42 protein-coding genes are annotated in these 47,520 nt (G+C 38.6%); 10 read left to right on the forward strand and 32 right to left on the reverse strand.

All coding sequences use genetic code 11. The features are described 5' to 3' along the window. Positions 1-266: 266 nt before the first annotated feature. Entirely contained in the window at positions 267-821 is a 555-nt protein-coding gene (locus ACEVFT_RS10315; RefSeq protein WP_393949584.1) for a helix-turn-helix domain-containing protein, read from the reverse strand. 113 nt (positions 822-934) lie between these two features. On the opposite strand from ACEVFT_RS10315, the gene ACEVFT_RS10320 reads away from it, so the two are divergent. Beyond that, the gene (locus ACEVFT_RS10320) at positions 935-1,522 is read left to right on the forward strand and encodes a LysE family transporter (protein WP_342440884.1); all 588 of its coding nucleotides are present in this window, start codon (positions 935-937) and stop codon (positions 1,520-1,522) included. 42 nt (positions 1,523-1,564) lie between these two features. Here the strand turns inward: ACEVFT_RS10320 and ACEVFT_RS10325 are convergent, their stop codons facing one another. From ACEVFT_RS10325 to ACEVFT_RS10350, 6 genes are all read right to left on the reverse strand, one after another. Next, positions 1,565-1,687, reverse strand: coding sequence for a hypothetical protein (locus tag ACEVFT_RS10325; protein WP_255358819.1), 123 nt, complete (start codon positions 1,685-1,687; stop codon positions 1,565-1,567). A gap of 370 nt (positions 1,688-2,057) precedes the next feature. Beyond that, a complete protein-coding gene (gene bioB, locus ACEVFT_RS10330; RefSeq protein WP_393949587.1) occupies positions 2,058-3,053 on the reverse strand; it encodes a biotin synthase BioB in 996 nt (331 codons plus the stop codon). Then, positions 3,050-3,643, reverse strand: coding sequence for a biotin transporter BioY (locus ACEVFT_RS10335; protein WP_393949589.1), 594 nt, complete (start codon positions 3,641-3,643; stop codon positions 3,050-3,052). The genes bioB and ACEVFT_RS10335 overlap by 4 nt, the downstream gene beginning before the upstream one ends. Continuing rightward, entirely contained in the window at positions 3,636-5,012 is a 1,377-nt protein-coding gene (gene bioA, locus ACEVFT_RS10340) for an adenosylmethionine--8-amino-7-oxononanoate transaminase (protein ID WP_393949590.1), read from the reverse strand. The genes ACEVFT_RS10335 and bioA overlap by 8 nt, the downstream gene beginning before the upstream one ends. Beyond that, on the reverse strand, positions 4,993-5,697 hold the full coding sequence (gene bioD, locus ACEVFT_RS10345) for a dethiobiotin synthase (RefSeq protein WP_393949592.1): 705 nt from the start codon (positions 5,695-5,697) through the stop codon (positions 4,993-4,995). The genes bioA and bioD overlap by 20 nt, the downstream gene beginning before the upstream one ends. A 192-nt stretch (positions 5,698-5,889) precedes the next feature. Then, positions 5,890-6,072, reverse strand: coding sequence for a DUF4177 domain-containing protein (locus tag ACEVFT_RS10350; RefSeq protein ID WP_205444204.1), 183 nt, complete (start codon positions 6,070-6,072; stop codon positions 5,890-5,892). A gap of 140 nt (positions 6,073-6,212) precedes the next feature. Between ACEVFT_RS10350 and ACEVFT_RS10355 the strand changes: the two genes are divergently transcribed. Beyond that, positions 6,213-6,677, forward strand: a complete 465-nt coding sequence (locus tag ACEVFT_RS10355; protein ID WP_393949594.1) for a hypothetical protein — start codon at positions 6,213-6,215, stop codon at positions 6,675-6,677. 180 nt (positions 6,678-6,857) lie between these two features. Continuing rightward, positions 6,858-7,556, forward strand: coding sequence for a response regulator transcription factor (locus tag ACEVFT_RS10360; protein WP_205444207.1), 699 nt, complete (start codon positions 6,858-6,860; stop codon positions 7,554-7,556). A 24-nt stretch (positions 7,557-7,580) separates the two neighbouring features. On the opposite strand, the gene ACEVFT_RS10365 is transcribed toward ACEVFT_RS10360, so the two are convergent. The 4 genes from ACEVFT_RS10365 to ACEVFT_RS10380 all read right to left on the reverse strand — a co-directional run bounded on the left by ACEVFT_RS10365 (position 7,581) and on the right by ACEVFT_RS10380 (position 16,838). Next, positions 7,581-12,716: an ATP-binding protein gene (locus ACEVFT_RS10365; RefSeq protein ID WP_393949596.1), complete on the reverse strand. Its 5,136-nt coding sequence runs from the start codon at positions 12,714-12,716 to the stop codon at positions 7,581-7,583. A 22-nt stretch (positions 12,717-12,738) separates the two neighbouring features. Next, positions 12,739-14,406 carry an HD-GYP domain-containing protein gene (locus tag ACEVFT_RS10370; RefSeq protein WP_393949598.1) on the reverse strand — a complete coding sequence of 556 codons (1,668 nt, stop codon included), beginning with the start codon at positions 14,404-14,406 and terminating at the stop codon, positions 12,739-12,741. Positions 14,407-14,802: 396 nt separating this feature from the next. Then, positions 14,803-15,846 carry a beta-carotene 15,15'-monooxygenase gene (locus tag ACEVFT_RS10375; protein WP_393949600.1) on the reverse strand — a complete coding sequence of 348 codons (1,044 nt, stop codon included), beginning with the start codon at positions 15,844-15,846 and terminating at the stop codon, positions 14,803-14,805. A 98-nt stretch (positions 15,847-15,944) separates the two neighbouring features. After that, entirely contained in the window at positions 15,945-16,838 is an 894-nt protein-coding gene (locus ACEVFT_RS10380) for an AraC family transcriptional regulator (protein ID WP_205444211.1), read from the reverse strand. A gap of 106 nt (positions 16,839-16,944) precedes the next feature. Here ACEVFT_RS10380 and ACEVFT_RS10385 point away from each other — a divergent pair, with 106 nt between their 5' ends. Continuing rightward, positions 16,945-17,862: a DMT family transporter gene (locus tag ACEVFT_RS10385; RefSeq protein WP_393949603.1), complete on the forward strand. Its 918-nt coding sequence runs from the start codon at positions 16,945-16,947 to the stop codon at positions 17,860-17,862. Between the two features lie 160 nt (positions 17,863-18,022). Then, on the forward strand, positions 18,023-19,072 hold the full coding sequence (locus tag ACEVFT_RS10390) for a Cj0069 family protein (protein WP_205444213.1): 1,050 nt from the start codon (positions 18,023-18,025) through the stop codon (positions 19,070-19,072). A 31-nt stretch (positions 19,073-19,103) separates the two neighbouring features. On the opposite strand, the gene ACEVFT_RS10395 is transcribed toward ACEVFT_RS10390, so the two are convergent. The 3 genes from ACEVFT_RS10395 to ACEVFT_RS10405 form a co-directional block, all read right to left on the reverse strand. After that, the gene (locus tag ACEVFT_RS10395) at positions 19,104-19,736 is read right to left on the reverse strand and encodes a LysE family translocator (protein ID WP_205444214.1); all 633 of its coding nucleotides are present in this window, start codon (positions 19,734-19,736) and stop codon (positions 19,104-19,106) included. A gap of 115 nt (positions 19,737-19,851) precedes the next feature. Beyond that, a complete protein-coding gene (locus tag ACEVFT_RS10400; protein ID WP_243456245.1) occupies positions 19,852-20,580 on the reverse strand; it encodes a tetratricopeptide repeat protein in 729 nt (242 codons plus the stop codon). A 105-nt stretch (positions 20,581-20,685) separates the two neighbouring features. Continuing rightward, positions 20,686-22,398 carry a methyl-accepting chemotaxis protein gene (locus ACEVFT_RS10405; protein ID WP_342440896.1) on the reverse strand — a complete coding sequence of 571 codons (1,713 nt, stop codon included), beginning with the start codon at positions 22,396-22,398 and terminating at the stop codon, positions 20,686-20,688. Positions 22,399-22,595: 197 nt separating this feature from the next. Here ACEVFT_RS10405 and ACEVFT_RS10410 point away from each other — a divergent pair, with 197 nt between their 5' ends. From ACEVFT_RS10410 to nspC, 3 genes are all read left to right on the forward strand, one after another. Further along, positions 22,596-22,802: a hypothetical protein gene (locus tag ACEVFT_RS10410; RefSeq protein ID WP_205444218.1), complete on the forward strand. Its 207-nt coding sequence runs from the start codon at positions 22,596-22,598 to the stop codon at positions 22,800-22,802. Between the two features lie 412 nt (positions 22,803-23,214). Then, on the forward strand, positions 23,215-24,444 hold the full coding sequence (locus tag ACEVFT_RS10415; RefSeq protein ID WP_155591447.1) for a saccharopine dehydrogenase family protein: 1,230 nt from the start codon (positions 23,215-23,217) through the stop codon (positions 24,442-24,444). Further along, positions 24,441-25,580, forward strand: a complete 1,140-nt coding sequence (gene nspC / locus ACEVFT_RS10420; RefSeq protein ID WP_205444220.1) for a carboxynorspermidine decarboxylase — start codon at positions 24,441-24,443, stop codon at positions 25,578-25,580. Before ACEVFT_RS10415 ends, nspC begins: the two co-directional genes overlap by 4 nt. A gap of 104 nt (positions 25,581-25,684) precedes the next feature. Here the strand turns inward: nspC and ACEVFT_RS10425 are convergent, their stop codons facing one another. From ACEVFT_RS10425 to mce, 5 genes are all read right to left on the reverse strand, one after another. Beyond that, a complete protein-coding gene (locus tag ACEVFT_RS10425) occupies positions 25,685-26,173 on the reverse strand; it encodes a chemotaxis protein CheW (RefSeq protein WP_393949608.1) in 489 nt (162 codons plus the stop codon). 23 nt (positions 26,174-26,196) lie between these two features. After that, positions 26,197-27,312 carry a M20/M25/M40 family metallo-hydrolase gene (locus ACEVFT_RS10430; RefSeq protein ID WP_393949609.1) on the reverse strand — a complete coding sequence of 372 codons (1,116 nt, stop codon included), beginning with the start codon at positions 27,310-27,312 and terminating at the stop codon, positions 26,197-26,199. Between the two features lie 135 nt (positions 27,313-27,447). Then, positions 27,448-28,401, reverse strand: a complete 954-nt coding sequence (locus tag ACEVFT_RS10435; RefSeq protein ID WP_205444225.1) for a hypothetical protein — start codon at positions 28,399-28,401, stop codon at positions 27,448-27,450. Positions 28,402-28,507: 106 nt separating this feature from the next. Then, positions 28,508-30,055, reverse strand: a complete 1,548-nt coding sequence (locus ACEVFT_RS10440) for an acyl-CoA carboxylase subunit beta (RefSeq protein WP_393949613.1) — start codon at positions 30,053-30,055, stop codon at positions 28,508-28,510. A 5-nt stretch (positions 30,056-30,060) separates the two neighbouring features. Further along, entirely contained in the window at positions 30,061-30,474 is a 414-nt protein-coding gene (gene mce / locus ACEVFT_RS10445) for a methylmalonyl-CoA epimerase (protein WP_393949615.1), read from the reverse strand. A gap of 125 nt (positions 30,475-30,599) precedes the next feature. Between mce and prli42 the strand changes: the two genes are divergently transcribed. Then, positions 30,600-30,695, forward strand: coding sequence for a stressosome-associated protein Prli42 (gene prli42, locus ACEVFT_RS10450; RefSeq protein ID WP_205444229.1), 96 nt, complete (start codon positions 30,600-30,602; stop codon positions 30,693-30,695). A 21-nt stretch (positions 30,696-30,716) separates the two neighbouring features. On the opposite strand, the gene ACEVFT_RS10455 is transcribed toward prli42, so the two are convergent. The 10 genes from ACEVFT_RS10455 to ACEVFT_RS10500 all read right to left on the reverse strand — a co-directional run bounded on the left by ACEVFT_RS10455 (position 30,717) and on the right by ACEVFT_RS10500 (position 43,848). After that, complete coding sequence (locus ACEVFT_RS10455) at positions 30,717-31,727, reverse strand: aromatic acid exporter family protein (protein ID WP_393949617.1); 1,011 nt, start codon at positions 31,725-31,727, stop codon at positions 30,717-30,719. 151 nt (positions 31,728-31,878) lie between these two features. After that, positions 31,879-32,319, reverse strand: a complete 441-nt coding sequence (locus ACEVFT_RS10460; RefSeq protein WP_205444231.1) for a BrxA/BrxB family bacilliredoxin — start codon at positions 32,317-32,319, stop codon at positions 31,879-31,881. A gap of 161 nt (positions 32,320-32,480) precedes the next feature. Continuing rightward, positions 32,481-33,578: a methylmalonyl Co-A mutase-associated GTPase MeaB gene (gene meaB / locus ACEVFT_RS10465; protein ID WP_205444232.1), complete on the reverse strand. Its 1,098-nt coding sequence runs from the start codon at positions 33,576-33,578 to the stop codon at positions 32,481-32,483. After that, positions 33,578-35,731: a methylmalonyl-CoA mutase gene (gene scpA, locus ACEVFT_RS10470; RefSeq protein WP_342440903.1), complete on the reverse strand. Its 2,154-nt coding sequence runs from the start codon at positions 35,729-35,731 to the stop codon at positions 33,578-33,580. Before scpA ends, meaB begins: the two co-directional genes overlap by 1 nt. Beyond that, complete coding sequence (locus ACEVFT_RS10475) at positions 35,728-37,431, reverse strand: methylmalonyl-CoA mutase family protein (protein WP_393949619.1); 1,704 nt, start codon at positions 37,429-37,431, stop codon at positions 35,728-35,730. The genes scpA and ACEVFT_RS10475 overlap by 4 nt, the downstream gene beginning before the upstream one ends. Positions 37,432-37,552: 121 nt before the next feature. Next, positions 37,553-38,890, reverse strand: coding sequence for a dihydrolipoamide acetyltransferase family protein (locus ACEVFT_RS10480; RefSeq protein ID WP_205444235.1), 1,338 nt, complete (start codon positions 38,888-38,890; stop codon positions 37,553-37,555). 171 nt (positions 38,891-39,061) lie between these two features. Further along, complete coding sequence (locus ACEVFT_RS10485) at positions 39,062-40,045, reverse strand: alpha-ketoacid dehydrogenase subunit beta (protein ID WP_016993882.1); 984 nt, start codon at positions 40,043-40,045, stop codon at positions 39,062-39,064. Beyond that, entirely contained in the window at positions 40,045-41,061 is a 1,017-nt protein-coding gene (locus ACEVFT_RS10490) for a thiamine pyrophosphate-dependent dehydrogenase E1 component subunit alpha (protein WP_205444237.1), read from the reverse strand. Before ACEVFT_RS10490 ends, ACEVFT_RS10485 begins: the two co-directional genes overlap by 1 nt. 86 nt (positions 41,062-41,147) lie before the next feature. Beyond that, complete coding sequence (lpdA, locus tag ACEVFT_RS10495) at positions 41,148-42,575, reverse strand: dihydrolipoyl dehydrogenase (protein WP_393949621.1); 1,428 nt, start codon at positions 42,573-42,575, stop codon at positions 41,148-41,150. Positions 42,576-42,753: 178 nt separating this feature from the next. Further along, positions 42,754-43,848: a Leu/Phe/Val dehydrogenase gene (locus tag ACEVFT_RS10500; protein WP_205444240.1), complete on the reverse strand. Its 1,095-nt coding sequence runs from the start codon at positions 43,846-43,848 to the stop codon at positions 42,754-42,756. 387 nt (positions 43,849-44,235) lie between these two features. Here ACEVFT_RS10500 and ACEVFT_RS10505 point away from each other — a divergent pair, with 387 nt between their 5' ends. Further along, positions 44,236-44,472: a DUF2627 domain-containing protein gene (locus ACEVFT_RS10505; protein ID WP_004231186.1), complete on the forward strand. Its 237-nt coding sequence runs from the start codon at positions 44,236-44,238 to the stop codon at positions 44,470-44,472. 47 nt (positions 44,473-44,519) lie between these two features. On the opposite strand, the gene ACEVFT_RS10510 is transcribed toward ACEVFT_RS10505, so the two are convergent. The 3 genes from ACEVFT_RS10510 to ACEVFT_RS10520 all read right to left on the reverse strand — a co-directional run bounded on the left by ACEVFT_RS10510 (position 44,520) and on the right by ACEVFT_RS10520 (position 47,269). Continuing rightward, positions 44,520-45,248 (reverse strand): glycerophosphodiester phosphodiesterase, encoded by a 729-nt coding sequence (locus ACEVFT_RS10510; protein WP_205444242.1) that lies wholly within the window; start codon positions 45,246-45,248, stop codon positions 44,520-44,522. Next, positions 45,241-46,812: a flagellar assembly protein A gene (locus tag ACEVFT_RS10515; RefSeq protein ID WP_205444243.1), complete on the reverse strand. Its 1,572-nt coding sequence runs from the start codon at positions 46,810-46,812 to the stop codon at positions 45,241-45,243. The genes ACEVFT_RS10510 and ACEVFT_RS10515 overlap by 8 nt, the downstream gene beginning before the upstream one ends. Before the next feature lie 289 nt (positions 46,813-47,101). Next, on the reverse strand, positions 47,102-47,269 hold the full coding sequence (locus ACEVFT_RS10520) for a hypothetical protein (protein WP_205444244.1): 168 nt from the start codon (positions 47,267-47,269) through the stop codon (positions 47,102-47,104). Positions 47,270-47,520 lie beyond the last annotated feature (251 nt).

Consider the following 47,520-nt stretch of genomic DNA (forward strand, 5'->3'; position numbering starts at 1 on the left):
CTTCATAAAGAGTAGTGAACACCTTCCCTTTATTTGAAAACCTTTGCTAAAAAGTTAGTGGGTTGAAGTGGAAGGCTACTTGACTCCCGTAGGATAGCGAGACAGGCGAAGCCCTGCACGGAGCGGTAGCGGAGGAAGCGATTCGGCGCTCGCCAACAGGAAAGCAAGTAGCCTGCAACGGAAATCCATTTCTATCTTTCAATTGACTGTTTTGTTTTTCAACACTAAGCCGTATAAACGCTTTATAAAAGCGCTTATACGGTTTTTTAACGTGGGTAGTAAATAGACATACTAAGCCGTGTTACTGTAGTTCCTGGATTGCTATATGTGTGTGGACGGTCTGCCTTAAATCGGATGGCATCCCCACTTGTCAATCGATAATCCTGATCCTGTATACGAATGAGTAATTCACCCTCGAAAACGGTTAGATATTCCTCCGTTCCTTCTCGATGTGCCTCAGCATCTAACGTCCCATTTTGTTTGATTTCGATTGTATAAATTTCAAAGCGACTATCCTTTTGGAATGGAAAATGAGGGTAAACAATATATCGGCCATGATCCTCCTTCAATACTTGAATATCTTTACCGCGAATAACCTCCGTCTCAGGTTGAGGATGATGAATAAGCTCTGTAAAGGAAACCTTTAATCCATTTGCAATTTTCCAAATCGTTGTCAAAGTTGGACTGGATTCTCCCCTTTCAATTTGACCAATCATCGTTTTACTCACGCCACTAAGCTGCGAAACCTTCTCTAAGCTTAACTTTTCCCTTTCTCGAATTGCCTTTAAATTTCTTGCAAAGACTAGATGAATTTCTTCCATCCAAAAGCCCTCCTTATATGTACAATATAGCGTACATTTCGTATAATAAAATGACCGACGTTATACTGTCTATTTCGGACATTATATCATACAACTTGAAAGAGGTGATTAATTTGCCTGTATTTTCCTTTTTACTATTTATCATCATTACAAGTTTTACACCTGGCCCTAATAATTTTATGGCGATGGTTTTTGCTAAACAATATGGCTTATCGAAAACGATTCCATTCTGTTTAGGCGTAGGGATTGGTTTTTTCATCATTATTGGTCTAAGTAGCTTTTTTAACACGGTCATGTTAAACATCTTGCCTGCCATTAAATTACCCTTAACCATATTTGGTGTAGGCTATATGCTGTACCTGGCTTATAAAATTTTAACAAGCAAAGAATTAGAGGATCACGACAACGAAGAAGAAAAACGAAACCTATTTTTTGTAGGCGCGTTCGTTCAATTTATTAACCCAAAAGGTATTTTATTTGGTCTTACTGTTGTCGCAACTTACATCCTACCCTACTACTCATCCTACATAAGCTATCTCCTTTTCTCTTTATTTTTAGCTCTAGTAGGTGTAATCAGTACATTTAGTTGGGCGTTATGTGGCTCCGTTTTTCAAAAGGTTCTACAGCAATATCGACAACCGTTTAACATCATCATGGCACTTTTATTACTGTACAGTGCTGTTTCGATTGTTGTGCATTAAAAAAACAGCCCTCTGTCGATAGAGGGCTGTTTCTTCAGCAACTTATTTTGTATACGTTAAAACGGCATTTTTCTTGAATTTTGCTAAAGCTTCTGTTGCCTCATTTTTGTTCGTATACTCAAAAATTCGAACATCCTTCTTATCAAAAACTGTAATAACCCACATATGAAAAGCTCCCTTCATTCATTATTTTTGTAATATAACAACCACCAAAATTTATGCTACGTCTCGTCAACTGTTTTATAACAATTCCTTACTTGATACTTATTTTACGCTGATTTTTTCAAAAAGAAAGCTTTATGTGAAGGTCTTCACAAACTGTTCAATTTCAAAACGCTTTCATTGAACAATTTGTGAAAACCTTGATTTTATAGGTATATAAACAGCCAGTGATGTCAGGTCTATCCGTTACTTTTTAATTTTTATCCACTATTTTTCACTGCCTAACCACCACTTTTTGATTTCTATCCGCCTAAAGCAAAAAACCGTACAAAAGTACGGTTTTGCTGTAGTAGTAGATTTTTATTTCATAAGCTTAACATAATACTTCTTCTTGCTTTTGCGTTAATTCAATCTCGAAACCTAAATCCTCCAACATGCGATAGTCACTATTCGCTTCTTGTCCTGCTGTTGTTAAATAATCGCCTACAAAAATACTATTAGCAGCATAGAGACCAAGTGGCTGAAGCGAGCCTAAATTGATTTCACGACCACCCGAAATACGGATTTCCTTTGTAGGATTGAGGTAGCGGAATAACGCTAAAACCTTTAAACAATAGCGTGGGTTTAAGTCCTTTGTTCCTTCTAGCTTTGTCCCATCAATTGCATTTAAAAAGTTTACAGGAATAGAATCCGCGTCTAATTGATGGAGGGCGCGCGCTATATTGACCACATCCTCCTTCGTTTCTTTCATCCCAATAATGGCACCAGAGCAAGGTGAAATTCCATGCTTTTTCACGATCTCCACCGTATTGACACGATCCTCATATGTATGTGAGGTCGTGATGAAGGAATGATGACGTTCAGATGTATTTAAATTATGATTGTAGCGATCCACCCCCGCTTCCTTTAATTGCTGTGCCTGTTCTTCTTTTAATAAGCCAAGACAGGCACAAACCTTCAAGCCATATTTTTCTTTAATTTCAGTAACTGCCTCACTCACGACATTGACATCCTTACGTGTTGGACCACGACCACTGGCTACAATACAATACGTCCCAATCTTATTGTCAAACGCTCGTTTGGCACCTGCTAAAATTTCCTCTTTTGTAATAAAGGGATATTTTTCAATAGGAGCCGTTGATTTAGAGGATTGGGAGCAATAGCCACAATCCTCCGGGCAATAACCGCTTTTGGCGTTCATAATCATATTCAATTTTACTTTTTTCCCATAATAATGCCGACGAATCGTAAAAGCACCATCCATAAGCTGTAATAGCTCATCATCCTCGCTATTTAATATGGAAAGTGCCTCTTCATTGCTAATGATTTTGCCAGCAATTACTTCTTGAGCTAGTTGGTAATAATTCATATTACATTCTCCCCCTCTACGCGTGAAAATTTCACATTTCTTGCCGACTGAAATACTTTATACAATCGCTCAGCTAATAATGCTGATGTGATAGCTAAGCAAAAATCAGCGACAATACTACTTAAAAAGCCGACAACCAAAACATGTGACCAGCTTGACTTCATATCTAACCAGAAATTCAATGCTACATATAAATAAGGAACGGCCACAGCATAAATAATGACCAGCCCTATAATCGTTACCGCAATAAAATGCTTTTTCGTTGGTGTCTCTATCCTTTCAATGATGAATCCAATTACATAGGCTGCTATGGCAAAGCCAATCAGATAACCAAATGTTGGCTGTAAGACATACGTGATACCACCACCCTGTGTAAAAACGGGCAACCCTATTAAGCCCACACCGATATAGACAAGTTGACTATAAAAACCATTCCGACTACCCAACAAACATCCTGCTAAAAATACAAAAACAATTTGTAATGTAAAAGGTACGACAGGCAATGGGATTTTAATAAACGCTCCGATCGCTGTTAGAGCAGCAAACATGGCGATCATGACAAGTGCTAATGTCTGATGACGCTTAACCAACCTGAGCCCCCCTGTCCTGGAAAAATTGTTCGATTGTCTCTTTCGTTGTATGAATCATAAATGACATTTCCTCTTCAGAAATAATATAAGGTGGCATAAAATACAAAACATTGCCGAGCGGTCTGATTAGTAAGCCTTTTGTTAAAGCCCGTTGATAAATTTGATAACCGATACGTTCCTCACTAGCGAACGCTTCCTTTGTCCATTGATTCGCTACAAGTTCAATCGCTCCCACTAAACCAACTTGCCGGTATTCACCCACATAAGGCATATTACGAAAAGCTTCCATGGCTAACGCTCGCATGCGTTGTCCCTTGTGCTGAATCATCTCCATCACTTGTTCCTCTTCAAACATCGTTAACACTTCAAGTGCCACACGACAGGCTAATGTATTGCCTGAATAGCTATGCGAATGTAAAAAAGCCTTCATTGTTCCGTAATCATCATAAAAAGCTTGATAGATTTGCTCTGTTGTTAAGACAACAGATAATGGTAAATAACCGCCTGTTAGCCCCTTGGATAAGCACATAAAATCTGGTGTGATGTCCGCTTGTTCACAGGCAAACAATGTACCGGTCCGACCAAAACCTACAGCAATTTCATCTGCAATGAAGTGCACATCATAGTGTGAGCACAATGCTCGTAAGCGCTGTAAATAGACAGGTGGATACATTTTCATACCTGCAGCAGCCTGAATTAATGGTTCGATAATACCTGCTGTAATTTCCTCATGATGAGCTTGCAGCTGTTCCTCGATAAATTGACTACATGGCGCATTACAGCTTGCTGGGTCTTCCTGAAATGGGCAGCGGAAGCAATCTGGCCCTTTGGCACGAACCGTATCTAATAACAGAGGCTGGTATACTTCATTGTAAAGGTCTACCCCTCCTACCGATAAAGCACCAATGGTTTCTCCATGATAGGCATCTGTCAGAGCGAGGAAGCGCTTTTTCGCTGGTTTCCCTGTCTGCATATGGTATTGAAAGCTCATTTTCAACGCGACTTCAATGGCAGATGAGCCATTATCGGCAAAAAAGACTTTATGTAATCCCTTGGGTGCTAGCGCTGTTAATTTTTCAGCTAACTGTATGGCTGGTTCATGTGTAAAATTAGCAAAGATCGTATGCTCTAATGTAAATGCTTGCTCACTTAAAGCTTGGCTAATGCGCGGATTGGCATGGCCAAATAAATTAACCCACCAAGATGATACAGCATCCAAATAACGCTGATTATGCTCATCATAAAGCCATACGCCCTGCCCCTTTTTTATGACGATTGGTGGAAATGCTTCATAATCCTTCATTTGCGAGCATGGATGCCAAACATGACGTAAATCTCTTACCTGTAAATCAGTTAATGCTTGTTTCATAGTTAAAAAGCCTTTCAAACAGTGTGGTATGTGTCATGGCATAATCCATTAGCTGTGACAGATCCTGTAGCTGTGGAATAATCGCATAGGGCACAGGATGGTACTGTAAAATTGTTTTTATATTGTCTTGTTCCATGCTGCTGCCCGTGTCTCCATTAAACACTATGCCAAGAATGTCGATTTGACGAGAGCGCAAAGCCTCCATTGTTAACAATGTGTGATTGATCGTCCCAAGGGAAGTCCTTGTGACAAGCACTACTGGCAGCTTGCTACTGATGATGACATCAAGCAATGTCATACCATTTGGAGCAGTAAATGGAACAAAGAGTCCACCCGCTCCCTCACATATCACGACATCATAGGATGCTTGTAATAATTGAATACGCAATAATAGCTCTTTGACATCAATTTGCTGCCCCTCCAGTTGCGCAGCAAAATGTGGTGATGCAGCTTCTCTAAATGAATAGCTATTGAGGTGCTCTTGTTGAAGCTTTTGTAAGGAATACTTTTCATACATGGCTGTATCGTGATAATAGCCACAACCATTTTCGTATAGCTCTCCTGTTTGCACAGGCTTGTATGGTGAAACTTTCAAACCTTGTTTTTGTAAATGACACATCAACATTGTGGTGACAATTGTTTTCCCAACATCCGTATCTGTACCGACAACCCAAAAATGTTGCATTGTTAACCTCCCCCTTTTTAAGTTAACCATTAACACTATTTAAGTTAACACATATATTTTTGTTTTGTAAATGCTATTTCTATATTTTTCTGAATACACTATTTTTCTTAATAAAAACAGCAAATTATGTATTAAAATAAGAAAACACTAAACTCCCACCATTTATGGCAAGAATCTAGCGTTACTTAATAGTCATTCTATTAATCTTTCAAAAATGATTTCATAGTCTGTTGGTTTTCCATGTCCATTATAGGCAATCGGCAATACTTGCACTAAACGCCAACCTTGCTTAGCGTATTCTTCGATTGTTTGCTGATGTGTAGCTTCCTGAAAAAAGCTACCTAAATGTGTTTGTACAAATTTATATTCATACATTGACTCACCCCCTTGTAAATCTTTACGTAACTACTTAGGCAAGGTTTCAATAATTAGTCAGTTCTCCCTATCGATTATTATGAAGATTTTAAAGGATTTTAATCTTCACTCGTAGTATTAAACTACATGGGGGTGGTAGTATGTTTGGCATTTTTAAAGAACCAGAAAAGATCATCGATACATATGAACAAGTACATTCAATTTTAAAAGCATTACTTACCTATGAACTAAGAGAATTACCGCATCGTTATGAATTTTGGTATCGTGTGGCCATTCTTCAGGAGGAGTTTCGCACATTACAAGCAGAGCATCGAGCAAAAATTTCCATGACTTCTGCGGTGGGACGTTTTCATCAAATACAATATGAAACGATGACACAAAAATTAGCAAAGTTTGAGCGCCTCTCCGATATTTATAAACTGTTTTGTATTGAAGGAGAACGAGAGGTATTAAACCATCGGCTCTCTTTTCATCAAGAAGATATTGCTGCTATCTATGATCATATTCAGCATAAAGAGCTTTATACTTACAGTGATACTGTTCAACAGCAATTTTGGGCGGCCATACGTGATGATCTACTCAATGCTATCGCACACCTCGATTAATTTCTTGGAGACTTCATTTTCTAGTGGGAAATTGAAGTCTTTGTTCATTTATAGCAAACCCACATGATTACTTTGACCTACGGATGATTGCAGATTTTAAAATCGCGCAAGTCCTAAGCCTTCTCTTTCCCATCCTAGACAAAAGTTGGTATATTTAAAAGAGGAAGGTGATTGATAGATATGTCGAACGAGAAAATTTTAATAGTGGAAGATGATATAGATATTATGGAGGTTTTATCGCTTACGCTAGCTAATGCTAACTATAGCGTAGTAAAGGCATCCACTTTATCCAGTGGCTGGCATCTCGCTGTCACGCAACAACCTGATTTAATCTTGTTAGATGTTAATTTACCAGATGGTACAGGCTTCGAGTTAGCCAAAAAAATCCGTGATGTGTCGGATGCCATTATCATTTTTGTGACCGTCAATCATCTAATCGAACAGAAGCTTGAGGGCTTTGAGGTTGGTGCAGATGATTATATGACAAAGCCATTTATTCCAAAAGAATTATTGGCCCGTATCCAAGCAAATTTAAAAAGAAGAAACCCATCAAAGAAAAGTAATATTGTACATATTGATAATTTGTCCATCCATTTAGATGAGAAAAATGTTTATAAGGATGGTCAGCTTGTAAATTTATTTACGAAGGAGAAGCTGCTCCTCTTTTTTCTAATTGAGCATGCAAATCAAGTGATTAGTGTCGATCAACTCATTGATCATGTTTGGGGCTATGATGGTGTCACTGATTTGAAAACCGTATCTGTCCATATAAGTACTCTTCGTCGTAAAATTGAAGATATCCCCTCAAAACCGAAATGGATTCAAACAGTGAGAGGTTTTGGCTACCAATTCGTCTATAAAAAAGAGAGTGGTGAGTAGGAAGAAAACGCTCACCACCCCTTGTTAATTTTTCACCAATACCTTAACTAGTGGTAATGTAAAGCTAAATATGCTTCCTTCATTTTCAAGACTTTCAACAAAAATCTCGCCATTATGCTGGTGAACAATTTGTTTACAGATAGCTAAGCCAATGCCGTGTGAATGTGCTTCATGGATGTTAGTTGCTCGATAATAGCTATCAAAAATAAAGGGAAGATCACTCTCAGCAATACCAATGCCACTATCTGCTATCGAACAAATCAAATGCTTGTCCTCTACATGTATGGACAATTGAATACCACCACATGATGTATATTTCATTGCATTGGTCATGATATTTTCAATCACTTGATTGATTCGCGTTTTATCAATCAGTAGCTGAGCTTCTTCCTGACCATAAAAGTGCGCACTGTAGGTTAATCCTGATTGTTTCACTTCATCCTCATAACGGGATGCCATTTGCAGAAATAATTCCTTCGCCTGTACCTCTGTAAAAGAAAATTCTGCCCTACCAGCTTCTAGATTCGCTAAATCAAACAAATCTTGTATTAAGCTATTTAATGCTAGTAGCCGTTCTTTACTTCTTATTAAATATTTCTCTCTGGCCACTGCATCTACGATCACACCCTCTAGCATTAATTCTATATACCCTAATGTCGAGGTTAACGGGGAGCGTAGTTCATGGGAAATACTATGCAAGAGTTTTTTACGTTCCAGTTCATTTTTTTCTAAACGTTCATTCATTTTTGTCAAATGCCGATTCGTCTCATCTAACTCCTTAGTACGCAACTGAACACGTTTTTCTAAATCTCCATATATTTGCGCATTTTCAAAGGAAACGGCAATTTGAGCAGCGATCACTTTCAATAACTGAACATGAGATGGATGGAAGGCATTCGTCATTAGTGTATGTTCAAAATACAATATCGAAATAATTTCATTTTGATGGATAATCGGTAGACAAAGAATAGACTTAGCCGTTGAATAGGAAAAATGAGGATGCTGCGTTTTTTGTGCATTGTCGATAATCACATGCTCTTTACTATTAAGAACATAGCGTATAATCGATTGCATATTAGCATTAAAATTCTCCATTCTTTGTTGATCATACATAGTAAATGTTTTTTCCGCAGCTTCCGCCTTTGCTAACACCAATAATTGCTGCTGCTGTTTATGAATAAAATAGCCACTATCTGCTCCTACATGCTTTAACAGAGAAAACAATATTTTATGCAGTAAATCTTCCATACGAATGGCTGTTGCAAAAGATTGCGTCGTCTCAAAAACCGTCATCATATCAAACGTGAGTGATTCTCTACTCTGACTTTCCAGTTGACGATGCACTTGATAATCTCTTGCCCATCTTCTAGCAACTGTTTCGGCTCCCCATGTTTCAATATTTTGAATACCACTTAGTATATAATGTCTTGCCGTTTTCTCTTGCTGTTTTCTGAGATAATAATTTGCCGCTCGCTCATATGCTAGTGCTGTATCCTGGACAAAACCGTTCATTCTTGCTAATTGTATTGCTCGGTCATAATAGAGCTCAGCGTCTTTGTCGTTGTTGTTGAAACGGCAATTCTCCGCCATTAATAAAGCATGGAGGTGCTCATAATTCTCTGAAGAATACATCGCCCATTTCTTAAATTTCTTTAGGCTTTGACGTATGTCAGCTAAAAACAACCTCTGCTCTTGTACCTGACAATTTTGGCGATGCAGAAAATGAAATTGCCACATGGCACGATAAAAATAATAAACTGTGGTGATTGGTAATGTATAGGTTTCCTTACTTAGCTCCTTTAATTCTGTCAGAATCGCTTTCCCTTGCTCTTCATCCCCTAATAAAAATGACATTTGTAAACGTACTGAATAATGCATCATTTTAATAGCAGGCTGATTCTGTATTGTGATGGGATAAGCCCATTGTACAGGATGGTGTGGCGAGCGGAGGATATTCACCCATCTCCCCATTTCGGCTAAAAAGTCAATCGATAAGGTACTTGCATGAACTGAAAATTCCTCTTGTTGTCGTCTAATTTCCTGCTGTAAATCCTCTAGGGAAACACCTTGAATAAGTCGTATCGCGACTATAAAGCAGGATGCTGAGGATACTAAATGATATAAGCCGAGCTCTTGGCTTTTTGCTTGAGCTTCGTTGATGTATTGAATACTGGCTTCATAGGGCTCTGTCCAATGACTGATAAACACACCATACACATAATAGGTATGTCCCTTGATATACATACTTTCTTGCGTATCTGCAACAATGATGGCAAGTTTTCCAAAGCGAGTGGCTTCTTTTATATTGGCAAAACCCGCATTTAAAAGCAGCGCATAGTTAATCAATACCATACCGCTTTTCGATGTAGCACCATACTTCAACTGTAGACGCAGCCCTTTCATCAAAAGAATGCCTGTCAAGTTAGGATTTAATAGGAAAGCACTTGCCGTCATATTAACAATTAAATGAATCAGAATATCAATTTCTTTACTATTCGTTGGGGGATGTTGCAATAAATCTTGGTCAGACATATGTCGCAATGCAAATTTCAACAATAGATACTCTTTTAGAAGCTGTGACTTTTTCGGATATGCGGAAATTTTCACATTTGCAACTTGTAAACCTACCAAGCCTGCTTCTAGGCCGATAGTTGGATTATCAGACTCGATGTATAATACCGTTTTTAAATTGTTAATCATTAGCTTTTCTAACACAGTCTCCGAATGCTGCAAAGCTTCTGTTAAATGCGTTTCCGATTGTTCATAGTGGCCAGTTATATATTCACATTCACCTAAATTAGCATATAATTTAACGGACTGTTCTCTCCTAGTCCCCCAATGATCAGGCGTCAATAGTTCTTTACTGGTTGTAAAAAATTTTAGCGCATTATCAAATAGCCCTATTCTTTTAGCCTCAATACCAAGTTGATAATTCCATATAGCCAACTTTTGCTTTTCTTCCCCAGTCAATAAGTGTCGACTGTAATTGAAATGCATGACGATTTCGCTTAAGCGATCATGATCTGCAACCATTTGAGAGCCCTCTGTTAAAAGCTGGCCAATTTGATAATGGAATTTTGCACGCAATTGACCTGGTAAATCGTGGTAAGCTACTTGTTGAATACGATCGTGGACAAATTGGAATTTCGTCGAAAATGTATGTAAAATCCCTTCATGCTCTAACGTACTCGCCCATTTATAATGGGCATCTAACGGAATAATAAAGCCATTTTCGACAAGTGTTTCCAGGTGTTTTAATAATGCTTGGGCTGATAAGGACACAAGCTTTAAGACATCTGTAAATTCAAAGCGCTGACCGAAACATGCTACAATTCGTAAAATCTCATGGGCTTCTGTTGTTAAATTAGCCATTCTTGTTTCAATAAAGGCAAGTAGCTCGTTATTTAAGCGGGATAAATTAAATTTCTTACGATTAAACTCCCATTCTTTTGTTGTTGCACTAAAATAAATCGTGTTATCTTGCTGGAGTGAACGAAACGCTTCTTTCACAAATAGCGGATTCCCTTTGGTCAAATTAAATAATTGCTTGGCAATGACCTGTATGGTATGAGGCTTTGCATTGAAAGACGCCTCCAACCATTGTTGAACATATTGTTCCTGAAGCAAGGATAAATGGATTTGATGACCGTTAAAAAAATTAGTGGTTCTTTGCTGATTTTCCTCGTCTGTACTGTCCTCATTCACTCGAAATGTACCAATCATCATAAAGTATCCTGCTCGGTGTTGCTCAAAAATTTGAGTCATAATGTCAATCGTACTTTGATTGGCCCAATGCAAATCATCTACAAACCATATAACAGGTTTCTTTTGCATAGCAAATGTTAATAAAATTTTTTGAATCGATATAAACGTATAGGAATGGAGCTGTTTTGTATTTTGGCGAACTTCTTTTTGGAAGCGTACTTCCTCCCTCACAAACCATTTGAGTTCAGGTAATAGATGGATAAGTTCATCTGTCACAACTAATTTAACCTCTTGAAATAATTTTTTCCATAAATGGACAGACTTTTCACCTTCCATATAAATATATTTCAATAAACTCCTTAAAGGATGGATTACAATGGTATAGTCATTTTCTAATTGCAACTGCTCATACTTAGTTGTAATAAAATAGCCCTTTGCAGCCGCAATTTCACCCTTTAGTTCTTGAACTAACTTAGATTTTCCATATCCTGCTTGTCCTGAAATAGTAACCATCTTTTTGTCACCTTTTGCAACCTGACGAAAAATAGAAGAAAGTTCTGCGAATTGCGATTCTCTCCCATAAAGCTTTGTAGACAGTCCCATATTCAGATGCAAATCCTGTTCACCAAGCAGGAAATCTTCAAGTGGTTCGTTTACTAAAAGTTTCTGTTGGATATATAGCAAATCCTCTCTCAAACCAATGGCACTTTGATAACGGTCGGCTGGATTTTTAGCCAATAACTTTTCAATAATTTCCCAAATCAAAGTATGATAACGACTGTCTCTACTCACCAATGCTTCTGGTTTTTTGGTGATGATTTCATAAATCAAATCCACAGCATCCTTTGCTTGAAAAGGTAATTGACCACCCAATAGTTCGTAAAATATGATCCCCAGTGCATATAAATCAGTCCGATAGTCCACCTCTAAATGAAGTCTGCCCGTTTGCTCTGGTGCATAATAGGGAAGCTGCTCTAGTCGTTCATAGGGATTTTCAATCACAACTGGAGATTCTACATCATATTTTGTACTAAATTCAGAGCTTAGTAGCTTTATTTTTAAAGAATTAGGATTGATTAAGATTTGATTAGGATGTAGGTTTAGGTAGAGTAAATCACTTTGTTGCATTTTCATACAAATATTGACAAGGTCAATGGCAATCTGTAGAAATTGATGCAAAGAAATCAAGTTGTTACTGAATTGCTTTAAGGGGACTCCATTAAAGTTTTCATAGATGATCGCATATTGATCATCTATATAATCAATGGCAATCGGCTTTAATAGCCAAGGATTTTGCTCATTCGAAAACAAGGAAAACTCATATTGCAGTTTGGCTCTTGTCTCTGCTGAATTAGGATGAACACTTTTTACCAGTACCAGATTGTTAAATTTCTTCATATACATTCTCTGTAGATGCCAATCTTGACTAGACAGTAAAAGAATACAATCATTCACACACAATCTCTCCTCTTCTTTGCTAGTTGTTTATCATCTTTGTAACCGCTTTATATTTTTGCAATGTTTTCTTTAGATTCATTTGTTTAACTGATAATCCAGCGAAGCTAAAAACCAGGCTATCTAACTTCTTTGTTGTAATATGATAGAGTTCCAATTTTCGGTTTGTACCAATCAGTGGGTTATATTCCTCTTCAAATGAACAGATAGCAGACGCTTTACAATAGTCTGCAATTCTCAATAATTCCTCTTTACTTGTTGTAGTGTCTATTATAATAGGACAGATTTCCTTTACATAGAAAACACCTTCTAGTAACAGGAAAGGAATACTTGCTCGCAGATTTTGATCAACTAAAAAGATGGCAGAGGTCTTTGTTTTCGAACCTTTACGTAATTGAAGGATAGTCTTGTTTAATAATCCTCTTAACTTTACTCGTACATTTTCTAACATTACTTGTTCTTTAAGTACATCAAAAATTTGGTATACGGGAATATAAATTTTGGTGATGCATTCGGAAGTTGTATGGAGTTCAATTAGCTTATGATAATATTTCTCCATTAAATGTGCTTCGCCTTTTATTAAATACTCAGAAAATTTTCGGAACAATTGATCTGGTGTTTCCACATAATATGTAATAAGCTTCTCAATCTTAAGTTGAAAATTTACCGGCAAATCAAAAATCGTATTCGTATCTAATCTCCTAACCGTAGGAAGAAGTGGGAACATATTATTAACATGCTCTACTAAAGCATGCGTTCCATCTGACAAAAGGACAATGGACCTTTCTGGATAAATACCAATAAAATCAACAAATTTAGCCAAAAGCTTTTCGTCTAATAAATGCTTTTCTTTATAGATTGTCGCCATTGCTTCGGCAGCACCTATTTCCTGTTTATAGGGACGATTCATCGTGACGGCCGAGTAGATATCAATCAGCTGTAATAGTAACACTTCCTTTGGAATCTCATTTTCTGCTAATCCTTCTGGATATCCCGAGCCATCGATTCGTTCATGATGTAACTTTGCCAAAAAGGCAATGGATTCAAGTCCAATTTCCTTTAATATATCATAGCCAAACTGTGTATGCTTCTGCATCGTAGCAAATTCTTCTACAGTTAGCTTCTCCTCTTTCGATAAAATTTCATAGGGAATATTTAATTTACCAATATCATGAAATAAAAAGCCTAATGCATAATGCTTTAAATGGGAAATACCTTCTTTTTTCGCAAATAAGGTAGCGAGTGTAAATACATCAATCGCATGCATAAAGGTATATTCATCATATTTTTTAAGTGTCAGTAGTAGCCTTCGATAGTTTAGATTCTGCATATACGTTTCAAATAAGTCACGCACAAATACGATATCATCCATATTTTTTAAAGCATGGCCATATCGTCTTTCTGTGCTCAACTCTGCGAGTGCTTGCAGGAATTTAGGCATTTCAATCCATTCACTACATACTAAAGGATTTTGTTGCTGTTGCTCTGTAATAGACTGTATTTGATTGATCCCTTCGTCTGTTGGCACTTCAATATATACATGTTGAACATTGCGGTTTTTTAATAATGTAAGAATACGTGCTGTTAATACACTTCCCTTTTTCATGAGCATACGATTTTCAACATATAAATCTTTCCCTAAAACAAAACCCTCCTGTAAATCATCAATTTTTGTTGGAACTACCTTCAAAATTAACACTCCTCCTATTTTAGTACAATAAAACTATAAAATTCGAAGGTTAAAATTAGGTTAAATAGTATTCATTACTTTTATAAATACGTGAGAAAATATTCATTTTCATATGAAGAACTATGACCTTTGTTAACTAATAAAAGTTGCACGTTATCTGAATTGGCTATTTATATTAAAATCTAATAAAAGAACTAAAAGTCCAACTATTTTCACCATGATAATGGTTATATATTTATGGAGAAAGGCTAGATACGGCAGTCCTAACGATCATCAAACAAAATTAATGTCTCTTTATGTAAATTCTTCTAGCCAATCAATAAAAAATAGCCAACGTTTTGATCATACTTTTTACAAAACATTGGCTATTTATATAGAGGACAATCATAAATGCTTTCAATGATGTTGGCTCATTGCCATTCCTTGTGCAAGCATTTGTCTAAATTCTTGGGCCTGATCTGCTTTAATGGCTATTTGACTATAGCGTTTCTTTATTCCTAACATAAACGTTACTTCCACAGGCTCTTTCATTTTCAAAATGAAATGTGGATAGGCCTCGCCAAAATCACGTGCTATAAAGTCTATCGTATCTTTTGATAACTTCCCCTCTAATTGCTCCCTGTCTTCAATGATTGCGGCAATATGATCAAAACGGATTTCAGTGCGTTTCATTAATCCAAGCGATAAGTACAATGTATCATTTGTTACGTAAACAGGATTTAGACGAATAGCCTGCATATCCGCAAGCAAGAAGATTACTGAATAAATATTAATAATAAGCAACACAATGGAAAGTACCATTGACTTTTCATGTAGCCACCAGTGAATACCAATCGTTTCAATAGCAATCCCATGAATAATCATAAGCTGAAAAGCGATATAGCTCGAATTTTTATGCAATGTTAAACCTTGACGTTCTTGTCTTCTCCAGCTCGCGAAACCATAATAAAGCACTAATAAATCCGCACAAATCATCTGAATAACAGGGTGCTTGGGTACATGTTTTTCTACAGCCTTTGAAAATGAAAAGAGATCTGGCAAAGAGCTTCCACGCACTTCCCCTAGGATTTTTGGCAGGTATCGTACAAGCGTTGCCACTAGAACAATTTCTAATAGAATAATAGACCCTTCAATCGCAAATCCAGCCCATGTTACTGCCACATAAGGCTGAAGATGTTCCATTGGGATGATAAAACGTGCAGCAATACAGCCAGCTGCAGCTAATAGAATGGCCTGCTTTAACGAAAATTTACCTTTATAAAGCATATATAACACGGGTATTACCAAAATAAAGTCAATCAATGACCCCATGACAACACCATTTGTTTCGATGGGTAAAATAGATGTGCCAAACCCAGTGTTATAGAGTGTATAATTACTCGCTAATACCACTAATAATAAGGCCAGCCATATATTTTGCTTACTTTTTAAGACCATCATTCTCTACGCCCCCTCTCAACTATTAATTTTACTTTATGCCAAATGGTTTATCTTGTATATCATTTGAGTATAAAAGATTATCCTTTTTCTATTCACGTTCAATTATTTTTCACACTTAAAAACTTCTTACGATAAACATGTGGTGGGTAGCCAGTGTATTCTTTAAACTTTTCAATATAATAACTGACCGTACTAAAGCCTGTATCCACCGCTATTTCTGTTATAGATAGCTCATCGCCTCTCAATAATTCTATACTTTTACGTAGCCGATATTGGCGTAAATAGGTAAACGGTGTCATGCCCACTATTTTCTTAAAAAAACGACTGCATTCAGCGCGACTTATATACACATGGCTAGCTAAATCTTCTAATGCTATTTTTTGCTGATAATGTGCATGTAAAAAATCTAGCATAGCTTTTGCTCGTTCATGCTGCACAATAGTGAAAGAGTCCATCATTTGTTCTGTCAACAAGGATTGGGTCAGCATGGATTCCCAAATGAATAGAAGCTCTCTCCGTACCTTTAGCTCGAAAAATGCGGCTTGCTCTCGCATTAATTCCGCAATCGTCGCTACTTTCTGTGCTAACTCTCCTGTTAGTTTGACATAAGGTAATCGATTTTTTGTGATATACGGTTGTACATATTTCGTAAAAAAGATACTGCCATCATGTCCCCCCATTACTATTGGGTCCACATTTACACAATAAACCACAGCTTGTTCCATTTGATAAGGTTTTGCTTCATGTAATCCTGAAGCATTGATAAAGAGCCCCTCGCCTTGCTTCAATACAAAAACGTCCGTCCCTACTCGATACTGTGCACATCCATTTTTTATAAAAACAAATTGTATTTCTTTATGCCAATGGAGAGGTAGAAAATCCATACTTTCTAATCGCATAACCGTTTCATACAAGGCAACTGGAAATTCCTTTGTTCCATGCAAGGTTAATTCCTGTAAATCCTTTGCTACTTTGATATGTGTTAACGGCATCTACATCACCTCAATATATTGATATTTTTTTGGATTAAATCGATATTTATTTGCATTTAATCACTTTATACTCATCTTATATTGATAGTTTGGGAGGTGTAAACAGATGAATCAACTAATCCAAAATAAACGTACTCTTGGCTTGCTATTAGTTATTCTCGGAGCAAGCTTCTGGGGAATTGGAGGGACTGTTGCCCAAAGGCTGTTTCAGCAGGACCATATAGAAGTCGGCTGGCTTGTATCTAGTCGTTTACTTTTAGCCGGTCTATTACTGATAGCTATTTATAGAATGACCCATCGTCATGAATCCATTTTCGTCATGTGGCGCACGAAGCAACATGCATTTAGACAAATTCTATTTAGCTTACTCGGCATGCTTGCTGTCCAATATACATATATGATGTCAATCGCCATTGGTAATTCAGCTGTAGCCACATTATTGCAATATTTAGCACCGCTGTTTATCATGGCTTATTACTTTGTAACGAAGCAAAGTCCATTGACAAAACAGGATGCTCTTGCTGTGTCACTGACACTTGTGGGGACCTTTTTATTATTAACAAACGGCTCCTTTTCGACATTGTCCGTTCCTTTTATGGCTGTGTTGTGGGGTATCTTATCTGGTCTTTCTGTTGCATTTTACACCATTTATGCCGTTCCACTTTTACAGCAATTCCATTCATTACTAGTTGTCGGCTGGTCGATGATTATCGGTGGTTTGGTGATGAGTATTTTCCACCCACCCTGGGCTATTGATCTATCAGGTTGGACATTTTCTACCGTTGCTTATTTTCTCTTTATCATTATTTTTGGTACAATGCTCGCTTTTTGGTTTTATATTGCGAGTTTGCACTATCTTTCACCAAAGGAGTCAAGCTTATTAGGTAGTCTTGAGCCATTAATGGCTGTCATCACAAGTGTATGGTGGTTAAAAATTGCCTTTGGCGGTTATCAGTTTATAGGGACTTTACTAATTCTTCTCATGATTTTATATCTCACAGTATTTCAGAAGAAACAGTCTTGAATATTGAAAATTTAGATTATTATAAATATTAATAGTTAATACCTCCTAGAGTCGATATAGTAATATATGAATTTATACATAAAATTTACATATTTCATATATCTTTTCTCCTTATTTATCTACTATACTGAACCTAACAACAGATAAAAGGAGGTATTTTATGGATAAAAAAGTTATTTTTTTCGAGGTTGAAGGTGGCACAGATAAAGGGCCAAATGGCTATCGTCCAGATACCATGCCAATGGTGGAAGCGCTAAAACAACGTGGGCAAGATGCTGAGGTACTATTCTTTGATATCACAAAAAAGCAACAAATCTTTAACTATGTGAAGGAACATGGTGTTGCCTATGTATCTCGTATAAACCCAGGGAACTTACAGCATGAGGAAGAGTATTTTGCCATGCTACGTGAGCTATGCCAAGCTGGCGTTATAGGGATGCCACATCCAGATGCAATGATTAGCTACGGCTCTAAAGATGTGTTATCAAAGCTTACGACAACAAATTTAGTACCTGATGATACATTTGCCTACTACACAATCGAAGCATTCAAAACACAATTCCCTACTTCCTTAGCACTGACAGAGCGCGTTTTGAAGCAAAATCGTGGTTCAACTGGTGAAGGCATTTGGCGTGTAAAATTGGTAGAACCACTAGCTGAGGGTATCACAGAAGTGCCACTTGATGCACAAATTAAATGTACAGAAGCAAAAGATAATCATGTAGAATTTTGGCAGCTTGGCGACTTTATGACATATTGTGAGCAGTATATTACGGGGACGAATGGTATGTTAATCGATATGCGCTTTCTTCCAAGGATTACAGAAGGCGAAATCCGCTTATTCATGTTGCGCGATCATCCCGTACACGTCGTACATAAAAAACCAGCCGCTACCGAGGATGCCTTTAGCGCAACGCTATTCTCTGGCGCTCAATACCGCTATGACAAGCCTGAAGACTGGCAAGAGCTGGTGCAAAACTTTTTAACGCAGCTCCCTCAAGTAACAAACTTACTAGGCAATTATGATTTACCGTTAATCTGGACGGCTGATTTTATGCTAGATACCAATGAAGCTGGAGAAGATTGCTATATTTTAGGTGAAATGAATTGTTCTTGTGTGGGCTTTACTTCAGAACTGTCGTTAGCCCATGAAGTAGCAGAAGAAATTTTAGCTTGTATCAAGGAGCAAACAGAGGCCATTGCGCCATAAAAAAAGTGCGATCTTTAGGGATCGCACTTTTTCATATATAAATCTTAATTCCTTGTATAAATTCATATATAAAATAACAAGCAAAACCAATCAATAAGAATCCTGCGACAATTGTAAATGTCCTAATCATCTTACGATTCATAGCTTTACGGGTAACCGAAACAATGGTCAGCAAACCGATATCGTGGAGTAAGATTCCACTTAAAACACCAGCTGCAATAATTAAAAAGTTCGTTGGCTGCCCTTGTCCATAAGATTTTGCTAGCACTACACCAAATACATTGACCCAAAAAACGAGATTCCCAGGCGAAATAGCCACCAGTAAGCCGTTAAAATAAGAGGCAAAAAACGATTTGGTTACTTTTTCTCCTGCCAATGTAATATCATGGTCAGCGTTCTTGATAGAATCATAGCCTAACAAGAATAAAAAGCCCGCTCCAATAATCCACATAGGTAGTTGAATCAAAGGCATAGCCAAGATAGAGGCTAGTCCCATATACAAAGCAAAAACCAATACAATATCAATGGTCATGCCACCAAGCCCTACAGCCCAGCCGTGCATAAAACCATTTTTGAGTCCTTGCTTTGTCATTTCTACTGTAATAGCTCCTACAGGCATGGCAATGGCAAGTCCTACCAATACATACGCTACATATAAACTCAAAAAAACACTTCTTTCATGTCATCGATAAGCTTCATACGTCCGTTTATGGTTTCACTATAGCATAATTATACTCAAAAGGAAATAATTATTAATATTTCATACGACTTTTTAACTGTTATAGCATTTGCTTTTTCCATTGCGCTAACACATCGTTCGACTTTGCCAAATCCATTTTCAGTGTAACTTGCTTGGCTGTACAACGTTTTTCAGCTTTTTCCCATGCTTCTTCCAAGGCAGGTAAATAGCTTAAATTTTTTGTCGCTGCTACGAGCTGGAAAAAAATATTCCCTTGTATATAGTGCCAACGAGGATTCATCCCATCCAATAGTATAGCGTCTTCAATCAGTCGTAAAGCCAAATAAGGGCTACCTTCGTGACGATTCAAAAACTGTGCAAAAGCTCCCCAATACAATGCCTTATTGGGCTGTAATTTGATTGCCTCCGCATATTGCACAGATGCCTTGTCCTGTTCTTTAGCGAGGACATAGTATTCCGCCATTGTATAAAAGGCGTTAGCTTGCGCTTCTATAGACCCTGCTAATAATTCATCGATCACTTTGCCAAATTGCTCATCATCCTGACTACCTATATAGGCTGCGAGAACATCTCGTTCTGGATACGAGCCATCTGTACGTTCCACACTTTGCTTCACCTTATCATCAGTAGGCTGAGGCATGTTTGCATACCCATTTGCCTCTAGCATTGCCACATGCTGCTGGATGATTTGATTGGCCTCTTCTTCGACAGCTGCATGATTGCCCAATATTTCTTTAGCTAGTTGATAACTTTCCTTTACTTGACCACTCAAAAACAAGTCATTGATTTGTTGAACTTGTTCGTTCATTTGTTTTACCACTATTAAAATCCTCACCTTCGCAAAAGAAAAATCTTAATGCTAGTTTACCATCTAAGCAGTAGAAGCAAAAGACAGCATGTCCTAATCTTTCTATTATTCTTTTAATTTAAACGCTTTTACATGCTGTTCAAGTGTGTGTGCCATATGATTTGTTTCATTAGAACCTTGTGCTACCTCATCAATGCTTGCAGTTGTTTGCTGTGCCGCAATAGTAATCATATTCATTGTTTCTTCTATATCTCGAATGGATTCCGTTAATTGTTGAATCATTTGCACAATGCGTGCTGATTTTTCATTTTCAGCGGTCATGGCAGTAGAAATAGTAATCATTTCTTCTACTGTTGTGGCCACTGCTGTCGAAATATTCCCTAAAGATTGTGCTGTTAGACGCACCGTCTCCGTCCCTTTTTCAATATATTGCGTATTATCATTCGTAGATGACATAACCTGCTGAACATGCTTCATTATATCCTGAATAAGCTGTTCAACTTGTAATACCTCTTGATTAGATTGCTCAGCAAGCTTGCGTACTTCCTCAGCAACAATCGCAAAGCCTTTACCATGCTCCCCTGCTCTAGCCGCCTCAATGGAAGCATTCAGAGCTAGCAAATTTGTTTGTGATGCGATGTTCGCAATAGACGTTGTAATCGTTTGAATTTTCGTTGCAGACGTGACTAAGTTTTCTACTGTTTGTCGCACCTCACCTGATCCGCTATGAATCAATGCCATATCATTGCTTATATCTTTCGCTAGTCGCTCACCCTCTGTTGCTAATTCCATCGTTTGTCGGGCATTATCAGCACTGTTATTGGCATTGCTTTGAATCATTTGAAGGTCCCCTGCTAAGGAAGTAAGAACATCTGTCGCATTTTCAGCATGGTGCATCCCTGCGGTCACAGCACTTGTCACTTCTTCGATATTATTGGCAACACCTTGAATAGTATTGCTCATATCGTTCAAGGTGGAAGCGGTTTCATCAGCGTTGTTCGTCAACGTATTGGAAGTGGAACGCATCGTCATAATCATATTTTGTAAATTAGCCGTCATTCGATTTAATGTATTCGCTAAATCCGCTACTTCATCTTTACTGTTAATTTTTGTTTCAGGTACAGCTAAATTCCCATTCGCAATTTCTTTCGCCTGCTGAATGAGCACACTAATCGGTCTTACTTTACGACGGATTAAAAAGCCTGTAATGATGGAAGCGATTAGCATAGGGAAAATACTAATTAATATTCCATTACGTACAACATCCCACGTTCGCTCCTTTACGATATTGGCATCAAAGTCGATGACACTAATGGCAATAATCTCTTTACTAGAATCATGGTCTTTAAAAATAGGGGCATAGCCAGATAAACGGTCCATCCCTGCAAAGGTATAAGGCTGTGAGTATGTCGGATGCTTATGTGTAAGCAACATATCAATCGCTTCTTTGTCTAAATGAAATTGATCACCAGGAGCAAAGCCTTTTTCAGCCAAATGATCATCAAGCGCTAATAATGTACCATCCAATGCTAGAATATATTGTGTTTGGAAAATATCTTTATGACCTGTTGTCCAGTTTAAATCATTCCCGATGCGTTCCTGTACAGCTCGATCGCCTTGAATGGCCTTGTCCAATTGTTCTGGATTGATCAAACCTGTCGTAATATTGGCACAGCCATAGGCCTCTACACCAGCAGCATCATATAATTTATTGTAAGCAGTTATGTATGTAGCGAACGAAGTAATCCCTAGCATCACCACTAAAATACCAGCGATAATCGTTCCAAGTTGAAAAGTTAATGAATTACGTAATTTCACGATTCATCCTCTCCCCTTTCTTGTAATAATCTATGAATATTCCCTTTTGTTTTTCATCATACTACAAAAAGATGTATTAAAAAAGCATCTTTAATTATTCTAGTAAGATAAAAACATTGGATAAAAGTTCTGAATTGTGCGATAATTGAAGTAAATCATCATGAGCATTACCAATTCATCTAATAGGAGGGCTTGCTATGAATAAACGCTTTCATTTTATATCGATTGTTACAGGAAACTTGTTAACAATCGGAGCTATTTTTATTTATGCCTTGCAAAGTCAAGTGGATGTAGCCCTCAGCACATATGCTCTTGTGATGGGTTTTTTAAGTACATTACTGGTGGTTTTCTTCTATATATGGGGAGAAGAAAAGCAACAAGTATCCAATCGTTTTTTGAAATAATATGTATCATTTGTCAGTAGCACGTTTAATGTGGTTCCTTCCCTTTCTATATGCAAAGGGATTTTTTTATGTAAAGATTTAGTCGCGTGAATCAAAAAGTAAGTCAGAAGAGATACTATGTCATACCATTCATTTAGAAAATTAATTATTTGATGTCGTGGAATTGAGATTAAACCTCACCAATTATTCGGGTCTATAAAACAGCTATTTCCATCTATTTTTACTAAAATGGCTTCTTAGATTTATTCACAATTCCCTCCTTTTCCGAGGTATTCCCCTCCGTATACGTCTAATTGTTGTAGAAAAATAAAATTTTTTGTAGAAAATTTTAAAACAATGATTGAGTAGTATATCAATTTTCTGTATAATCAGCTTGTTTGACAATACTTTATATGAACTTGGGGGTAGACAATTGGGTAAAGCATTGATTATCGGAGCTGGCGGAGTTGCCAGTGTTGTGGTACACAAGTGTGTTCAAAATTCGGACGTATTTGAGGAAATTTGTATCGCAAGTAGAACTGTTTCAAAATGTGACGCTCTAAAAGAAAAACTTGACGGCGGAAAAACAAAAATTCATACTGCACAGGTAGACGCAGACAATACAGAAGAGGTTATTGAGCTTATTAAAGCTTTCGGACCAGATGTTGTGATTAACGTGGCCTTACCTTATCAGGACTTAACGATTATGGATGCTTGCTTAGCGACAGGTGTGCACTATGTGGATACTGCAAACTACGAGCCACCTGAAACGGCAAAATTTGAATATAAATGGCAATGGGCTTATAAAGAGAAGTTTGAAAAAGCTGGCTTAACTGCACTACTTGGTAGCGGTTTTGACCCAGGTGTAACAGGCGTTTTCACAGCTCATGCACAAAAACATGAATTTGATGAAATCCACTATATCGATATCGTGGATGCCAATGCGGGAGATCATGGTTATCATTTCGCAACAAACTTCAACCCAGAAATTAACATTCGCGAAATTACAGCGAATGGTCGTTACTGGAAAGAAGGCGAGTGGGTTGAAACAGCACCACTTGAGAAAAAAGAAGTGTATAACCTACCGGAAATCGGACCAAAAGATATTTACCTTCTATACCATGAAGAACTGGAATCACTTGCAAAAAATATCAAAGGTTTAAAACAAATCCGCTTCTGGATGACGTTCTCTGAAAAATACTTAACACACTTAAAAGTATTAGAAAACGTAGGTATGACATCAATTGAGCCAATCGAATTCGAAGGACAAATGATTCAACCAATCCACTTCCTTAAAGCGGTATTACCTGATCCAGCTTCACTTGGACCACGTACAAAAGGTAAAACAAACATCGGTTGTATCATTCGCGGTCTAAAAGATGGCAAAGAAAAAACGTATTATGTGTACAACGTATGTGACCACGAAGAGTGCTACAACGAGGTTGGTTCACAAGCGATTTCTTACACAACTGGCGTACCAGCTATGATCGGTGCAATGCTTGTGATGAACGGTGAATGGCGTAAACCAGGTGTTTGGAATGTGGAAGATTTCAATCCAGATCCATTCATGGATGCATTAAATAAATGGGGTCTACCATGGCAAGAAAGCCATAACCCAGAGTTACTAGACCTTGATTTAGATGCAAAGGAATTAAGCCGATGAAACCAATTGATTTTTCAAAAGTTCCATCCCCTTCTTATGTAGTGGATGAGCGATTATTAACAAAAAATCTTGAGCTTTTAAAATCAATTCAAGATCGTACAGGCTGCCGCATTTTACTAGCCCTTAAAGGGTTCTCTATGCATTCAACTTTCCCGCTAGTAGGGGAATATTTAGCAGGCATTACAGCCAGCTCCCTGCATGAGGCGCGTCTTGGCTATGAAAAAATGGGCAAAGAAGTACACGTTTATGCTCCTGCTTATATTGAGCATGAAATGGACGAGCTTCTAGGCTATGTGGATCACGTCGTATTTAACTCATTTAACCAATGGGCTCAGTTCAAGGATAAAGTAAAATCTACTGGTAAAACAATTGAATGTGGTATTCGTGTGAATCCTGAGTACTCTGAAATTGAAACAGCTCTTTACGATCCTTGTTATACGAATTCCCGTCTTGGAACGACTTTGGCTAACTTCGATAAATCACAGCTTGACGGTATCGATGGCTTACACTTCCATGCGATGTGTGAACAAAATTCAGATACATTAGAGCGTATTATTGAAGTGGTTGAAGAAAAGTTTGGTGATGTTTTACATCAAATGAAATGGTTGAATTTCGGTGGTGGTCACCATATTACACGTGAAGATTATGATGTAGAGAAACTTGTAAACATCATTAATTATATTCAAGATAAATACAACCTGCTTGTTTATCTAGAGCCAGGTGAAGCAGTAGCCCTTAATACAGGTTATTTAGTAGCTACTGTGCTTGATATTCAAGAAAATGGGATGGATCTTGCTATTTTAGATACGTCAGCAACATGTCACATGCCTGATGTACTTGAAATGCCTTACCGTCCAATGATTATTGGTTCTGGCCAAGCAAATGAATTAGCACACACATATCGCTTAGGTGGACTAACATGTCTAGCTGGTGATGTGATTGGCGATTATTCGTTTGAACAGCCATTAAAACCAGGTGATCGTCTTGTATTCACAGATATGGCTCATTATTCAATGGTGAAAAACCATATGTTTAACGGTGTCAACCTCCCTTCTATCGTTTCTTATAACGATGAAGAAGGCATTAAGGTTATCCGTGAATTTAAATTTGAAGACTACAGTGGTCGTTTGTCTTAATGACATGCGAAAAGCCCTTCCAGTTACGCTGGAAGGGCTTTTTATTTCATAATTTTTAGAAAAAATGAAAGAGTTTTTCACAAATATGAAAAAACGTAGAGTGCCTAAGACTCTACGTTTTCTTTTTCATTTTCAAGCATTTTGTGTAAATAATTAATGATCTCACGAATGCCGTCTAATGAATTAACTAGTATTTTTGGATCAACATAAGTAATCATTCGATTTTCGAGATTAGCTACCGCAGTAAAATAGCGTGTTTTACTATAATTGACTAGACCCAATTGCTGAAGTATTGATTCATCGAAATCAAGAATTTCACGTGCTTCTGTGACAAGTAATCCATAATTGACCACATCTGTATTCAACACAATGATACGAGCAGTTGCTGGATTCGATGAGCGGTTGTACAGTATACGTTCAAAATCAAGAACAGGTACAAGCTCACCACGAATTCTTGTAAAGCCTAGAAGATAATTAGGTAAATGAGGAATAGGTGTTACATGCTCTAATTTTTCAATTGAAATCGCTTGCTCCACCGGCACAGCATACTCCTCTGTCCCACAAGCAAAAACGACTGCTTTGACACTTTCCATAGGGTCACATCCTTATTCGACTGTTAGTTTTTCGCGGATTCTTTGACGATTTCTACTAGTAAATCTGCTAATTTTTCTAGTTCTTCTACTGGTATTTTTTCATTCGTTGTATGGATATCCTCGTATCCAACAGATAGATTAACTGTCGGAATGCCAAAACCTGCAATCACGTTTGCGTCTGATCCACCACCTGAAATGCCTAGTGTCGGTGTACGGTCAATATTGCGTGCAGCAGTCATGGCTACTTGAACTACTTTATCCGTTTCTGTTACACGGAATCCTGGGTACATCAGCTTCACTTCTACTTCAGCACGTGCACCTAATGACGCTGATACTTGTTCAAATGTTTCCTGCATATGCTTTGTTTGCGCATCCAATTTAGCTTTGTCTATTGAGCGTGCTTCTGCAAGGATTGTCACTTCGTCACAAACAATATTTGTCGCTTGTCCACCTTCAAAACGTCCAATATTCGCTGTCGTTTCTTCATCTAAGCGGCCTAGTTTCATTTGAGCAATGCATTTTGATGCGACTGTAATAGCAGAAATTCCTTTTTCTGGAGCTACTCCCGCATGTGCCGTTTTACCGATAATTTTCGTGAAAATTTTCGCTTGGAATGGCGCCGCTGTCACGATGCCGCCAACTTTGCCATCACTATCCACTGCATAGCCATATTTTGCTTTAATGTTAGCTGGATCTAACTCTTTAGCGCCAACAAGGCCGCTTTCTTCACCAGCTGTAATGATAAATTCAATATCTCCGTGTGCAATATTTTGCTCTTTTAAACGTTTAACCATCTCAAATAATGCTGCTAGTCCTGCCTTATCATCAGCACCTAAAATCGTTGTACCGTCGGATACGATATAGCCATCTTCACGTAGAGAAGGTTTGATACCTTTTCCTGGAACAACGGTATCCATATGAGAAGTGAAGTAGATTGGCTCCACATCCAATGTGCCTTTTAATGTAGCAATAATATTACCTGCCCCATGTCCATTACGTGTATGTGCATCGTCTTGGATAACTGAAAATCCGAGTGCAGTTAACTTATCTACAAGAATGGGTGCAATTAGCTGTTCATGTTTTGTTTCTGAATCAATTTGTACGAGCTCAAAAAACTCTTCTACTAAACGACTTGTCATGTTGTAAAACTCCCTTAGTTTACGTGTTTTTCCACGTTATAGTATACATATTATTTTAGCACAACGTCAGAAGAGTTGAAATCATTGAACAATCCTACCAAAATAAAAAGTCTGAGAAAAATTCTCAGACTTTCCTTAGTGATTGAAAATACGCTCTTTTTCTTTTTCTAATGATTGTAGGTAGTCTACTGCTTTATGATGCTTATCTTGTAAGCGCCAAATCGTATTATGTACATCATCCTGAACACGTGATACCTGTTCTCTTGCTGTTGAGATTTTAGAATGAACAGACCATGCTGAAAAAATATCATCAAAAAAGTAGTCAGCAAACTTAACAAAGCCATCTGTTTCAACATGTAGCGATTTCGTAGACATTTCTTGAACATCCAATAACTCATTATGAAAACGTTGTAACGCAATTTGTGCACTGTGTAAATAGTTTTCTGACTGATCCAGTGCATCATGCTTTAAGTGAGTGGCGATGAGCCCTCCACCAAAAAATGTATCCCATGTAGAATATCCACTGGCTGAATGGAGTGAAGCTGCTGCTTGCCCTAGTCTCGTTAGGGCTACTTCTCCCGCTTCCTCTGCCTCTTGAATTTCAGTGATGAGTTGTTTTGTCAGCATTTCCTCATGTGCTAACTGCTCTAGTCTCTCAGCTTGGGCAGCGTCATGAATTTGTAAATACGCCTTCTTTTGAAGATAAATCTGTTGCAGTGATTGCTGTAACGCTCTTTCATCAATTTGGGCTAACTGATTCATCACTTGTACGCTGTCTTCTGTTAAATCTGTTTGCATTTTCATTGCTTCATTGAGCTTTAATTCAAGTACTGCCGCCTTATCAATTTTTTCTGCCCTCAGTTCATCCTGTTGCCCTGTCCACGTACGAATCATATTCATAAATGAAAAACCATCTAATTTGTCAAGCTTGGATCGAATTTGATGGAGTGCTGCCGTATGGTTGTCTATTTCCTGTTGTGTATGTTTAATCTGTCCATCAATTAACTGATTTTGTTCGTTTAATCTAGATGCTTTTCTAAGTTGTGCATGAATCTTTTCTTGCGCTGTTTGTAATTGCTGCCATTCCATTCATCTCAACTCCTCTTATCTATCAGTACGGATGACAAACAAAAATGTTTCACTTTTTGGCAATGAAAAACCTAGCAACTTATGAGCTGCTAGGCTTGTACTACTATTATAGAGGAATATTACCGTGTTTTTTCTCTGGACGTGTTTCATGTTTGTTTGACAGCATATCAAGTCCTTGAATCAGCTTGATACGTGTATCTCGTGGATCGATGACGTCATCTACCATACCGCGAGATGCCGCAACATATGGGTTCGCAAATTTTTCTTTATATTCTTCAATTTTTGCTGCACGAGTTGCTTCTGGATCATCTGATTTCGCAATTTCACGGGCAAAGATGATGTTCGCTGCTCCAGCAGCACCCATAACAGCAATCTCAGCATTTGGCCATGCAAATACTAGGTCAGCACCAATTGATTTAGAGTTTAAGGCAACGTAAGCGCCTCCATAAGCTTTGCGTAAAATCACTGTAATTTTTGGTACAGTTGCTTCTGAATACGCATAAAGAATTTTCGCACCATGACGAATAATGCCACCATGTTCTTGTTTAACGCCTGGGAAGAAGCCAGAAACGTCTTCAAATGTGATGATTGGGATATTGTATGCATCACAAGTACGGATGAAACGAGCTGCTTTATCAGAAGAATCAATATCTAAACCACCAGCAAGTACTTTTGGTTGGTTACAAACAAGTCCAACTGATTCACCAGCAATACGTGCAAAACCAACTACTACGTTTTTCGCAAACTCTGCGTGAACTTCCATAAATGAACCTTCATCTACTACTTGCTCTACAACTTTACGTACATCATATGGACGTGTTGTTTCGATTGGCACTGTATCTACGATTTCTGGGCGGTAGTCATCCCCTTCAGGTCGTGCTTGGCGAGGTGCCTTTTCTTTATTATTTTGTGGTAAATAGCTTAATAGTTTCTTAATTTCATCAATCGCTGCTTCCTCAGATGGTGCGCGGAAATGAGCATTCCCACTTACCGCATTATTTACTTTCGAGCCACCTAAATCTTCAGCAGAGATTTTTTCTCCCGTTACCGTTTCAATTACTTTAGGTCCTGTAATAAACATTTGAGATGTTTTATCCACCATTAGGATAAAGTCTGTAATGGCTGGAGAATAAACAGCTCCACCAGCACAAGGTCCCATAATAACAGAGATTTGCGGGATCACACCAGAATAAATGGCATTGCGGTAGAAAATATGACCGTAGCCATCTAGTGAAAGAACACCCTCTTGGATACGTGCGCCACCTGAGTCATTGATGCCGATAAATGGTGTACCGTTTTTGGCAGCTAGATCCATCACTGTTGCCATTTTTTTCGCGTGCATTTCACCAAGCGCTCCACCAAACACTGTGAAATCTTGAGAGAATAAGTAGACTGGACGTCCTTTAATTTTACCGAATCCAGTTACCACACCATCACCAGGTCCCTCCAACTTATCCATTCCGAAGTCTACTGTACGGTGTGTAATAAATGGGTTGATTTCAAAAAATGTACCTTCGTCTAGCAATAAGTCTATGCGCTCACGAGCAGTAAGTTTCCCCTTTTCATGCTGTTTATCGATGCGTTCATAGCCACCACCAAGTTCAATTACCGTCTTACGATCATACAAGTCATTGATTTTGTCGAACATATCCATACTGATCACTTATCCCCTTTTCCACTTTTATCACATAATTCATATAACACCCCAAATGAGGATTTAGGATGCATAAATGCAACCTCTGCCCCTCCAGCACCTGGTCCTGGCTCTTCGGATAATAGACGTACACATTTTTCACGAAGCTCTGCCATTCGCTCACGAATTCCTGTTACACCGAACGCAACATGGTGAATTCCTTCTCCACGTTTTTCAATAAAACCATGAATGGCACTTTTATCACTCATCGGTTCTAATAACTCAATTTTCACGTTACCTGCGTCGATAAATGCCACACGAACCTGCTGAGATTCTACTTCTTCCACTTTCATCAACTTTAAGCCTAAAATTTCTGTATAATATGTAATGCGTTCATCAAGATCGCGCACCGCAATCCCAATATGGTCTACTCTCTCCATGGTGACATCTCCTTCTGTTATGGTACATACTCTATTTTACAGACTTTTTTGTCAAAACTCTACTACTTGAGAAATTTTTCAGATTTGCTAAACTATTTATAAGAAAAGAAGGAGCGAACGAGCATATGAGTAATAAAAAATTTCAAAAAATCGTTGTTTATAGTATGATCGCAATTATGCTAATCTCATCTCTAGCATTCGGATTATCTATGATAGTTTAAGACAAGCATGAGGCGTCCACACTACTGTGGGCGCTCTTTTGTAGCCTTTAACCCTTTAAATGACTGCTTTATTTCTAAATACCTGTCCATTTCCTCTATAAACTGATAGAGTGCTGCCTGGGCGATAAATTGCTCATGGCTTTGTGGTAAAGGAAGTTGAGAAAAATCACGCTTAACATTGTCGAGCTTTTCACGATAATGACTAGCCGTATTTCCCGAATGAACATGCTCTCCAAGGTCTTGTAAAAAATCTGCCACAATTCCAGCCTCTTGTACTATAACAGGTAATGTTGTCACTTTGGGCAGTACTCTTTCGATAATTTCTAGCTGTTGCTCACGCATATCGAAATAAACATAGTAATCATTTTTACGTCTCATAAAATGGTTTTCAACATCTTTAAAGGCCAATGATTTTGCCTCTTCAAGTGCCCTGATTGCTTCTATGATTTCGTGCCCGTTCCACAGCGTATCTCCTTGCCGTAAATAGCTGGCAATTTCTAAAAAAATCTTACTATATAACTCCTCAATTTTAACTCTGTAGTAATTTAATTCCTTTTGAATGTCTGGCATATACATATTAATGGCAATCCCTGTTCCATAACCGATAGCCATCAACGCTAATTCATTATACACAAGTGTCAATGAGTAACCTTCAGCAGCGTAAATATGCATAATAATGACGACACTGGAGATAAATCCGTCCGCAACCTTTAAAGACACAATGGTTGGTATGAACAGTATAAGCATGCCCGCTAATGTAAGCGGATGATAAGCAAATAACTCAAAGCTTACGAAGGCAAAAAGCATTGCCACAATACTTGCGACTAGTCGTGTATAGGCTGCATAAATGGATTTCTTTTTTGTTGGCTGCACACATAATATGGTCAGAATACCAGCAGATGCATATGAGGCTAAATCAAAATACTGCGCAATGGCAATAGCAATGGCCGCACCAATTGCTGTTTTTAACGTTCGATAGCCGATTGAAAACGTCTTCAGGCCGACTGCCTCCCATCCTTTAGTACTCTTCACTCATTTAGCTAAATATTTAGCCAATATTACAAAAATTTTAACGATAACGAAACTATCTACTCATGATGAATAGTAGGAAGCCTACATAGACAACATGATCTATGAGGCTTTTCTACTTCATTTGAATGATTTTTCTTATGCAAGAAAGGACTTAAAGCTCGTCACAATATTCTTCAAAGTTTGCTTGTAGGTTTGTCACAACCGACATTGGGTCATGCCCTTCAATTTCATAGCGTCCCACTTCTGCGACTACTTGTCCATCTTTTAATAGAACGAATGATGGTGATGAAGGTAAATGATCTTCTCCAAAATGATAACGTGCCGCTGCAGTCGCTTCTTTATCTTGCCCTGCAAACACTGTGACTAAATGGTCTGGACGTTTATCATAATGAACGCATTGTGCCGCTGCTGGACGAGCGATACCCCCCGCACAACCACATACTGAGTTCACCATTACTAATGTTGTACCTGGACGAGCAAACGCCTCTTCTACAGCTTCTGGTGTTTGTAGTTGTTCATAACCAGCTGCCTCAATTTCAGCACGTGCTGTTTTTAAAATTTCCTGCATAAATAAATCGTAATCCATATTCATATAGCGATAGCTCCTTTCAAGTTCGCGCCAATATAGTGATATTTCATATAGTAGCTTTTTGACGCTTATCCATCTCTTATCATAGCAGTTTGCAACGAATTTGTGCACCTACTTGCTCATCACAATTCAGTTGAATTTACTAAGATGACAATAAGACTCGTTTACTTGTCTTCCTGCTCTACGCTAAATAAACGATCAACACCTTGTGTGACAGTCAATTGTCCACTTAAAATTTGACGTTCAAGCTGTTGTACTTGTGCTTTACGCTGCGGATTCCCATAAAATAGATCAATTAAATGATCGGTAATCATCGATTGGAACCACTCTTTTGTTTGTTGTTGGCGCCGGGTAGCCCAATAGTGATTTGCTTCTACAATTTGCTTGAATTCCCCAATTGTATCCCAAACCTTATCAAGACCCCTTTTTTCTAATGAACTAACAGGCATGGCAGTTGACATCCAACCAGGTGTAGCTGGCTGTAAAAAATGCAAAATTTGTTTATACTCTGCAACCGTTTTTTTGGCAAGACGAATATTATCACCATCCGCCTTATGCACAACAATCGCATCTGCTAATTCCATGATGCCTTTTTTCATGCCCTGCAATTCGTCCCCCGCTCCTGTTAAAACAAGAAGAAGGAAGAAATCTACCATACCACGGACATAGGTTTCACTTTGTCCGACACCAACTGTTTCAATTAAAATCACATCATAGCCTGCAGCCTCACAAACTAACATCGTTTCCCGCGTCTTTTTGTGAACACCCCCTAGGGTACCTGCCGATGGGGATGGACGCACAAATGCAGTAGGTTTTTTGACGAGCTCCTCCATACGGGTTTTATCGCCAAGTATACTCCCCCCTGATAGAGAAGAACTCGGATCAATGGCTAGGACAGCAACTCGTTTTCCCATGTCACAAAGCTTTGTGCCGAAAGCCTCAATGAATGAGCTTTTTCCTGCTCCGGGCACACCCGTTATGCCAATTCGGATACTATTACCTGTATGTGGAAGAAGCTCCTGCAATAGTTCTTGTGCTTGCACTTTATGTGTAGCATTGGAACTTTCAATGAGGGTAATGGCTTTTGATAAATGTGTGCGAGAGCCCGCACGTACTTGTTGTGCAAGCTCTCCTACATTTAGACTGTCTGCCTTTTTCTTTCGGAATTTTTTGGGTGTACCATATTGCATCCCGTCGTGAGTTGCCTCTACTCCGTCCATGACAAATAGCGCACTGTCTTCGATTCCTTTATTTTTGTCCATTATTCAGACACTTCCTCGTAGCCTAAACGTTTGTAGATTTCTTCAATAATTTTTAGTGCGGAAACAGGGATCACTGTACCTGGACCGAAAATGGCTACTGCGCCTGCATTATAAAGGAAATCATAATCTTGTGCTGGTATAACCCCACCCACAATTATGATAATATCCCCACGACCTAGTTTTTCAAGCTCTGCAATCAATTCAGGCACTAATGTTTTATGACCTGCAGCTAGTGAAGATACCCCGATAACATGGACATCATTTTCAACAGCCATTTGAGCTGCCTCAGCAGGCGTCATAAATAATGGTGAAATATCTACGTCAAAGCCTAGGTCCGCATAGCCTGTTGCGACTACCTTCGCGCCACGGTCATGTCCATCTTGTCCCATTTTGGCAACTAAAATACGTGGACGACGCCCCTCGTTTTCAAGGAATTCTTCTGTCATTTGTTTCACTTCTGCAATTTGCTCCTCATCCGAGAAGTTCGCAGAGTAAACACCTGAAATCGAACGAATCACGGCCTTATGACGACCAGAAATTACTTCGATAGCATCAGAGATTTCACCTAAAGAAGCACGAGCGCGCGCTGCATCGACTGCCACGGCTAGTAAGTTTTCTTCTCCATCTTGAGCAGCTTTCGTTAAGCGAGCTAAATGTTTCTGAACTTCCGCTTCATCACGAGCTGCCTTCATCGCTTCTAAACGTTCGATTTGTTTTTGACGAACAATTGTATTATCGATATCCAAAATATCAATTGGCTCTTCTTTTGTTAAGCGATACTTGTTCACGCCCACAATCGTTTCTGTTTTAGAATCGATTTTCGCTTGACGTTTGGCTGCGGCTTCTTCAACCTTCATTTTTGGAAGGCCCGTTTCAATCGCTTTGGCCATACCCCCAAGTGCTTCTATCTCTTCGATTAACGCCCAAGCAGACTTCGTAATTTCTTCTGTTAATTTTTCCACGTAGTATGAACCACCCCATGGATCAATGACTTTTGTCATCGCTGTTTCCTCTTGTAAAAATAGCTGTGTATTACGTGCGATACGTGCAGAGAAATCAGTTGGAAGTGCAATCGCTTCATCTAGCGCATTGGTATGAAGGGATTGCGTGTGTCCCATGGAAGACGCATTTGCTTCGATTAATGTACGTGCCACATTGTTAAATGGATCTTGCTCAGTTAAAGACCAACCAGATGTTTGCGAATGGGTACGCAAAGCTAATGTTTTCGGATTTTTTGGATTAAACGTTGACATCATTTGCGCCCAAATACGGCGTGCTGCGCGCATTTTAGCAACTTCCATGTAATAGTTCATACCAATTGCCCAGAAGAATGATAAACGAGGTGCAAATGCATCGATATCAATACCTGCTTTTAATCCTGTTCGTACATATTCCAAGCCATCTGCTAACGTATAGGCAAGCTCAATGTCATTTGTTGCGCCTGCTTCTTGAATATGGTAACCAGAAATCGAAATAGAGTTAAATTTTGGCATATATTTCGCTGTATATTCAAAAATATCTGCAATGATTTTCATTGACATAGCTGGTGGGTAAATATATGTATTACGCACCATATATTCTTTTAAAATATCATTTTGAATGGTACCTGCTAATTTATCTGGCGTTACCCCTTGTTCTTCTGCTGCCACAATATAGAATGCAAGAACTGGTAATACTGCACCGTTCATCGTCATCGAAACTGACATTTGGTCTAACGGGATTTGATCGAAAAGAATTTTCATATCCTCAACAGAGTCAATGGCAACCCCTGCTTTCCCTACATCTCCAGTTACACGTGGATGATCAGAGTCATAGCCTCGGTGTGTTGCTAAGTCAAACGCTACAGAAAGACCTTTTTGCCCCATTGCCAAATTTCGTTTGTAAAAGGCATTGGACTCTTCAGCAGTTGAGAAACCGGCATATTGGCGAACCGTCCATGGACGTGCTACATACATAGTAGGGTATGGCCCACGTGTATTGGGCGCAATTCCTGCCACATCGTTTAAGTGTTTAGCCTCTTTGATATCTTCTTTTGTGTAAATATCTTTAATTTCAATCCCTTCATTTGTCATGAACTTGTCGTCAGACGCTTGAGGTGTTTCAGCTGTTAAAACTTTTTCTATTTCTACTGCATTAAAATTTGGCTTGCTCATCGTTGGACCTCCTTCATGCTCGCAAACACGGACTGTAATTTTTCGATGATGTTTTGTCCTGCGAAAATAAAGCCGTTTAAGCCATTTGCTAACCACGCTTCTTCTTCGTCTTTAAATTTACCCGCTACATCTACAAGCACATTCGCTGGTTTATCAGCTAAAATGGCGGATACAAGTGCTTTTGTATCATCATCACTGCCCGCAATCACTACATACTTAGCCTCTGTAGTCTTCAACCAAGCTAGTGCCTCTTCCACAGTCGTCACTGGCTCACTTTTTTCTGGTACAAGACCGACTGTATTTAAGAAGCCCGCTACAAAATCTGCACGTGGTTTAGAGCTTTTTAATGATCCTAATGCCAAAATTCCTGTTTTCACATCAGCGGCTGTCATGTCTGCACGTAATTCCTCAAATGGAGCAGCAATACGCTTAATGTCAGCAAACAATGGGTTTGTGTCATGTTCAAGTACATCTGCTGGATTTGCATAAATATTCGTTCCAATTAATGATTGCTTCCGTGTTTGTGCAGCTTTGATACGCTTTTGATAGGATGCTTCCACTTCTTCTGCAAGCTTGCCAGAAGCTGTGTATTCATCAATACCGCCAGCTGTCTCAATGTCTAAAAATAAAGCCCAAGCTTCTTTCACAAAATCTGCTGTTAACGACTCGATAAAGTAAGAGCCCCCTGCTGGATCTGTTACTTTCAAGACATTTGTTTCTTCTTTTAATATTAATGACACATTACGAGCAATACGAATCGATTGATCCGTAGGCTTCGTTAACACATCATGTGGATGAACTGTAAAGAGATCAGCACCACCGATTAAACCAGAAAGCGCTTCATTTGAAGAGCGTAATAAGTTCACATACACATCTAATTTAGAAAAGCTTCTTAATGATGTTTCAGCAACCGTCGGGATTTTCACATCATCTGTGACGCCATAAGCGGATGAGAACGCTTTCCAAAGTACTTTAAAAGCACGCAATTTCGCAATCTCCGTAAAGAATTGTGTATCAACAGCAAAGGATACAAAAAACTTCTTCGAAAATGCTGCAAAGCTTTCTTCCTGTTGTGCAAATTTGGCTGCTAATGCAAGTGCATAGGCTAATTCTTGTACAGCGTTGGCCCCTTCATTATGATAAATCGTTGTGTCTGCACTGACTGAGCGCACGTTCGGAAATGCAGTCAAAGTGATAGGGTCTTTCGAAATAATGTAACCTTTAATGGCTTCTTGTTGATCTACTGCAATGTTGTCGAATACTGCTAATAATGGGTCTTTTGAATTCTCGATAGTAATTTTAAACGAATATTCTGAGAAATATGATGCTAATTTGACCAATACTTCTTCTGTCCAAGCAAAGCTCACTCGGCTATCAATTGTAATAACTTCATTGCCTCGAGCTAAACTATCTTCAAGCTGTGCAAAAAAAGCTTCGCTTGAATCAGCGTGAATTTGCTGTGCCACCTGAAACACTGGACCATTTTGTAGGGAACGGATTGTGGCAACTTGTAAATCAAGCTCTTCTCCAAGCTTAGCTACTAAACTTTCTTGCGTGTAAAGTGGCTGTAGTGTAACACCTTCATTTGTTTTTGTGAATAGTGACTCAAATGGTTTCCCTTTTAAAGCTTTGATTGCTGCATCTTGCCAGTCTGAATAGGCTGGTATTTCAAATTCAATATTTTTCATGTTGTTTGACATGCGGACGCTTAATCAGCTTCCCCCCTTAGTAGTTTCTATTTGTTATTCTACATGACAAATTGCGACTCGAAAAGCATAAAAAAAATCGGAAACCCTTATACAGCAGGTTTCCGACGAGTCATCAGTAGACTGACGTTGAAGATTTATTTGTATTTTCGAGTATTTCTTTCACTCTATTTAGGAATTTACCACAGACAAGTCCATCAAGCACACGATGATCTAAAGATAAACATAAATTCACAATATCACGTGCAGCAAACATTCCACCTGGTAAAACGACCGGTTTTTTTACAATACTTTCCACTTGAAGGATCGCTGCTTGTGGGTAATTAATGATGCCCATTGATTGAACAGAGCCAAATGCACCTGTATTATTCACTGTAAATGTACCACCAGTGATGTCATCCATCGCCAATTTCCCTGTACGGACTTTGATAGCCAGTTCATGGATTTCTTTAGCAATTCCTTTAATGGATTTTTCATCTGCGTGTTTTATAACAGGTACAAATAAGGCATCATCCGTTGCTACTGCAATCGAAATATTGATGTCATGTTTTTGAATAATTTTATCTTCCGCCCACATAGAATTCAGCATCGGGAATTCCTTTAAAGCTTGAGCAACCGCTTTTACAAAGAAGGCGAAATATGTAAGATTAAAGCCTTCTTTTTGCTTAAATTCATTCTTTAAGCTATCACGATAAGTGACTAAATCTGTTACATCCACTTCCATCATCATCCAAGCATGCGGCGCTTCATGGACACTTTTCACCATATTATTCGCAATGGCACGACGGATCTTCGTCACCGGAATTTCGATATCTCCTGGATGAACAGGTTGTACAGGTGCAGCTGCTTTTTCCACTTGTTGCTGAGGCGCTGATGTAGGCGCTGATGCTGTTTGAACAGCTGTTGGTGCTGGTGCCACATCATTTGCCGTTGGGATATTACCCGTTTCAATTAGCTTTAACAGGTCTTTTCTTGTAATACGACCACCCTCGCCAGTTCCTGTTACAAGGTCTAATGCAATATCGTGCTCCTGTGCAAGTCGAAGAACAGCTGGTGAGTAACGCACTTTACTCGTACGTGCCTCTTTTGGTGCAGCTACTGGAGGTGCCACCTGCTGTGGTGCCTCCTGTTTCTTTTGAACACCTGCATTTAAAATAGCCGTACTTACTGCCGATTTTTTTTCAGGTGGCGGTGCTGGTAATTCGCCTTCTCCTGCTATTTCAATCGAGCATACGACTGCCCCAACTGGTAATGTCTGACCTTCTTGTGCAAGAAGCTCCGTAATAACCCCTTCAAATGATGAGGGGATTTCAGCATTTACTTTATCTGTAACAACTTCTGCTAATGGATCATATTTTTTTACTGTATCTCCAGGCTTTACAAGCCATTTTTCAATTGTACCTTCTGTTACACTTTCGCCGAGCTGTGGCATTGTAATATTTTGAACCGACATCCTTTATTCCTCCCATCAATTAAGCCTAGGCGTCATTGTACCTGATGCAGCGCTAAAAACATTAAACGTAGATAGGCAATTAGACAGATTTTGACTTTCTTTTATTCAAAGTAAAAATCTGTTGTTCCGTCTGAGGCTTTCGCTTTTTTCATTCAGCCTTGTTGTGATCTATTAGAACGCAGCAAGTTCTCGCATAGCACGTTCCACTTTATCAGGATTAATCATGAAATATTTCTCCATCGTTGGTGCATATGGCATGGCTGGCACATCAGGTCCTGCTAGACGTTGAATTGGTGCATCAAGCTCAAATAAACAATGCTCTGCAATAATTGCTGCAACCTCACTCATGATACTACCTTCTTTATTATCCTCTGTGACAAGCAATACTTTACCTGTCTTACTTGCAGCCTCAATGATTGCTTCTTTATCGAGAGGATAAACTGTACGCAAGTCAAGGATATGAGCAGAAATACCATCTGCAGCTAGGCGCTCTGCCGCTTGTAGTGCAAAGTGGACAGCTAAACCATAGGTAATGACTGTCACGTCATCTCCTTCACGTTTCACATCTGCTTTACCAATCGGCAACGTGTAATCATCTAATGGTACTTCCCCTTTAATTAAACGATAGGCACGTTTATGTTCGAAAAATAATACTGGATCTTCATCACGAATAGCAGCTTTCAGCAAACCTTTTGCATCATACGGTGTTGATGGAATGACAATTTTCAAACCAGGCGTACCGGCAAAAAGTGCTTCAACAGATTGTGAATGGTATAGTGCCCCGTGAATACCTCCGCCAAAAGGTGCACGGATAACCATTGGACAAGTCCAGTCATTATTAGAACGGTAACGAATTTTAGCTGCCTCTGAGACGATTTGGTTGACAGCTGGCATAATAAAATCAGCAAATTGCATTTCAGCAATCGGACGCATACCGTACATCGCAGCACCGATACCTACACCAGCGATCGCACTTTCTGCAAGAGGTGTATCAAGCACGCGGTATTCACCGAATTGATCGTATAGTCCAGTAGTAGCTTTAAATACACCGCCCTTACGACCAACATCCTCTCCTAAAATGAAAACTCGTTCGTCACGTTCCATTTCTTCTTTCATTGCTAATGTAATCGCATCAATATAAGACATTACTGCCATTACATGTCACCTCCGTCCACTGGTGCATAAACATATTTAAGTGCATGCTCTGGTTGTGCATATGGAGCCGCTTCTGCATAATCAGTTGCTTCATTTACTTCTGCCATGATACGCTCTTCGATTTCAGTACGTATTGCGTCTGTCATCACACCAGCATCCATTAAATACTTTTCAAATAAGACAATTGGATCCTTTGCTTTGCCTTCTGCAATGTCTTCAGCCGTACGGTATTGACGGTCATCATCATCTGATGAATGGGCTGTTAAACGATATGTTACTGTTTCGATTAAGCTTGGACCTTCCCCATTACGTGCACGGTCTGCGGCCTCTTTCACCACTTTATACACTTGTAACGGATTTTTCCCATCAACTGTCACACCTGGCATTCCGTAGCCAATCCCACGATCAGATACTTTTGCACACCCTAGTTGACGTTCCACTGGTACAGAAATAGCATATTGATTGTTTTCTACCATAATAATGACTGGTAGCTTATGAACACCTGCAAAGTTTGCTCCTTCATGGAAGTCCCCTTGGTTGGATGAACCTTCACCAAGTGTAACGAATGAAACAAAATCTTCTTTTTGTAGTCGTCCAGCAAGTGCAACACCAACTGCGTGTGGAACTTGCGTTGTAACAGGAGATGATCCTGTTATAATACGGTTTTTCTTTTGCCCAAAGTGACCAGGCATTTGACGACCACCAGAGTTTGGATCTTCTGCTTTGGCAAACGCAGATAACATCAATTCTCTCGGTGTCATACCAAAATGTAAAACAACACCCATATCACGATAATATGGTGCAATATAATCCTTATTTTTATCAAGTGCAAAGGCTGCTCCAACTTGTGCTGCCTCCTGGCCTTGACAAGAAATTACAAACGGAATTTTACCAGAACGGTTTAGTAACCACATACGCTCATCTAATCTTCTGGCCATTAACATTGTTTCGAACATAGCAAGTACATCTTCATTTGACAAACCTAAATCTTCATGTTTGATTTGAACATCTTGCATACGAACACCCCTTTCGTATTATAGAGAAATAACTATCTTATCCTATATCCCCACATTTGGATATGTTAGTTACGAAATTCAGAAAATTAAAAATGGATAGCACGATCATCCACTGCAAGAGCAGATTCCACTAACACCTCATTTAAGGATGGATGTGGATGAATAGCCTGACTTATTTCCCATGGTGTTGCATCTAACACTTTCGCTAAGGATGCTTCTCCAATTAAATCTGTCACATGTGGCCCTACCATATGAATACCCAAAATATCATCGGTTTCTTCATCAGCAATAATTTTGACAAAGCCTTCTGTCTCTCCATTTACTAATGCTTTACCAATGGCCTTAAACGGGAATTTACCAATCTTTAATGAAAATCCTCGTTCTTTAGCAGCACTCTCTGTTAAGCCAATGCTGGCAACCTCTGGATAGGAATAAACACATTTTGGTACTTTCAAATCATCCAATTTCTCTGTTTTCCCTGTTGCTATATGCTCAATAGCTGAAAGCCCTTCATGAGAAGCAACATGTGCTAATTGTAAGCCACCAATCACATCTCCTATGGCATACATATGAGACTCTTTCGTTTGATAGGAATCAATCACTTTAATAAAGCCGTTTTCCACTTCAATCTCTGTATTTTCTAAACCAATACCCTGCGTATTCGCCTCACGCCCTACACAAAGTAATAATTTATCAGCCTCAAAGATTTCTTCTTTATCATTCACTTTCGCTGAAATGAAAACGTTATCATTTTCAATTTTGAATGTATTTGTATCTAAGCGAGCATTCGTAACAATACGAACTCCTCGTTTTTCAAGTTGTTTCGTCACTTCTTTAACAATGTCCGCATCTTCCGCTGGTAAAATGGATGGCCCATATTCTACAACTGTTACATATACACCAAAATCGCATAACATAGATGCCCACTCAATTCCGATAACACCGCCACCAACGATTAGCAATGACTTTGGTAAATTTTCTAACGCTAAAGCATGATCGGAATTTAGCACATATTGCCCATCTACCGTTAACCCTGCCATACCACGAGGCTTTGAGCCTGTTGCAATGACAACATTTGTAGGAACAAGCATTTCATTTTCATCGCCATTTGACATTTCTACAGATATCGTACCCGGCATAGGTGAGAAAATAGATGGACCCAAAATTCGCCCTGTACCATGATAAACATCTATTTTGCCTTTTTTCATCAGTGTATTCACACCCTGACTTAATTGCTCAACGATTGCTTGTTTTCTCGCTTGAACTTTGTCAAATTGTAATGTCACACCTTCAATATCGACACCATATTCGCTAGCTGTTTTATTCGCCATACGATATACTTCTGCACTTCGAAGTAAGGCTTTACTTGGAATACAGCCTTTATGCAAGCAAGTACCACCTAAACGTTCACGCTCTACAATGGCTGTTTTCAAGCCTAGCTGAGCAGCTCGGATGGCTGCAACATACCCACCTGTACCTCCACCTAAAATGACAACATCATAATTTTGAGCCATGTTTATTCCCCCTATTGAGAAAAGTGCTAAAGATTCTATTAAACAATTACCAAGCCATTTTTTAGCAGTCAGTCCTTGTCCTAGAGGATCTTTAGCTTTACTTCATTAATGCCCTATTTCTTGTTGAAAATAGAAGAAGTCGACAATGCGACTTCTCATCATGTATCAACCGTGTAAATTAGCGACCATGTAAAATATTTTTTTCATTTTTTAAGAATTGGCTGCGAGATTTCGCTACGCGAGCGATACGTTCCTCAGCTAAGCGGTTCGCTGCCACATATGTTGGAATGCCATCTCGTTTTGAAATAGCAAAGATTTTTTCAATACTATCGTAAATGCCATCAACGCGTTTCATTGCACGTTCTCGATTATAGCCATATAATTCATCTGCAACGTTAATCACGCCACCAGCATTGATTACATAATCTGGTGCATAGACGATACCTAATTCATGTAGGTAGTCACCATGACGTGAATCTTTTAATTGGTTATTAGCAGATCCAGCAATCACTTTCGCTTTTAATTGCGGAATTGTTTCATCATTTAAAATTGCACCTAGTGCACAAGGTGAGAAAATATCAACTTCTTGCGCATAGATTTCATCTGGTGCCACTGCAATTGCATCGAAGTCATTCACAACTCGATCAATGGCAGCCTGATTGATATCTGTTACAACAAGTTTTGCTCCTTCATTATGTAAATACTCGCAAAGCTTGTAGGCTACATTTCCAAGACCCTGTACAGAAATTTTTAATCCTTCTAGTGAGTCAGAACCGAATGCTTCTTTTGCAGCTGCTTTCATACCACGGTAAACACCATAAGCTGTTACTGGAGATGGATTACCTGAAGAACCGAATGCAGGAGAAATTCCTGTTACATAATCTGTTTCCTCATGGATTAAATCCATATCCGATACCGTTGTACCTACGTCTTCAGCTGTGATATAGCGGCCATTCAATCCATGGATGAAACGACCTAACGCACGGAACATCTCTTCATTTTTATCTTTAAATGGGTCACCAATAATGACCGTTTTTCCACCGCCAAGGTTTAAACCAGCCGCAGCATTTTTGTAAGTCATTCCTCGTGCTAAACGTAATGCATCTTCAATTGCATTTTCTTCTGACGCATATGTCCACATACGTGCTCCACCTAGTGCTGGTCCAAGTGTTGTATCATGGATAGCGATAACCGCTTTTAACCCTGATGCTTCATCTTGGCAAAATACCAATTGTTCGTAATCATACTTTTCCATATACTTGAAGATTTCCATGAAACTCGCCCCTTTGCTTTGGAAAGTGCATCCCCAAATGCCCATCCAATCAAGTTTTATCTAACAATCACTTCTACATAGCGTCCTCACTCAGCAAATCCTGAGCTCCTCTTATTCAGTAGGTGTTTAGACCCTAAAACTTGAAGAAGAAATTGTTTAGTAATGGATAATATTGCTCCACTTATTTTTACAATACTGACAAATTCACAATTTCGCAACTATTATTACATATTCTTATTTAAGTAAGAATTTTCTAAACATTCTGTTACAATCGCTACTTTCTGTCCTGCCTCGTTTTTAGGCAAAAATATTATATTGATTTATACCGTTCCTTGACATTCCACCATCCACAGGTACAATTAATCATAGGAATAAGGAGGGGTATGCATGGCCCGTTTAGCTGCATTTATTGTAATGCTTATTCCAGGTCTTATGGCTGCAGGTGGCATTAAATTTATGCGTGATACATTATTTGGTAAGCTCATTTCACCATTCCCATTTTTATGGCTACAATTTGTAGTTGGTGTCATTTTCTTCGTAATAGGCTTTGGGTTTTTCGCTGGATTTTTACTGCATCGCGATCGAAAAAATGGAAAAGTAGCACCACGCTTCCAAAAAAAATAAAAATAGCTATCCATATAAGTCACGCGAGACTTACTGGATAGCTATTTTTATACTCGTTGCTGTGTTGTGATGACTTTATCAGGATAATCCGTAATCCAACCAATGACAGAAGGATGCGTATTGGTTAAAAATGATTCTGAGCCATCAATGGCATAAAAACGACATGCTTTTTCACTTGTAACACAGGCCTCCAAGTATCTTGGCTTGTAGTACCTTTTATGCATATGCACACTATCAGCGGCTTTATAATCAGCTAGAAGATCCCATTTTATTTTTTTCGTGGCAATAAGGGCCGTTTCAAATTCTGGTCTCTGCTTTTTTACGATCTCTAAAAGCTCATAGTGAAAGGATGAAAAATGACTACCCTCTGGCAGCGCTAATCCTCTTAGGAAATGAATGAGCCCGCTCTTATTATCCAGGATCGTTGATTTTAATTCAATATTCAATGGCATCTGCTGTGTATTTGCCCATGCTAAAACTGCCTCAAACGCTGGCATTTTATACGACGAAAATAGACGTCTCCAAGGCTTGCCAAGTTTAAAGCGCAGAAGCTCCTCCATCGTACAATCACTTACCAATTTATTCGTGCCTACTAACCTCGATAACTGTGGATCATGATACACTACAGGTAATCCATCTTTTGAGAATTGAATATCTAGTTCAATTCCATCGGCCCCTAGCTCTAATGCCTTTTCAAAAGCTTTAAAGGTATTCTCTAATGCATAAGCAGAAGCTCCTCGATGTGCAAAAACAGGAATAAAAGCTACCTTAGACATTTAACTCACCGAATTCTAGCAGGAATTTGCCATTCGTCATCTTGCTTAATAAAGATGATTTTCTACCAATTTGAATATAAGTTCCAGGATGGGCCTCTTTTGTCACAACAATCTCTTCTTTCCCTACATGACGCATTTCATCCATTAATAATTTAATTTCACGATCTAATGTAATCGCTTCGGCCTTTAATTTAGTCAAGGCTTGCTTTGTTACTTCAAATGAGGCTGATTGTTCTTTTGACATTTGATTGAGGAAAGGCAATAAATTTTTCATGCTATTCTCATGTGCTGAAATCTCTGTCTGCAATTGTTTTAGCTGTGCTGCTTTTTCTTGCATCACGGAGTTATTCTCCTGCTTATTAATACTTTCTATTATCAAATCTGTTCGACGCTCTAATCGGTTCCCTGAAATGGCCGTAACAATCGTATTTTTAGCTACTGCACGCCCCCCAATAATTTTACCTTTTCGTTCGTCCACATAAATAGAATGAGCAGAAAGCTGTGATCCTAGTGCATAAAAACCAATATGAATACTATTAGCAGCAAATAAATTTGCTTCATTCACATGTTTAACAAATATATTGCCACCTGCTTCTACCACTGTTGAACCAAGCCCAAAGATTCCACCACGAATATAGACATCACCTTCAATGGATTTAATAAGCTTGGCACCGCTTACACCCTCCGCTCCCTCAATGGAAATATCACCAGTTGCAATAACCGTATAGCCATTTGTTACTGTACCTTTAATACTGAGTGAGCCATTAAATTCAAGGTTACCTGTTTCCACTCCAACATCACCATTTATAGGAAGGTGTCTGTTTACACCAATCATGCCTTTGACATCATCTAAAACGCCAGCGATTTTCGAGCGAATGACTACTTTTCCGTCTTCTTCCACTTCATAGGCCGATTTTGTATCATATTTGATAGGATAATCTCGTCCAGGTACAGCAGCAACTACTTGACCTAGCACATTTTTCCCCGGTTTACCTAATGTAGCAGGAATCTTTTCACCTAGCCAAGAGCCTTCTGAAATTTCCGAAATAAAATTCATATCATAGTAATCCGCTTTACCGTCTTCACGAATGACCGGCTTTCTCTCTGGTTTAGGTAAGTATGTAATTTGTGCATCTATTCCCGCTATAGGTTGCTCTCCTTGAGCAATTAAAAATGCTTTTCCTGGTTCAGCCTTCAATATATCAAAATCCAATATTCCGTGCACAATTCCATTTTCATTCAATGTTTCTCGGATTTGTTGTGTTAATTTCTCTTTATTGTTTTGAATATATTCAAGCGTTTCATATATAAAAACAGAGGCTGACATCTTATCACGTGCCACTTCTGCTTCAATGTTCGGAAGCCAGCGTCCAATTTCAACAGGATTGGTATTCTGGGTTGATAACACATTTTTTAAAATTGAAAAATTAGATAATTTCAGTCGTGGATGACTACGTAGGATGCTATCAAATTCTTTTAATGGGAAACCAGCGCTAAAAGTAAGCATATATACCTTGCCATTTTCCTCAGAAATTTCGAAGTTTTCGTTTCGAACTAGAATCAAGCTACCTCCTCCTTCCCTCTATATGTAAGTATATACAATCCACTTACTTTTGTTTAGAGACCATTGTCACTACCGAGAAAGAAAATAGTACCACTTAATCATTAAAACATGAGACGATATTTTATTATTCATAAAGAAAAGAAGGCATTTAATACTACTAAATTTCTTGTTTTTGAGTTTTTTTATTAAAATTACCGATAAATTCAAAGTAATTCCATTAGGCTATTTTGAACAAATGATCTTCCAAGGACAGATATCTTGGTTGCTTCTCGCTAAACCATCGTTTATATTAGGTCTTTTTAACCATGAATTCATTGATATTACTTTCAATTTGGAAAGTAGAACCGAGTTGTAGCAATTGCTGTCGACTCATATAATGCATACTTAATTTACCATCGAATGCTAAACGTACCTCAAATAGATCTTCCTCTATCTGTGTGATTTCGAGCGAATTCATTTGATCTAGTTGAAAATTTACACTTTTTATTTTAATCACCTACTATAAGTATAACGAAACGATGTGAGGTATCAAACGACCTATTACCCTTCACTATTCATCTTTAGGATATGACTTTAAATCCACTATTCATGCATATATCGTGCATTTTTATCTGATTTAGACTTTCTTTTAACGGTTTCAATATTAAAGGACAGCCACAGATATTTCCACAGCATTTGTTCAAGTAACAAAAAAAGCGCCCTTTTAAA

Origin of the sequence: Lysinibacillus sp. PWR01 (assembly GCF_043359455.1) — a bacterium.
In the GTDB taxonomy this organism is placed as follows: Bacteria; Bacillota; Bacilli; order Bacillales_A; family Planococcaceae; genus Lysinibacillus; species Lysinibacillus fusiformis_F.

What these genes read in the sequence shown, in the direction of transcription:
- ACEVFT_RS10315 (WP_393949584.1), bottom strand. Translation starts at nt 821, where the DNA reads ATGGAAGAAATTCATCTAGTCTTTGCAAGAAATTTAAAGGCAATTCGA.
- ACEVFT_RS10325 (WP_255358819.1), bottom strand. Translation starts at nt 1,687, where the DNA reads ATGTGGGTTATTACAGTTTTTGATAAGAAGGATGTTCGAATTTTTGAG.
- bioB (WP_393949587.1), bottom strand. Translation starts at nt 3,053, where the DNA reads ATGAATTATTACCAACTAGCTCAAGAAGTAATTGCTGGCAAAATCATT.
- bioA (WP_393949590.1), bottom strand. Translation starts at nt 5,012, where the DNA reads ATGAAACAAGCATTAACTGATTTACAGGTAAGAGATTTACGTCATGTT.
- bioD (WP_393949592.1), bottom strand. Translation starts at nt 5,697, where the DNA reads ATGCAACATTTTTGGGTTGTCGGTACAGATACGGATGTTGGGAAAACA.
- ACEVFT_RS10350 (WP_205444204.1), bottom strand. Translation starts at nt 6,072, where the DNA reads ATGTATGAATATAAATTTGTACAAACACATTTAGGTAGCTTTTTTCAG.
- ACEVFT_RS10355 (WP_393949594.1), top strand. Translation starts at nt 6,213, where the DNA reads ATGTTTGGCATTTTTAAAGAACCAGAAAAGATCATCGATACATATGAA.
- ACEVFT_RS10360 (WP_205444207.1), top strand. Translation starts at nt 6,858, where the DNA reads ATGTCGAACGAGAAAATTTTAATAGTGGAAGATGATATAGATATTATG.
- ACEVFT_RS10375 (WP_393949600.1), bottom strand. Translation starts at nt 15,846, where the DNA reads ATGATGGTCTTAAAAAGTAAGCAAAATATATGGCTGGCCTTATTATTA.
- ACEVFT_RS10380 (WP_205444211.1), bottom strand. Translation starts at nt 16,838, where the DNA reads ATGCCGTTAACACATATCAAAGTAGCAAAGGATTTACAGGAATTAACC.
- ACEVFT_RS10385 (WP_393949603.1), top strand. Translation starts at nt 16,945, where the DNA reads ATGAATCAACTAATCCAAAATAAACGTACTCTTGGCTTGCTATTAGTT.
- ACEVFT_RS10390 (WP_205444213.1), top strand. Translation starts at nt 18,023, where the DNA reads ATGGATAAAAAAGTTATTTTTTTCGAGGTTGAAGGTGGCACAGATAAA.
- ACEVFT_RS10400 (WP_243456245.1), bottom strand. Translation starts at nt 20,580, where the DNA reads ATGAACGAACAAGTTCAACAAATCAATGACTTGTTTTTGAGTGGTCAA.
- ACEVFT_RS10410 (WP_205444218.1), top strand. Translation starts at nt 22,596, where the DNA reads ATGAATAAACGCTTTCATTTTATATCGATTGTTACAGGAAACTTGTTA.
- nspC (WP_205444220.1), top strand. Translation starts at nt 24,441, where the DNA reads ATGAAACCAATTGATTTTTCAAAAGTTCCATCCCCTTCTTATGTAGTG.
- ACEVFT_RS10425 (WP_393949608.1), bottom strand. Translation starts at nt 26,173, where the DNA reads ATGGAAAGTGTCAAAGCAGTCGTTTTTGCTTGTGGGACAGAGGAGTAT.
- ACEVFT_RS10430 (WP_393949609.1), bottom strand. Translation starts at nt 27,312, where the DNA reads ATGACAAGTCGTTTAGTAGAAGAGTTTTTTGAGCTCGTACAAATTGAT.
- ACEVFT_RS10435 (WP_205444225.1), bottom strand. Translation starts at nt 28,401, where the DNA reads ATGGAATGGCAGCAATTACAAACAGCGCAAGAAAAGATTCATGCACAA.
- ACEVFT_RS10440 (WP_393949613.1), bottom strand. Translation starts at nt 30,055, where the DNA reads ATGGATATGTTCGACAAAATCAATGACTTGTATGATCGTAAGACGGTA.
- mce (WP_393949615.1), bottom strand. Translation starts at nt 30,474, where the DNA reads ATGGAGAGAGTAGACCATATTGGGATTGCGGTGCGCGATCTTGATGAA.
- prli42 (WP_205444229.1), top strand. Translation starts at nt 30,600, where the DNA reads ATGAGTAATAAAAAATTTCAAAAAATCGTTGTTTATAGTATGATCGCA.
- ACEVFT_RS10460 (WP_205444231.1), bottom strand. Translation starts at nt 32,319, where the DNA reads ATGAATATGGATTACGATTTATTTATGCAGGAAATTTTAAAAACAGCA.
- meaB (WP_205444232.1), bottom strand. Translation starts at nt 33,578, where the DNA reads ATGGACAAAAATAAAGGAATCGAAGACAGTGCGCTATTTGTCATGGAC.
- scpA (WP_342440903.1), bottom strand. Translation starts at nt 35,731, where the DNA reads ATGAGCAAGCCAAATTTTAATGCAGTAGAAATAGAAAAAGTTTTAACA.
- ACEVFT_RS10475 (WP_393949619.1), bottom strand. Translation starts at nt 37,431, where the DNA reads ATGTCAAACAACATGAAAAATATTGAATTTGAAATACCAGCCTATTCA.
- ACEVFT_RS10480 (WP_205444235.1), bottom strand. Translation starts at nt 38,890, where the DNA reads ATGTCGGTTCAAAATATTACAATGCCACAGCTCGGCGAAAGTGTAACA.
- ACEVFT_RS10485 (WP_016993882.1), bottom strand. Translation starts at nt 40,045, where the DNA reads ATGGCAGTAATGTCTTATATTGATGCGATTACATTAGCAATGAAAGAA.
- ACEVFT_RS10490 (WP_205444237.1), bottom strand. Translation starts at nt 41,061, where the DNA reads ATGCAAGATGTTCAAATCAAACATGAAGATTTAGGTTTGTCAAATGAA.
- lpdA (WP_393949621.1), bottom strand. Translation starts at nt 42,575, where the DNA reads ATGGCTCAAAATTATGATGTTGTCATTTTAGGTGGAGGTACAGGTGGG.
- ACEVFT_RS10500 (WP_205444240.1), bottom strand. Translation starts at nt 43,848, where the DNA reads ATGGAAATCTTCAAGTATATGGAAAAGTATGATTACGAACAATTGGTA.
- ACEVFT_RS10505 (WP_004231186.1), top strand. Translation starts at nt 44,236, where the DNA reads ATGGCCCGTTTAGCTGCATTTATTGTAATGCTTATTCCAGGTCTTATG.
- ACEVFT_RS10510 (WP_205444242.1), bottom strand. Translation starts at nt 45,248, where the DNA reads ATGTCTAAGGTAGCTTTTATTCCTGTTTTTGCACATCGAGGAGCTTCT.
- ACEVFT_RS10520 (WP_205444244.1), bottom strand. Translation starts at nt 47,269, where the DNA reads ATGAATTCGCTCGAAATCACACAGATAGAGGAAGATCTATTTGAGGTA.